Source organism: Lentzea nigeriaca (assembly GCF_016907955.1).
Taxonomy (GTDB): Bacteria; Actinomycetota; Actinomycetes; order Mycobacteriales; family Pseudonocardiaceae; genus Lentzea; species Lentzea nigeriaca.
Genome location: NZ_JAFBCX010000029.1, coordinates 1 through 54,665 on the forward strand (window position 1 = coordinate 1; position 54,665 = coordinate 54,665).

The 54,665-nt window shown below is 68.6% G+C and carries 62 protein-coding genes, 3 pseudogenes and 1 riboswitch; of the genes and pseudogenes, 30 read left to right on the forward strand and 35 right to left on the reverse strand.

The window, feature by feature from the left end; genetic code table 11:
• Nucleotides 1-91: 91 nt before the first annotated feature.
• From JOD27_RS43160 to JOD27_RS43175, 4 genes are read right to left on the reverse strand one after another with little or no spacing between them, the layout of a single operon-like run.
• Entirely contained in the window at nt 92-646 is a 555-nt protein-coding gene (locus JOD27_RS43160) for a HEAT repeat domain-containing protein (RefSeq protein ID WP_204768195.1), read from the reverse strand.
• Nucleotide 647: 1 nt separating this feature from the next.
• Complete coding sequence (locus JOD27_RS43165) at nt 648-1,286, reverse strand: hypothetical protein (RefSeq protein ID WP_204768196.1); 639 nt, start codon at nt 1,284-1,286, stop codon at nt 648-650.
• Nucleotides 1,283-2,539 carry a histidine--tRNA ligase gene (hisS, locus tag JOD27_RS43170; protein ID WP_204768265.1) on the reverse strand — a complete coding sequence of 419 codons (1,257 nt, stop codon included), beginning with the start codon at nt 2,537-2,539 and terminating at the stop codon, nt 1,283-1,285. The genes JOD27_RS43165 and hisS overlap by 4 nt, the downstream gene beginning before the upstream one ends.
• The gene (locus tag JOD27_RS43175) at nt 2,536-3,231 is read right to left on the reverse strand and encodes an MBL fold metallo-hydrolase (protein WP_204768197.1); all 696 of its coding nucleotides are present in this window, start codon (nt 3,229-3,231) and stop codon (nt 2,536-2,538) included. Before JOD27_RS43175 ends, hisS begins: the two co-directional genes overlap by 4 nt.
• Nucleotides 3,232-3,345: 114 nt before the next feature.
• On the opposite strand from JOD27_RS43175, the gene JOD27_RS43180 reads away from it, so the two are divergent.
• Nucleotides 3,346-4,197, forward strand: coding sequence for a peptidylprolyl isomerase (locus JOD27_RS43180; protein WP_204768198.1), 852 nt, complete (start codon nt 3,346-3,348; stop codon nt 4,195-4,197).
• 103 nt (nt 4,198-4,300) lie between these two features.
• On the opposite strand, the gene JOD27_RS43185 is transcribed toward JOD27_RS43180, so the two are convergent.
• From JOD27_RS43185 to JOD27_RS43200, 4 genes are all read right to left on the reverse strand, one after another.
• Entirely contained in the window at nt 4,301-4,600 is a 300-nt protein-coding gene (locus tag JOD27_RS43185) for a hypothetical protein (protein ID WP_204768199.1), read from the reverse strand.
• 134 nt (nt 4,601-4,734) lie between these two features.
• Complete coding sequence (locus JOD27_RS43190) at nt 4,735-7,020, reverse strand: RelA/SpoT family protein (protein WP_239571608.1); 2,286 nt, start codon at nt 7,018-7,020, stop codon at nt 4,735-4,737.
• Nucleotides 7,021-7,142: 122 nt separating this feature from the next.
• Nucleotides 7,143-7,394, reverse strand: a complete 252-nt coding sequence (locus JOD27_RS43195; protein WP_307830662.1) for a DUF397 domain-containing protein — start codon at nt 7,392-7,394, stop codon at nt 7,143-7,145.
• Nucleotides 7,294-8,166 carry a helix-turn-helix domain-containing protein gene (locus JOD27_RS43200; protein WP_204768202.1) on the reverse strand — a complete coding sequence of 291 codons (873 nt, stop codon included), beginning with the start codon at nt 8,164-8,166 and terminating at the stop codon, nt 7,294-7,296. Before JOD27_RS43200 ends, JOD27_RS43195 begins: the two co-directional genes overlap by 101 nt.
• Nucleotides 8,167-8,576: 410 nt before the next feature.
• Between JOD27_RS43200 and JOD27_RS43205 the strand changes: the two genes are divergently transcribed.
• Genes JOD27_RS43205 through JOD27_RS43215 form a run of 3 tightly spaced genes read left to right on the forward strand, consistent with a single transcriptional unit; the run spans nt 8,577 to nt 9,531 of the window.
• Nucleotides 8,577-8,852, forward strand: coding sequence for a hypothetical protein (locus JOD27_RS43205; RefSeq protein ID WP_204768203.1), 276 nt, complete (start codon nt 8,577-8,579; stop codon nt 8,850-8,852).
• Nucleotides 8,853-8,896: 44 nt separating this feature from the next.
• Nucleotides 8,897-9,175 (forward strand): hypothetical protein, encoded by a 279-nt coding sequence (locus JOD27_RS43210; protein ID WP_204768204.1) that lies wholly within the window; start codon nt 8,897-8,899, stop codon nt 9,173-9,175.
• A gap of 32 nt (nt 9,176-9,207) precedes the next feature.
• Nucleotides 9,208-9,531 (forward strand): hypothetical protein, encoded by a 324-nt coding sequence (locus JOD27_RS43215; protein WP_204768205.1) that lies wholly within the window; start codon nt 9,208-9,210, stop codon nt 9,529-9,531.
• Nucleotides 9,532-9,596: 65 nt separating this feature from the next.
• Here the strand turns inward: JOD27_RS43215 and JOD27_RS43220 are convergent, their stop codons facing one another.
• From JOD27_RS43220 to ruvC, 8 genes are all read right to left on the reverse strand, one after another.
• The gene (locus JOD27_RS43220) at nt 9,597-10,088 is read right to left on the reverse strand and encodes an adenine phosphoribosyltransferase (protein WP_204768206.1); all 492 of its coding nucleotides are present in this window, start codon (nt 10,086-10,088) and stop codon (nt 9,597-9,599) included.
• A 23-nt stretch (nt 10,089-10,111) separates the two neighbouring features.
• Entirely contained in the window at nt 10,112-11,272 is a 1,161-nt protein-coding gene (secF, locus tag JOD27_RS43225; RefSeq protein WP_204768207.1) for a protein translocase subunit SecF, read from the reverse strand.
• Between the two features lies 1 nt (nt 11,273).
• A complete protein-coding gene (gene secD / locus JOD27_RS43230) occupies nt 11,274-13,061 on the reverse strand; it encodes a protein translocase subunit SecD (RefSeq protein ID WP_204768208.1) in 1,788 nt (595 codons plus the stop codon).
• A gap of 129 nt (nt 13,062-13,190) precedes the next feature.
• Nucleotides 13,191-13,535, reverse strand: a complete 345-nt coding sequence (gene yajC / locus JOD27_RS43235; RefSeq protein WP_204768266.1) for a preprotein translocase subunit YajC — start codon at nt 13,533-13,535, stop codon at nt 13,191-13,193.
• Nucleotides 13,536-13,631: 96 nt separating this feature from the next.
• Nucleotides 13,632-14,645: a Holliday junction branch migration DNA helicase RuvB gene (gene ruvB / locus JOD27_RS43240; protein WP_204768209.1), complete on the reverse strand. Its 1,014-nt coding sequence runs from the start codon at nt 14,643-14,645 to the stop codon at nt 13,632-13,634.
• Nucleotides 14,642-15,223: a Holliday junction branch migration protein RuvA gene (gene ruvA, locus JOD27_RS43245; protein WP_204768210.1), complete on the reverse strand. Its 582-nt coding sequence runs from the start codon at nt 15,221-15,223 to the stop codon at nt 14,642-14,644. Before ruvA ends, ruvB begins: the two co-directional genes overlap by 4 nt.
• Nucleotides 15,220-15,543, reverse strand: coding sequence for a hypothetical protein (locus tag JOD27_RS43250; RefSeq protein ID WP_204768211.1), 324 nt, complete (start codon nt 15,541-15,543; stop codon nt 15,220-15,222). Before JOD27_RS43250 ends, ruvA begins: the two co-directional genes overlap by 4 nt.
• Nucleotides 15,540-16,109, reverse strand: a complete 570-nt coding sequence (ruvC, locus tag JOD27_RS43255; RefSeq protein WP_204768212.1) for a crossover junction endodeoxyribonuclease RuvC — start codon at nt 16,107-16,109, stop codon at nt 15,540-15,542. The genes JOD27_RS43250 and ruvC overlap by 4 nt, the downstream gene beginning before the upstream one ends.
• A gap of 132 nt (nt 16,110-16,241) precedes the next feature.
• On the opposite strand from ruvC, the gene JOD27_RS43260 reads away from it, so the two are divergent.
• The 4 genes from JOD27_RS43260 to JOD27_RS43275 are packed head-to-tail and all read left to right on the forward strand — an operon-like array spanning nt 16,242 to nt 19,480.
• A complete protein-coding gene (locus tag JOD27_RS43260) occupies nt 16,242-17,726 on the forward strand; it encodes a diguanylate cyclase domain-containing protein (protein WP_307830663.1) in 1,485 nt (494 codons plus the stop codon).
• A complete protein-coding gene (locus JOD27_RS43265; RefSeq protein WP_204768213.1) occupies nt 17,723-18,154 on the forward strand; it encodes a cupin domain-containing protein in 432 nt (143 codons plus the stop codon). The genes JOD27_RS43260 and JOD27_RS43265 overlap by 4 nt, the downstream gene beginning before the upstream one ends.
• A gap of 10 nt (nt 18,155-18,164) precedes the next feature.
• On the forward strand, nt 18,165-18,968 hold the full coding sequence (locus tag JOD27_RS43270) for an alpha/beta fold hydrolase (RefSeq protein WP_204768214.1): 804 nt from the start codon (nt 18,165-18,167) through the stop codon (nt 18,966-18,968).
• Entirely contained in the window at nt 18,965-19,480 is a 516-nt protein-coding gene (locus JOD27_RS43275; protein ID WP_204768215.1) for a S1 RNA-binding domain-containing protein, read from the forward strand. Before JOD27_RS43270 ends, JOD27_RS43275 begins: the two co-directional genes overlap by 4 nt.
• Here JOD27_RS43275 and JOD27_RS43280 read toward each other — a convergent pair.
• Nucleotides 19,464-20,339, reverse strand: a complete 876-nt coding sequence (locus JOD27_RS43280; protein ID WP_204768216.1) for a hypothetical protein — start codon at nt 20,337-20,339, stop codon at nt 19,464-19,466. The genes JOD27_RS43275 and JOD27_RS43280 overlap by 17 nt on opposite strands.
• Before the next feature lie 82 nt (nt 20,340-20,421).
• Between JOD27_RS43280 and JOD27_RS43285 the strand changes: the two genes are divergently transcribed.
• The 4 genes and pseudogenes from JOD27_RS43285 to JOD27_RS46330 form a co-directional block, all read left to right on the forward strand.
• On the forward strand, nt 20,422-20,847 hold the full coding sequence (locus JOD27_RS43285) for a MarR family winged helix-turn-helix transcriptional regulator (protein WP_204768217.1): 426 nt from the start codon (nt 20,422-20,424) through the stop codon (nt 20,845-20,847).
• A gap of 61 nt (nt 20,848-20,908) precedes the next feature.
• Nucleotides 20,909-22,492 (forward strand): HD domain-containing phosphohydrolase, encoded by a 1,584-nt coding sequence (locus JOD27_RS46325; RefSeq protein WP_204768218.1) that lies wholly within the window; start codon nt 20,909-20,911, stop codon nt 22,490-22,492.
• A gap of 91 nt (nt 22,493-22,583) precedes the next feature.
• A pseudogene (locus JOD27_RS47350) lies at nt 22,584-22,829 on the forward strand (DUF998 domain-containing protein); the annotation flags it as partial.
• Between the two features lie 25 nt (nt 22,830-22,854).
• Nucleotides 22,855-23,202 (forward strand): annotated as a pseudogene (locus tag JOD27_RS46330) (DUF998 domain-containing protein); the annotation flags it as partial.
• 23 nt (nt 23,203-23,225) lie between these two features.
• Here the strand turns inward: JOD27_RS46330 and JOD27_RS43305 are convergent.
• Nucleotides 23,226-23,909: an SDR family oxidoreductase gene (locus tag JOD27_RS43305; protein ID WP_204768268.1), complete on the reverse strand. Its 684-nt coding sequence runs from the start codon at nt 23,907-23,909 to the stop codon at nt 23,226-23,228.
• A gap of 48 nt (nt 23,910-23,957) precedes the next feature.
• Here JOD27_RS43305 and JOD27_RS43310 point away from each other — a divergent pair, with 48 nt between their 5' ends.
• On the forward strand, nt 23,958-24,992 hold the full coding sequence (locus JOD27_RS43310; protein ID WP_204768220.1) for a serine hydrolase: 1,035 nt from the start codon (nt 23,958-23,960) through the stop codon (nt 24,990-24,992).
• A 116-nt stretch (nt 24,993-25,108) separates the two neighbouring features.
• Here JOD27_RS43310 and JOD27_RS43315 read toward each other — a convergent pair whose 3' ends face one another.
• Genes JOD27_RS43315 through JOD27_RS43325 form a run of 3 tightly spaced genes read right to left on the reverse strand, consistent with a single transcriptional unit; the run spans nt 25,109 to nt 28,066 of the window.
• On the reverse strand, nt 25,109-25,915 hold the full coding sequence (locus JOD27_RS43315) for a sugar phosphate isomerase/epimerase family protein (protein WP_204768221.1): 807 nt from the start codon (nt 25,913-25,915) through the stop codon (nt 25,109-25,111).
• On the reverse strand, nt 25,897-26,901 hold the full coding sequence (locus JOD27_RS43320) for a dihydrodipicolinate synthase family protein (protein ID WP_307830664.1): 1,005 nt from the start codon (nt 26,899-26,901) through the stop codon (nt 25,897-25,899). Before JOD27_RS43320 ends, JOD27_RS43315 begins: the two co-directional genes overlap by 19 nt.
• A 22-nt stretch (nt 26,902-26,923) precedes the next feature.
• Nucleotides 26,924-28,066 (reverse strand): Gfo/Idh/MocA family protein, encoded by a 1,143-nt coding sequence (locus tag JOD27_RS43325; RefSeq protein ID WP_204768223.1) that lies wholly within the window; start codon nt 28,064-28,066, stop codon nt 26,924-26,926.
• 122 nt (nt 28,067-28,188) lie between these two features.
• On the opposite strand from JOD27_RS43325, the gene JOD27_RS43330 reads away from it, so the two are divergent.
• From JOD27_RS43330 to JOD27_RS43355, 5 genes and pseudogenes are all read left to right on the forward strand, one after another.
• The gene (locus JOD27_RS43330; protein ID WP_204768224.1) at nt 28,189-29,205 is read left to right on the forward strand and encodes a LacI family DNA-binding transcriptional regulator; all 1,017 of its coding nucleotides are present in this window, start codon (nt 28,189-28,191) and stop codon (nt 29,203-29,205) included.
• 109 nt (nt 29,206-29,314) lie between these two features.
• Nucleotides 29,315-30,622, forward strand: coding sequence for a hemolysin family protein (locus tag JOD27_RS43335; protein ID WP_204768225.1), 1,308 nt, complete (start codon nt 29,315-29,317; stop codon nt 30,620-30,622).
• Complete coding sequence (locus JOD27_RS43340) at nt 30,619-31,644, forward strand: hemolysin family protein (RefSeq protein ID WP_204768226.1); 1,026 nt, start codon at nt 30,619-30,621, stop codon at nt 31,642-31,644. The genes JOD27_RS43335 and JOD27_RS43340 overlap by 4 nt, the downstream gene beginning before the upstream one ends.
• A 224-nt stretch (nt 31,645-31,868) precedes the next feature.
• Nucleotides 31,869-32,624 (forward strand): annotated as a pseudogene (locus JOD27_RS45685) (ornithine cyclodeaminase family protein).
• A gap of 73 nt (nt 32,625-32,697) precedes the next feature.
• Nucleotides 32,698-33,294 (forward strand): dihydrofolate reductase family protein, encoded by a 597-nt coding sequence (locus JOD27_RS43355; RefSeq protein WP_204768229.1) that lies wholly within the window; start codon nt 32,698-32,700, stop codon nt 33,292-33,294.
• 133 nt (nt 33,295-33,427) lie between these two features.
• Here the strand turns inward: JOD27_RS43355 and JOD27_RS43360 are convergent, their stop codons facing one another.
• Complete coding sequence (locus tag JOD27_RS43360; protein ID WP_239571616.1) at nt 33,428-34,708, reverse strand: multicopper oxidase family protein; 1,281 nt, start codon at nt 34,706-34,708, stop codon at nt 33,428-33,430.
• 249 nt (nt 34,709-34,957) lie between these two features.
• Complete coding sequence (locus JOD27_RS43365; RefSeq protein ID WP_204768231.1) at nt 34,958-35,614, reverse strand: SDR family oxidoreductase; 657 nt, start codon at nt 35,612-35,614, stop codon at nt 34,958-34,960.
• A gap of 79 nt (nt 35,615-35,693) precedes the next feature.
• Between JOD27_RS43365 and JOD27_RS43370 the strand changes: the two genes are divergently transcribed.
• From JOD27_RS43370 to JOD27_RS43385, 4 genes are all read left to right on the forward strand, one after another.
• Entirely contained in the window at nt 35,694-36,119 is a 426-nt protein-coding gene (locus JOD27_RS43370; protein ID WP_204768232.1) for a winged helix-turn-helix transcriptional regulator, read from the forward strand.
• Nucleotides 36,116-36,484, forward strand: coding sequence for an Imm63 family immunity protein (locus tag JOD27_RS43375; protein WP_204768233.1), 369 nt, complete (start codon nt 36,116-36,118; stop codon nt 36,482-36,484). The genes JOD27_RS43370 and JOD27_RS43375 overlap by 4 nt, the downstream gene beginning before the upstream one ends.
• A gap of 162 nt (nt 36,485-36,646) precedes the next feature.
• The gene (locus JOD27_RS43380; RefSeq protein WP_204768234.1) at nt 36,647-37,096 is read left to right on the forward strand and encodes a hypothetical protein; all 450 of its coding nucleotides are present in this window, start codon (nt 36,647-36,649) and stop codon (nt 37,094-37,096) included.
• 10 nt (nt 37,097-37,106) lie between these two features.
• Entirely contained in the window at nt 37,107-37,352 is a 246-nt protein-coding gene (locus JOD27_RS43385) for a hypothetical protein (protein WP_204768272.1), read from the forward strand.
• Here the strand turns inward: JOD27_RS43385 and JOD27_RS43390 are convergent.
• A complete protein-coding gene (locus JOD27_RS43390; protein WP_204768235.1) occupies nt 37,349-37,786 on the reverse strand; it encodes an iron chaperone in 438 nt (145 codons plus the stop codon). The two genes, JOD27_RS43385 and JOD27_RS43390, sit on opposite strands and share 4 nt — an antisense overlap.
• Before the next feature lie 76 nt (nt 37,787-37,862).
• On the opposite strand from JOD27_RS43390, the gene JOD27_RS43395 reads away from it, so the two are divergent.
• The 3 genes from JOD27_RS43395 (at nt 37,863) to JOD27_RS47060 (ending at nt 41,789) form a co-directional block, all read left to right on the forward strand.
• On the forward strand, nt 37,863-38,678 hold the full coding sequence (locus tag JOD27_RS43395; protein ID WP_239571647.1) for a 3-methyladenine DNA glycosylase: 816 nt from the start codon (nt 37,863-37,865) through the stop codon (nt 38,676-38,678).
• A 63-nt stretch (nt 38,679-38,741) separates the two neighbouring features.
• Nucleotides 38,742-40,448, forward strand: a complete 1,707-nt coding sequence (locus tag JOD27_RS43400) for a substrate-binding domain-containing protein (RefSeq protein WP_204768237.1) — start codon at nt 38,742-38,744, stop codon at nt 40,446-40,448.
• Between the two features lie 252 nt (nt 40,449-40,700).
• The gene (locus tag JOD27_RS47060) at nt 40,701-41,789 is read left to right on the forward strand and encodes a glycosyltransferase (RefSeq protein WP_204768238.1); all 1,089 of its coding nucleotides are present in this window, start codon (nt 40,701-40,703) and stop codon (nt 41,787-41,789) included.
• On the opposite strand, the gene JOD27_RS43410 is transcribed toward JOD27_RS47060, so the two are convergent.
• Both JOD27_RS43410 and JOD27_RS43415 read right to left on the reverse strand, forming a co-directional pair.
• Nucleotides 41,776-42,588, reverse strand: a complete 813-nt coding sequence (locus JOD27_RS43410) for an aldo/keto reductase (protein WP_204768239.1) — start codon at nt 42,586-42,588, stop codon at nt 41,776-41,778. The two genes, JOD27_RS47060 and JOD27_RS43410, sit on opposite strands and share 14 nt — an antisense overlap.
• The gene (locus tag JOD27_RS43415; RefSeq protein ID WP_204768240.1) at nt 42,576-43,547 is read right to left on the reverse strand and encodes a helix-turn-helix transcriptional regulator; all 972 of its coding nucleotides are present in this window, start codon (nt 43,545-43,547) and stop codon (nt 42,576-42,578) included. Before JOD27_RS43415 ends, JOD27_RS43410 begins: the two co-directional genes overlap by 13 nt.
• Before the next feature lie 49 nt (nt 43,548-43,596).
• Between JOD27_RS43415 and JOD27_RS43420 the strand changes: the two genes are divergently transcribed.
• The 4 genes from JOD27_RS43420 to JOD27_RS43435 are packed head-to-tail and all read left to right on the forward strand — an operon-like array spanning nt 43,597 to nt 45,445.
• Nucleotides 43,597-43,974, forward strand: coding sequence for a DUF3224 domain-containing protein (locus JOD27_RS43420; RefSeq protein ID WP_204768241.1), 378 nt, complete (start codon nt 43,597-43,599; stop codon nt 43,972-43,974).
• A gap of 2 nt (nt 43,975-43,976) precedes the next feature.
• The gene (locus JOD27_RS43425; protein ID WP_204768242.1) at nt 43,977-44,636 is read left to right on the forward strand and encodes a maleylpyruvate isomerase family mycothiol-dependent enzyme; all 660 of its coding nucleotides are present in this window, start codon (nt 43,977-43,979) and stop codon (nt 44,634-44,636) included.
• A gap of 11 nt (nt 44,637-44,647) precedes the next feature.
• Complete coding sequence (locus tag JOD27_RS43430; protein ID WP_204768243.1) at nt 44,648-45,253, forward strand: class I SAM-dependent methyltransferase; 606 nt, start codon at nt 44,648-44,650, stop codon at nt 45,251-45,253.
• Nucleotides 45,254-45,265: 12 nt separating this feature from the next.
• Nucleotides 45,266-45,445, forward strand: coding sequence for a hypothetical protein (locus JOD27_RS43435; RefSeq protein WP_204768244.1), 180 nt, complete (start codon nt 45,266-45,268; stop codon nt 45,443-45,445).
• A 45-nt stretch (nt 45,446-45,490) separates the two neighbouring features.
• On the opposite strand, the gene gcvP is transcribed toward JOD27_RS43435, so the two are convergent.
• The 9 genes from gcvP to JOD27_RS43480 all read right to left on the reverse strand — a co-directional run bounded on the left by gcvP (nt 45,491) and on the right by JOD27_RS43480 (nt 53,684).
• Nucleotides 45,491-48,382 carry an aminomethyl-transferring glycine dehydrogenase gene (gcvP, locus tag JOD27_RS43440; protein ID WP_204768245.1) on the reverse strand — a complete coding sequence of 964 codons (2,892 nt, stop codon included), beginning with the start codon at nt 48,380-48,382 and terminating at the stop codon, nt 45,491-45,493.
• Between the two features lie 150 nt (nt 48,383-48,532).
• Nucleotides 48,533-48,628: riboswitch (glycine riboswitch) on the reverse strand.
• Nucleotides 48,629-48,684: 56 nt separating this feature from the next.
• A complete protein-coding gene (locus JOD27_RS43445) occupies nt 48,685-49,632 on the reverse strand; it encodes a Clp protease N-terminal domain-containing protein (protein WP_204768246.1) in 948 nt (315 codons plus the stop codon).
• Between the two features lie 75 nt (nt 49,633-49,707).
• On the reverse strand, nt 49,708-50,274 hold the full coding sequence (locus JOD27_RS43450; RefSeq protein WP_109637263.1) for a MerR family transcriptional regulator: 567 nt from the start codon (nt 50,272-50,274) through the stop codon (nt 49,708-49,710).
• A gap of 329 nt (nt 50,275-50,603) precedes the next feature.
• A complete protein-coding gene (locus tag JOD27_RS43455) occupies nt 50,604-51,077 on the reverse strand; it encodes a bifunctional nuclease family protein (protein ID WP_030468959.1) in 474 nt (157 codons plus the stop codon).
• A gap of 125 nt (nt 51,078-51,202) precedes the next feature.
• A complete protein-coding gene (gene ftsR / locus JOD27_RS43460) occupies nt 51,203-51,760 on the reverse strand; it encodes a transcriptional regulator FtsR (RefSeq protein ID WP_204768269.1) in 558 nt (185 codons plus the stop codon).
• 33 nt (nt 51,761-51,793) lie between these two features.
• Nucleotides 51,794-52,249, reverse strand: coding sequence for a glycogen accumulation regulator GarA (gene garA / locus JOD27_RS43465; RefSeq protein ID WP_030468957.1), 456 nt, complete (start codon nt 52,247-52,249; stop codon nt 51,794-51,796).
• Nucleotides 52,250-52,362: 113 nt separating this feature from the next.
• On the reverse strand, nt 52,363-52,746 hold the full coding sequence (gene gcvH, locus JOD27_RS43470) for a glycine cleavage system protein GcvH (RefSeq protein ID WP_204768247.1): 384 nt from the start codon (nt 52,744-52,746) through the stop codon (nt 52,363-52,365).
• Nucleotides 52,747-52,788: 42 nt separating this feature from the next.
• Nucleotides 52,789-53,370 carry a cardiolipin synthase ClsA gene (gene clsA / locus JOD27_RS43475; RefSeq protein ID WP_204768248.1) on the reverse strand — a complete coding sequence of 194 codons (582 nt, stop codon included), beginning with the start codon at nt 53,368-53,370 and terminating at the stop codon, nt 52,789-52,791.
• A 110-nt stretch (nt 53,371-53,480) separates the two neighbouring features.
• Nucleotides 53,481-53,684, reverse strand: coding sequence for a hypothetical protein (locus JOD27_RS43480; protein WP_204768249.1), 204 nt, complete (start codon nt 53,682-53,684; stop codon nt 53,481-53,483).
• A 253-nt stretch (nt 53,685-53,937) separates the two neighbouring features.
• Between JOD27_RS43480 and JOD27_RS47065 the strand changes: the two genes are divergently transcribed.
• On the forward strand, nt 53,938-54,603 hold the full coding sequence (locus JOD27_RS47065) for an ANTAR domain-containing protein (RefSeq protein WP_204768250.1): 666 nt from the start codon (nt 53,938-53,940) through the stop codon (nt 54,601-54,603).
• The last annotated feature ends 62 nt before the right edge of the window (nt 54,604-54,665 follow it).

Below are 54,665 nucleotides of genomic sequence, written 5' to 3' on the forward strand. Positions count from 1 at the left end.
TCGCAATCCACACCGAACCCGGAGGCCCTCCCTCATTCCAAGATCATCCGATCACGTGTCGGACCGTTCGCAACCTCGCGGGGCAGTACACCTAGACGGTCCCTTCCAGCAGAAGAGCCGCGTTCCGCCGGACGTGGCCGGCCGGATCACTGTCGCGCAGCTGCCTGACGAGGTCGAGCAGGCCTGGATGCGGGAAGTAGCCGGTAGCGATGACCACCGACTGGCGAACTCCCGCGTCCGGATCGCCCGCAACGCGCCGGAACGCCTGCGCAAGCTGGTCGCCGTCCTCGTCGGCGGCGGAGAGTGCCGCCGCGTAGACGCAGATCAGCTTGTCGTTCGTGGTGCTCGCCCGGTCCAGCTCCCGCAACGCTTCCGGGGTGGACCAGAGTTCACAGTCGTGCCGGACGTGCGCCGTCACCTCCGCGCTGCCCGGACCGCGCACGGTGAGATACCGGGTGCCGATGGGGCGGTCGTCGACCTGGTGGATCTCGGTCTTGCGATCGAGGGTCACGAAGATGTCGACGAACGCCCCGGCCTCCGGCTTCTGGTGGTGCGTCAGGATCCAGCCGCGTCGCATGGCCACGAAGTCGACGTCGTCCGACGTGAAACCGGACTTGAGGACGAACCGGCTGCTGAAATCCGGCATCTCAGTCCAGCGACGTCACGAACTTCGAGACGGCGTCCGGATGGAGCTTCTGCGCCATCCGCCCCGACGGCGCCAGCGACCCCAGCCGGTACAGCGGACGTTCCGGAGCGGCCAGCCCGCGCGCCTCCGCCCGCAGCTGGGCCACGAGCAGCTCCGAGAACACCAGGCCCGGTGTGTCACCGCGTGCGGCCAGCGCGTCGGCGAGGCGGCGCAGCTGGTAGATGCCCAGCTCGCGGCCGCCCATGCCGGAGTACATCGACAGCCCGATGTTGATCGCCTTCTTGTTGCCGCGCACGAACAGGCCGACGGTCCTGGCGTTGCGCATGTCGGTGACGAGCAGGTCGAGCGCGTCGGCGGTGGCGAGGTCGACGGTCCGCGTCCCGAAGCCGCGCACGTGGACGCGCGTGCCCGCCAGCCACGTGGTGCGGCGGGCCTCGGACATCGCGAGCAGCACCACCGGCAGCGCCACGATCAGGGCGGCGATGATGCCCGCCCAGCGGCCGCCGATGAAGCCCACGATCGCGCCGAAGGCGAGGGCGACCATCACGCCGCCGATCGCCACCATCCGCGCACGCTTGCGGACCGTCACCCGGTCCAGCAGGTCGAGCGAGAGCTGGTCGCTCTTGTCGTCTTGGCTCACAGCGCCTTCCGCACCGCCTCGACCACGTCCGTCAGCGACACGGTCACCTGCTCGCCCGTGGCGAGGGTCTTCACGCCGATGCTGCCCGCCTCCAGGTCGCGCTCGCCGAGCACCAGCGCCAACCGGGCACCGGACTTGTCGGCGACCTTGAAGCCCGCCTTCATCGACTTGCCGCCGTAGACCAGGTCGGTGCGCACGCCGGCCGCGCGCAGCTCGCCCGCGATCGCCACCAGCCTGGCCCGCGCGGCCTCGCCCAGCGGCACGCCGATCACGTCGACGCGGCTGAACTCCGGCAGCACGCCCTCGGCCTGGGCCGCGAGCAACGCCCTGTCGACGCCCAGGCCGAACCCGACACCGGACAGCTCCTGGCCGCCGAGCTGCGCCATCAGGCCGTCGTAGCGGCCGCCGCCGCCGATGCCCGACTGCGCGCCCAGGCCGTCGTGGACGAACTCGAACGTCGTCTTCGTGTAGTAGTCGAGGCCGCGGACCATGCGCGGGTTCTCCACGAACTTCACGCCCAGCTCCGTCAGGTAGCCCTTGACGAGCTCGTAGTGCGCCCGGCACTCGTCACACAGGTGATCCACCATCAGCGGCGCCTCGGCGACCATGGCGCGCACCTCCGGCCGCTTGTCGTCGAGCACGCGCAGCGGGTTCAGCTCGGCGCGCTGGCGGGTCGCCTCGTCGAGCGGCAGCTTCGCGAGGAACTCCTGCAGCAGCGAGCGGTAGGCGGGACGGCAGTTCGCGTCGCCCAGCGACGTGAGCTCCAGCCGGTAGCCGGTGAGGCCCAGCGCGCGGAACCCGGCGTCACCGACCGCGATGACCTCGGCGTCCAGGGCCGGGTCGTCGATGCCGATCGCCTCGATGCCGACCTGGTGGAACTGCCGGTACCGGCCGGCCTGCGGGGCCTCGGCGCGGAAGAACTGACCCGCGTAGTAGAGCTTCGCCGGCAGCTGGCCGCGGTCGAGGCTGTGCTCGATCACGGCCCGCATCACGCCCGCGGTGCCCTCCGGTCGCAGCGTGATGGAGCGGTCGCCGCGGTCGAGGAAGGTGTACATCTCCTTCGTCACGACGTCGGTCGACTCGCCGACACCGCGCGAGAACAGCGCCGTGTCCTCGAAGACCGGCAGCTCCACGTAGCCGTAGCCCGCGAGCTCGGCTGCACGGGTCAGCGTCGACCGGACGTGCAGGAACGCGGCGGACGTCGGCGGGATGTAGTCGGGAACGCCTTTGGGAGCGGAAAACACGTTTCTCAGAGTCCTCGGTGCGGGGCGGCCGGAGCATCCTGCAGCTGAAGCAGGTAGGGGTTCGTCGCACGCTCGCGGCCTATGGTCGTCGTCGGGCCGTGGCCGGGCAGCACCACCGTGTCGTCGGGCAAGGTGAGGACCTTGTTCTGCAGAGACGACAGCATGCGCGAGTGGTCACCGCCAGGCAGGTCGGTGCGTCCGATGGAACCGGCGAAGAGCGTGTCACCCGAGATCACCAGGCGACCGCCTTCCTGCACGCCGGAGCGGAACATCACCGACCCGCCGGTATGGCCTGGCGTGTGGTCGACGGTGATCTGCAGCCCGGCGAGGTCGAGGTCGGCGCCGTCGACGAGCGAGCGGACCTCGCTCGGCTCGCGCATCTCGAGGTTCCCCCCGAAGAACGCGGCCGACTCGCGGCTGATGCCCTTCAGCGGATCGGCGAGCATCTCGACGTCGTCCGGGTGGATGTACGCGGGGATGTCGTTGCCGTCGCAGACCGGGGTGACGGAGAACGTGTGGTCGAAGTGCCCGTGCGTGAGCAACACGGCGACAGGCGCGAGCCGGTGCTTGCGCAAGGCCTGCTCGATCGGTTCGACCGCGTCCTGACCGGGATCGATGATCACGCAGGGCTCGCCCTCACCGGCCGCGAGGACGAAGCAGTTCGCCTGCAGCGCGCCAGTGGGGAACCCGATCACGAGCACGAAAATGACCTCCCTGTTCAACCACAGCCTAACCACCACACAAAGCTCATATGCCCAGGCCCTAGACTCCCGAGCCGTCCGCCCTATTCGCATGAGTCCCTGGGGAGGGAGCACGTGCCCACCAACGAGCAGCGACGCGCGGCAGCCAAGCGCAAGCTTGAGCGCCAGATGGTCTACCGCCAGCAGCGGGCCAAGAAGCGTCGCATCATCGCCGTCGTGTCGACGGTCGTCGTTGTTGCGCTCGTCGGAGGTGGTGTGTGGTGGCTCGCGACCCACGACTTCGGCAACGGTGACGCGGCCGCGTCGGAGACTCCGCAGAAGGAGTCGGTGGACAAGGCGGAGAACATCCCCACAGCACTGCACCAGATCCCGAAGCGCCCGCAGGCGCTGCCGGCGAAGGTGAACTGTGAATACACGAAGGGCCAGGAGCCGGCGGCCAAGGAGAACACGCCGCCCGCGAACGGCGAGCAGTCCGCCAGCGGCACCGTCGCGGTCACGCTCGGCACCTCGATCGGCGACCTGAAGCTGAACCTCGACCGCTCGCTCGCGCCGTGCACGGTCAACAACTTCGTGAACCTGGCGAAGCAGAAGTACTTCGACAACACCACCTGCCACCGCCTCACGGTGAAGGGCATCCAGGTCCTGCAGTGCGGCGACCCCGGCGGCGACGGCAGGGGCGGCCCCGGCTACTCGTTCAAGGACGAGACCTACCCGGAGCTCACCTACGGCCGCGGCGTGCTCGCCATGGCGAACTCGGGCCCGGACACCAACGGCTCGCAGTTCTTCATCGTCTACGGCGACACGCAGCTGAAGCCGGACTACACCGTGTTCGGCACGGTCGACGAGGAGTCGCTGAAGAAGATCGACGAGGTCGCGAAGACCGGCACGATCTCGCAGACGCCCGGCCAGGGCGACGGCAAGCCGAAGACCCCGGTCGACATCAAGTCGGCGACGGTCGCCAACTAACTCTTCACATGATGAAGGGGAACCTTCCTCCACCTCACGTGGATGAAGGTTCCCCTTCATCGTTTCCAGCGGGCGCGGCCGCGGGGGCCTTCTCGTGCCGGCGTCAGGCGACCTGCGCCCTGGCCTCCACGGCGGTCCAGCCCTGCGACTTGTCGCATTGTGCGGACGAGCGGAAGCCCGGCGGCACCTTGGACCCGGCCTTGAAGAACGACTCGCCGCCCTTCTCGCACCTGAGGATCACGTAGTGGAAGTTGCCGCCACCGCCGCGGCAGATCGCGTGACCCATGTTCCGGCCAGACTCGACCCAGGCCTCGCAGACCCTGTCGTCCGCGACCGCCGCGCCCGGCAGCAGCACCGCCGCCACGGCCGCCGCGGCAGCGGCCATCCCGACCAGCTTCTTCATGTCCGTCCCCCAGGAGGTTGATCTTGTTCTGGCGGGCGTCACCATGCCAGCCGGAAGCGGGGAACGGGCCCGAGTTGCCCCCAGTTGCACAGGAGCCCCCGGCCTGAGCAGGCCGGGGACGCCCTGATGCTGATCTACGAGGCCGACGTCACGCGGTAGACGTCGTAGACGCCCTCAACGCTCCGCACGGCCTTCAGAACGTGTCCGAGGTGCTTCGGGTCGCCCATCTCGAACGAGAACCGGCTGACGGCCACTCTGTCGCGCGACGTCGTCACCGACGCCGACAGGATGTTCACGCGCTCGTCGGCCAGCACCTTCGTGACGTCCGACAGCAGCCGGTGCCGGTCGAGCGCCTCCACCTGGATGGCCACCAGGAAGACACTGGACGCCGACGGCGCCCACTCGACGTCGAGCAGCCGCTCCGGCGACTTCAGCAGCTCGTCCGCGTTCGTGCAGTCGGTGCGGTGCACGGACACACCGCCGCCGCGCGTCACGAAGCCGAGGATGTCGTCGCCCGGCACCGGGGTGCAGCAGCGGGCGAGCTTCACCCACACGTCGCCCGCGTCCTTGACGATCACGCCCGCGTCGCCAGTGGGGCGACGCCTCGTGACCGTGGACGGGGTGGCGCGGTCGGCCAGTTCCTCCTCGGCGTGTTCGACACCGCCGAGCTGCGCGACGAGCCGCTGCACGACGTGCCTGGCCGAGGTGTGGCCCTCGCCGACCGCCGCGTACAGCGCGCTCATGTCCGGGTAGTGCAGTTCCTTCGCCAGGGCCTGCATCGAGTCGACGCTGACCAGACGCTGGATCGGCAGCCCGACGCGCCGGACCTCCTTGGTGATCGCGTCCTTGCCCTGCTCGATCGCCTCTTCCTTGCGCTCCTTGGCGAACCACTGCTTGATCTTCGCCTTGGCGCGCGGGGACGCGACGAAGCTCAACCAGTCGCGGGACGGGCCCGCGCCCTCCGCCTTGGAGGTGAAGATCTCGACGACCTCGCCGTTCTCGAGCTTGCGTTCGAGAGCGACCAGGCGACCGTTCACACGGGCGCCGATGCAGCGGTGACCCACCTCGGTGTGGACGGCGTAGGCGAAGTCGACCGGCGTCGAGCCCGTCGGCAGCGTCTGCACGTCGCCCTTGGGCGTGAACACGAAGATCTCGCGCGCGGCGAGGTCCCAGCGCAGCCCTTCGAGGAACTCACCGGGGTCCGCGGCTTCCCGCTGCCAGTCGAGGAGCTGACGCATCCACGCCATCTCGTCGATCTCGACGGACTTGCCGTTGTGCGTGCCCTTGGTTTCCTTGTACCGCCAGTGCGCCGCGATGCCGTACTCGGCCCGCTGGTGCATCTCGTGGGTGCGGATCTGCACCTCGAGAGGCTTGCCGTCGGGACCGATGACGGTCGTGTGCAGCGACTGGTACACGCCGAACCGCGGCTGCGCGATGTAGTCCTTGAACCGCCCCGGCATCGGCTGCCACGCCGCATGGACGACGCCCATCGCCGCGTAGCAGTCGCGCACCTCGTCGACCAGGATCCGCACACCCACGAGGTCGTGGATGTCGTCGAAGTCGCGGCCGCGGACGATCATCTTCTGGTTGATCGAGTAGTAGTGCTTCGGCCGTCCCTCGACCTTCGCGACGATCCGCGCACCCTCCAGCTGGGTGTGCAGCTCGTCGACGACGGTCCTCAGATACGTGTCGCGACTCGGTGCGCGCTTCGCGACCAGCCGCACGATCTCGTCGTACTTCTTCGGCTGCAGGATCGCGAACGCGAGGTCCTCCAGCTCCCACTTGACGGTCGCCATGCCCAGCCGGTGGGCCAGCGGTGCGAGCACTTCGAGCGTTTCACGGGCCTTGCGGGCCTGCTTCTCCGGCGGCAGGAACCGCATGGTGCGCATGTTGTGCAGCCGGTCGGCGAGCTTGATGACCAGAACCCGCGGGTCCTTCGCCATCGCGATGACCATCTTGCGAATGGTCTCCGCCTCGGCCGCTGCCCCCAGCTTGACCTTGTCCAGCTTCGTGACACCGTCGACGAGGCGAGCGACTTCCTCGCCGAAGTCGTCCTTCAGCTGCCCCAGCGAGTAGTCGGTGTCTTCAACTGTGTCGTGCAGCAGCGCGGCCACCAGCGTCGTGGTGTCCATGCCCAGCTCGGCGAGGATCGTCGCCACGGCGAGCGGATGGGTGATGTACGGGTCGCCGGACTTGCGGCGCTGCGGGCGGTGCTTCTCCTCGGCAACGTCGTACGCGTGCTGCAGAAGCGCCAGATCGGCCTTGGGATGGAGGTCACGGTGCACGGCGGCGAGAGGTTCGAGGACCTGCTTCACCGGGGCCGCACGTTGGGCGGTGATGCGCCGCGCGAGGCGGGCACGCACGCGCCGGGTAGCCGACGGTTGAACAACCGTCGCAGCGGGTTCGGTGTCTTGACTCAACCCCACGCTCCTCGGGTCTCGCGAGTACCGAGGATAACGCGTTTACGGTGACGAAACTTCCGGACGCTCGACGAGCGGCGCAGCTCACACGGTGAACGCCACCCGAACTTTTGCTGAGCCGATCAGGCGACGCTCGCCACGAACGCGCGCCACGCCTGAATCGAAAAGACCAGGGCGTCACCGCGAGTGGCCTTCGAGTCACGCACGAGTGCATCCTGGGCCAGCGACACCTCCACACATGCGGTGTCCCCCTCGGGACCGCTGTAGGTGCTCTTACGCCAGCTCCGCTCGTGGAACATGAGAGTCCTTCCGCAGTCCGCTGACGTAGTTCGCCAGCAGGCCACGTGATTGTCCCTCATCCAAAGCGAGGGCATCCAACCACTTGAAGAACTCCCGGCTGTCCGCGATGGCTGCGCCGTCGTGCGCGAAGACGTTTCCGAGGTCGGTCTCGCTGTACGCCACCGGAATCAGCTTCTCGAAGCTGAAGAGCATGCGCGGAGACATCCTGATCGGGCCGGGACCAGCAGACATCGGCACGATCCGAAGGATGTGCGTATTGAACAGCATGCGGAGGTACTGCTCCTCCATGATCCGCTCGTCGCCGACCTGAAGTTGGAGAGCCAACTCGTGCACATAGAAGCGGCACTCTGGACGGTTCTGAACCCTCTGCAGGATCGCCTGCCGATCCATGCGCCACTTGAGGCTCTTCTCGACATCCGCTGGCGTCTTGCGACCTGTGGAAAGCAGCGCTTCCGCATACTCGCGCGTTTGAATGAGGCCGGGGACCGTCAGCACGTCATAGCAAGTGATCTTCTTGGCCTTCGCCTCCGTCATCGCGAGGGTCCGGAGGTTGTCGGGCACCAGCACCACGTACGGGTCGAAGGCGTAGCGGTACCGGTCGCGGAAGCGTTCGAAGTAGGCGCTGTCGCGGCCGCACGTCATGAGGTACTGGACGAGGTCGATCTCGCTCGCACGCGCCTTGCCGTTCTCGATGTTCGAGACCTTGCTCGGGTCCCAGCCGAGCCGCTCGGCGAAGGCGAACCCGGTCAGCGTCGTGAACTTCTCACGCAGGCGGCGAAGCTCGTCGCCGAGGTCGCGGCTGTAGGCGGTGGAGGTGATCGCAGTCATTGGTCCGACGGTAGGCATTGACCCTCCTCCACGAATCCGCTCATTCGGGTGAAAACGGGGGTATCAGGCGGCGGGCCAAAACGCCGTTCCAATTCGACAATCTTCCGCATGATCACATTATCCCGAACGCGAATTTCCGCGACTTCGTCAACGACTGCGCTCAGCAGTTTGCCGGTGGACATAAGCCGGAGGTCTGGTTCGCTCATGCGTTCGACCTTACCGCAAGATCACGGCGAAAATGCACGTCAGCGATCACACGTTCGGGTGAACGAACACGAACCATATGGCACCGTTACTGCACATCTCTCTAGACACAAAGCAACCTCTGGAAACACCTAAAGCAATAGAAACCGACGCACGCCGAAATTCGTTCCCGACGATCGAGGGTGCGTACCGGACCGGCACAGCCGCCTGACAGACTCCCGAGCGTGAGGACACTCCTGTGGTGCGCCGGCATGACCGCGGTCTGGCTGGGCACGATGGCGTACCTGGCGCTGGACGACCCGCACTACATCGACCCGAGGTCGATCATCGGCTCCGCGGTGGGCTGGATCCTCGCCACCTCCGTCAGCTACCTGCTGCTCCGGCGCGCCGAGTCCCCGCAGCTGTGGGAGATCGCGGTGGTCACGGCACCGGCGTCGCTGGTGACATTGGTGTTCGTCTCAATCGGGGCCGCCTTCATGGCGCCGCCACCACCCGCCTGACATGCTTGATCGCTCCAAGTGAGCGCCAGGTCTGGGGGACCCCGATGCACACGCACGCCGAGCACAGGCCGTTCTGGCAGCCCCTGGCGTTCGCCGCCATCTGGTACGCCGCGATCGTGCTGCTCAACCTCCAGAACGACCCGCTGCGCACGCTGCTTCTCGGCGTCGTTCCGTGGCTGGGCACCTCGGTCGCCCTGTGGCGGGTCGCGCACGGCGAGATGAAGGCGTGGCGGCTGATCCTGCTGGGCCTGCCGATCTACTACTTCCTGTGGGCGCTGACCGTCGTCTTCGCCTACCGGTTCGTCACGCCGATCACCGGCTGATCAGGGGCACCAACAACGTCTGGGGGGACATCATGAACACACCTGTTCGACAGAGAACGCCGTTCCTGCACTGCGCTGCGGGCGCGCTCATCTGGTACATCGCGGTCGTGGTCGCCTACGGCATCGCGGAGCTGCGGACCGGGACGGAAGCACCGGTCACGATCGTCGAGGTGGTCGTCGGCGCGGTCGCCTGGGCGATCACCTCGACGCTCGTGTGGGCGTTCCTGCTGGCCGTCAAGGCGCGGATCCAGCCGTGGCTGCTGATCGTGATCGCGCTGCCGATCTTCGGCGTGATCTGGTTCGCGCTCCACGTCGTGACGTTCTTGTTCGTCGTGGGCTTCATCATGCCGAGGTGACAGCAGCAACATCGAGAGGCCAGGTGCGCAACCACCGGGTACTGCGGAGACGACTGGCGAACCGCCTAGACGGCCAGCAGCGCGCTGACCTCGCGGCCCGCCAGGCGGGAACGGCCGCCCAGCGCGGCGATCTCGATCACCACGGACACGCCGGTCACGATGCCGCCCGCACGCTCCACGAGCTTGCAGGCGGCCTCGGCGGTGCCGCCGGTGGCGAGCACGTCGTCGACGACGACCACGCGCTGGCCCGGCTGGATGGCGTCCGCCGGCAGTTCCAGCGAGGCCGTGCCGTACTCGAGGTCGTACGACACCGAGTCGGCGACCACCGGCAGCTTGCCCGGCTTGCGCAGCGGCACGACGCCGTAGCGCCAGCCGTAGCCCAGAGCGGCGCCCAGGAGGAAGCCGCGCGACTCGATGGCGGCGATCACCTGGGTGCTGTCGTCGATCTTGTCCTGGAGGGCGTCGACGACGGCGCGCAGGGCGTCCGGGTCGGCGAGAACGGGCGTGAGGTCCCGGAAGACCACCCCCTTCTGGGGGAAGTCCGGGACCTCACGCATCAAGCCCAGTGCTCGTTCCAACTTCAACGCTGACGCTTTCCGGTCGGGCGGCGACGCGAGTCCGAAGCCTTGGCGGTGCGGTGAGGCACCGACGCGGCGGCGGCGAGCGCCTCTTCCTTGCGCAGGTCGGCGGCGAGCGCTTCGTCGTCGGCCGACTCGATGTCCTCGGCCACGACGGCGCCGGACGACGCCGTCTTGGCGCGGCGGGCGGCCACGCGCTTGGCCTGCGCGATGTACTTCGGGTCGCGCATCTTCAGGTCCACCAGTGCCGGCGTGGCGATGAAGATCGACGACATGGCACCGACGAACATGCCGACGAGCTGCACCAGCGCCAGGTCCTGGAGCGTACCGACGCCCAGGATGCCGACACCGACGACCAGCAGGCCGATGACCGGCAGCAACGCGATCAACGAGGTATTGATCGAGCGCATCAGGGTCTGGTTCAGCGCAAGGTTCGCGGCCTCGGCGTAGGTGCGGCGGGTCAGGCCCAGCAGGCCTCGGGTGTTCTCCTTGACCTTGTCGAACACGACGACCGTGTCGTACAGGGAGAAACCGAGGATGGTGAGCAGACCGATGACCGTCGCGGGCGTCACCTCGAAGCCGATGAGCGAGTACACGCCCGCGGTGATGATGACGTCGTGGAACACCGCGATGAGCGCGGCGACCGCCATGCGCCACTCGAAGTAGAACGCGAGGAACAGCGTCACCGCCACGAAGAACCAGAACAGGGCCCACAGGGCCTTCCAGCTGATCTCGCCACCCCACGACGCGGACACGGCGCTGTCGGAGATCGCCCCCTGGCCACCCTTCGGCTTGGTGTCGTTCGCCAGCGCGGTCTTGAGGGTCGCGACCTCCTGGATGCTCAGCGCGGGCGACTTGATCTGGATCGTCGCGCTGGCACCGGTGCCGACGGCCTGCACGGCGTTGGGCTTCTTACCGGGAAGGGCCTTCGCGTAAGAGTCCTCGACGGCCGAGGTCGAGATGGCCTGGCTCGACTCCGCCACGGACGGCATCGAGATCTTCGTACCGCCCTCGAAGTCGATGCCGAGGTTGAACTGCCTGAACACCATCGAGCCGATGCAGACCAGCAGGATGATGCCCGAGACGATGTACCAGCGGGTGCGCTTGCCGACGATGTCGAAAGCGCCGTTGCCCACATAGAGGCGCGTGAACACGTTGCCCATGTCAGGCCTCCTTCACGGCAGCGGTCTTGCCGGTCACGGCGGCGCGGTGGGCCGCACCCTCGCGTGCGGCGCCGCCCAGGCCGGACAGGTTCGGGTTGGACAGGAACTTGGACTTCGACGCCATGGCGACCAGCGGGTGCGTCACGAGGAACACGACCACGAGGTCGAGGACCGTCGACATGCCCAGGGTGAACGCGAAGCCCTTCACCTGGCCGACCGCGATCATGTACAGCACGGCGGCGGCGATGAAGCTGACCGCGTCGGCGGAGAGGATCGTGCGGCGCGAACGAACCCACGCGCGCGGCACGGCCGAACGGAACGTCCGACCCTCACGCACCTCGTCCTTCAGTCGTTCGAAGAAGACGATGAACGAGTCGGCGGTGATACCGATGGCGACGATGAAACCGGCGATGCCCGCCAGGTCGAGCGTGAACCCGATCCAGCGACCCAGCAGCACGAGCACCGCGTAGATGATCAGACCGGACAGGCCCAGCGACAGGATCGTCAGGATGCCCAGCAGGCGGTAGTAGAACATGCAGTAGACGAAGACCAGCGCGAGGCCGATGCCGCCGGCGATGAGACCGGCCTTGAGCGACTGCAGGCCGAGCGTCGGGGAGATCGTCTGCGCCTCGGAGGCGTCGAAGGACAGCGGCAGCGCACCGTACTTCAGCGTGTTCGCGAGGCTCTGGGCCTCCGCCAGCGTGAACTTGCCGCTGATCTCGGTGGAACCACCGGTGATGGCCGACTGGATGGTCGGCGCGGACATGACCTCACCGTCGAGCACGACGGCGACGGCCTGCTGCACGTTGGCCGAGGTGAACTTGCCCCACTTGGTGCCGCCGTCACTCTTGAAGTCGAGGTTGACGACGTAGCCGGTGCCGTTCGGGTTCTTGTTGGCCGCGGCGTTGTTGATGTCCTCACCCGTGAGGCGGGAGTAGGTGCTGTAGTCGTCCGGCTTGGTCTGCGTGTCTTCCTTCGGCGGGTTGACCGGCGCGAGGATGTACTTGTACGCGCCCTTCTCACCGCAGGTGACGAGCGGCTTGTCCAGGTCGTCGTTGCCGCGCAGCGGGTCCGGCTTGGTGCAGTCGAGCATGAGCGCGGCCTGCTGCAGGATCTGCTGGTCGGTGGCCTGGCGCAGCGCCTTGGCCTCCTGGATCTCCTTCGCGACCTTCGGGTCGACGTTGGAGGGGGCGGACGGCGTGCTCGGCGCCGTGGACGACGGCGCGGTGCTTCCGGACGGCGGCGTGCTCGACGGCTGCGCGGCCAGGTTCGGAGCGGGACGGCCCTGCGGCGCGTTGCTCGACGACGGCTGTGAGGCGGTCTGGTTCGGCGACGACGGCGGCGTGCTCGCGTTGCTCGACGGCGGGGTGCTCGACGACGGCGCCTGCGTGTTCGGTGCCGCGGCTGCCGGGATCGGCTGACCGAGGACCTTGCGGAACGCGAGGCGAGCGGTCTGGCCGAGGCCCTTCGCGCCTTCGCTGTCCGCGCCGGGCACGGTGATCGTCAGGTTGTTGCCGTCGCGCACGACCTCGGCACCGGAGACGCCGAGACCGTTGACGCGCACCTCGATGAGGTCACGTGCGCGGGTCAGCGCTTCCTCGCTCGGCTGGGCGCCGTTTTCCTGACGCGCGGTCAGGGTGACGATCGTGCCGCCCTGGAGGTCGATACCGAGCTTGGGTTTGGCCGAACCGTTCCCGGTGAAGAACACCAGGGCGTAAAGCGCGACCACGATGAGGACAAAACTCGCCAAGTACTTCGCAGGGCGAATTTGCCCGGCCGGAGGTGCCACGATCCGTCCGTCTCCTAGTAGCGATGGTTTCCGAGCGCGCAGCGTAACGCGCGCCGCGTGAGCTGCGCGTCACTACCTGGAGTTGGCGGTGTTCACAGTTGCCAACTCCAGGAGTGCGAGCCTGTTTTGTTACTTCTTGGCGTTGTGGTCGAGGGGCTCGGCGACCTGTGCGGTGGTCACCTGCTCCCCGGCCTCGTCCGCGGTCTCCTCGGTCACGGCCTCGTCCGTGTCGACGACCTTCTCGCGGATCGCGGCGCGCAGCCAGCGCGTGACGACACCCTCGGAGATCTCGATGTCGATGGTGGTGTCGTGGCTGGCATCGGCGACGGTGCCGTACAGACCAGACGTGGTCATCACCTTGTCACCGGGCTCGAGCGAGTTCTGCAGAGACTGCTGCTCGGCCATCGCCCGCTTCTGCTTGCGCGCGCTGAGGAACAGCGGCACAGCCAGCAGAACCAGCAGCAACGGGAACATCAAATTGCCAAGGTTGCCCATCATTCTCCGATCAAGTGGACATGCCTTGCAGTCGCACGTCCGATATGTCCAGGTGCTTTCACCGATTGTGCCAGGTCACCACAGTTGATCACCGGCGGGCGGTTCCAGCCCCAGGTGGTGCCACGCGGCGGGCGTCGCCACTCGGCCGCGTGGTGTCCGGGCCAGCATGCCAGCTCGCACCAAATACGGTTCGCACACCTCTTCCACGGTGGTCGGTTCCTCACCGACGGCGACCGCGAGGGTGGACACGCCGACCGGGCCGCCGTTGAAGCTCTTGACCAGGGCGGTCAGCACCGCGCGGTCGAGCCGGTCGAGGCCGAGCTGGTCGACGTCGTAGACCTCCAGCGCCTGCTTGGCGATCTCCTCGGTGACCCTGCCGTCGGCCCTGACCTCCGCGAAGTCGCGGACGCGGCGGAGCAGCCGGTTCGCGATGCGGGGCGTGCCGCGGCTGCGGCTCGCGATCTCGATGGCGCCGTCGTCGTGGAGGTCGACGCCGAGGATCTTGGCGCTGCGCTTCACGATGAGGTCGAGCTCGTCCGCCGAGTAAAACTCCATGTGGCCGGTGAAGCCGAAGCGGTCGCGCAGCGGGCCCGTGAGCGCTCCGGACCTCGTCGTCGCTCCGACCAGCGTGAACGGCGCGATGTCGAGCGGGATGCTGGTCGCTCCGGGGCCCTTGCCGACGACGACGTCGACGCGGAAGTCCTCCATGGCGAGGTACAGCATCTCCTCCGCGGGCCTGGCCATGCGGTGGATCTCGTCGATGAACAGGACGTCGCCTTCGACGAGGTTCGACAACATGGCCGCGAGGTCGCCCGCGCGTTCCAGCGCCGGGCCGCTGGTGATGCGGATGGCGCTGTTCAGCTCCTTCGCGATGATCATGGCGAGGGAGGTCTTGCCGAGGCCGGGAGGGCCGCTGAGCAGCACGTGGTCCGGGGCGGTGCCACGGCGCATGGCACCGTGCAGGACGAGTTCGAGCTGCTCTCGGACTCTTTGCTGACCGACGAACTCGTGCAGGTCGGCGGGCCTGAGGCTGGTTTCGACGTCACGCTCGGCCGGCGCGGCGAAGGGGCTGAGCTCGTCCTCGGTCACTTGCGCCCCAGGGTCGCGAGCGCGCGGCGCAAAACGGCGGAGGTGGACTGGTCCGGGTTGTCGGCGAGGACGTTGTCGACGGTGGCTTCCGCGGCCTTCGCGGGGAAGCCGAGGCCGAGCAGCGCTTCGACGACGTGGTCGCGGGTCTGGCTGTGTGCCGGTGCCGTGGGCGTGGGCAGCGCGCCGACCTTGTCGCGGAGCTCGATGATGAGGCGTTCCGCGCCCTTCTTGCCGATGCCGGGGACCTGCGTCAGCACCGTGATGTTGCCTTCGGCGAGGGCGTGGCGGAGCTTGTCCGGTTCGAGCACGGCCAGGGTGGCCAGGGCTATGCGCGGGCCGATGCCGCTGACGGTCTGGAGCAGGCCGAACAGCTCGCGGGCCTCGACGTCGGCGAACCCGAAGAGGGTGAGGCTGTCCTCGCGGACGACCAGCGAGGTGGCGAGGCTGGCCTCCTCGCCGCGGCGCAGGGTGGCGAGCGTGCTCGGGGTCATCTGGACGGCGAACCCGACGCCGCCCACCTCGACGACGGCGTGGTCGAGGCCGACGTGCTGCACCTGGCCGCGCAGTGACGAGATCACCTGGTTCCTCCGGACTTCACGCTCACGCCGGCGTCCCCTCGCGAAGGGGACCCCTTGATTTCATTCTTCCAGCCGACCCTGACAATTTCGGCGCGCGCTCCGGCGGGAACGGCTGGAGGCGCCTGCAAGTACCACCAACTCTTGATCGGACCGCCGCCAACCGCACCCAACCAGTTCGACGTTCGGCGAACCGACTTGCGGTCGTCGGTGCGCAGCGGCACCACCCGTGACGAGCTGTTGGCTGTGGAAAAGTGCTTGTTGATGTTGAGTTGGTGGTACTTGCAAACGCCGTCAGCCGTCCGGCGGGCGGGGGCGGTCATGATCCGCTCCGGCGCGCGGCCTCGGCCAGGCGGGCCTTGTGGACGCGGGCCAGCTCCGCGGCTTTCGCCTGTGCCTCTTCCATGCGCGAGCGCATCGGCGCGCGCCAGTGATGGCAGATCGCGAGCGCCAGCGCGTCCGCCGCGTCCGCCGGCTTCGGCGCCACCTTCAACCCCAGCAGCTTCGTGACCATCGCCGTCACCTGCGCCTTGTCCGCGCGCCCCGACCCCGTGACGGCGGCCTTCACCTCGGACGGTGTGTGGAACTCGACGGGCAGATTCCGTTGCGCGGCGGCCAGAGCCACCACCCCGGACGCCTGCGCGACCCCCATCGCGGTGCGGACGTTGTGCTGCGCGAAGACCCGTTCGACGGCGACGACCTGAGGTTCGTAACGGTCCAGCCACTCACACACGCCGACGTACAGCTCGTGCAGACGCACGGACAGAGGAGCGTCCACGGGCGTGCGCAGGACGTCGACGGCGACCGCACGCACGGTCCGGCCCGGCCCGCCGTCGACGACGCCGAAGCCGCACCTGGTCAGACCGGGGTCGACCCCGAACACCCGCACAACAGCTCCCCGGATCGCCGAACGAACAACCGTTCGAACCATATCCGGTGCGCTGAAGCGGGACTCGCACCGACACGGTTCGACAAGTCCACACCGGCGTCACTAGATTGGGTTTCGATCACGGGAGACTCGGTGAAGAGGTTCTGGCTCGTTGTGGGGTGCGTCGGCACCTTCATGGCGGTCACCATCATCGTCGCCCTGGCCGTGCCGCGCGAGATCGGCATCGCGATCGACAAGGTCGTGCAGCTGGTGTTCGCTGTCGCAGCGCTCGTCGCCTATGCACGGCAACGCAACGGCTGGATGACCGCGGCGATGACGAGCCTGACCGTCGCGCTGTCCGCGTGGATCTGGGGTCAGCAGATCCTGGGCGTGCAGCTGCCGACGTCGACGCTCGCGCCGCTCGGGTTCACGCTGGTACCGGTGCTGTGCCTGGCCGCCGTGGTCGTCAAGGCCCAGCAGCGCCGCGCGGACGACCTGCTGCCGAACTACCGCAGCCGCACGGTCGTGGTGCTCGACGGACTGATCGTGATCGGGTCGCTGTTCGTGCTGACGTGGGTGTCGGCGCTGGAGTCGCTGACCCGCGCATGGGCGAAGGAAGGCCCCGGTTTCGCCACGGTGGTGGCGCATCCCGCCGCGTACCTCGTGCTGCTCGTGGCCATCGTCGTGATGTCGTGGACGCATCAGTCCGTGCGTCAGTGGCCGATGTTCTTCGTCGCATTGGCCGGTGTCGCGCAGTCGTCGTCCGGCTGGGTGTTCGCGTACTACATCTCCAAGGGGATCACGTCGATCCCGACGACCGCGGACATCGGTTTCATGCTGTGCCCGGCGTTCTTCTTCCTCAGCGCGCTGGCACCGGCGCGCAACCGGCAACCGACGTCCGGCCGGATGCGCACGGCCGACCTGCTGCACCTGTTCGTGCCGTACCTGCCGCTCGCGGTCACCGGTCTGTTCATCGGCTGGAACACCGCGACCGGCGGCCGCCTCAACCCGATCGAGATCTACGTCGGGATTTCCGTGGTGTGCCTGGTGATCGTGCGGCAGTTGCGGACGATGATGGACAACGTCCGGCTGATGAACCAGCTCCGCGTCTCTCGCGAACAGCTACGGCACGAGGCGACGCACGACCCGTTGACCGGTGTCGCGAACCGTTCCCTGTTCCGGGATCGGCTCGAAAGCGCGCTGGCGGTGAGGGATCGCGCGCGGCCGCTGATCCTGCTGTTCATCGACGTGGACGGGTTCAAGGCGGTCAACGACAACCACGGGCACGCCGAGGGCGACATCGTGCTGCGCAACGTCGCGGCACGGCTGCAGAACAGCGTCCGCCAGGAGGACGTCGTGGCGCGGCTGGGCGGCGACGAGTTCGGCGTGCTGGTCGACGGCGGCGACGCGGACGACATCGGCTCGCGGCTGCTGGACGCTCTCGCGCACCCGCACGAGGTGCACGGCCGGGTGCATCACGTGCACGCCAGCATCGGTGTGGCGCAACGTTTCTCGTACGACTCGACAGTGACGGCCGACGAGGTGCTCGGTGCCGCGGACGCCGCGATGTACACGGCGAAACGACTCGGCAAGGGCATGGTCGTCGTGCACGGTTCCCCGCTTCCGGAGATGACGTGACCCCAGAGCAGCTGATCGCCTCGCTGGGCATGCAGGAGCTTCCCGTCGAGGGCGGCCACTTCGCGCAGACGCACCGCTCCGAGGAGGCGTCCGCGATCGCGTACCTGTTGCGTGCGCCGGATTTCTCGGGCATGCACGTGCTGAAGCACCTGGAGATCTACAACTTCCACGCCGGGTCGCCGTTGCGGATGTTGTTGCTGCACCCGGACGGTTCGGTGTCGCAGCCGGTGTTGTCCGCGGCCAACCCGCAGGTGGTCGTGCCAGCGGGGGTGTGGCAGGGCAGCTCGCCCGCGGGTGACTGGTCGTTGGTCGGCACGGTGGTGGTACCGCCGTACACCGACGACATCGTGTCGTTCGGCCACGCGGACGAGCTGTGCGCGCGTTATCCGTCGCACGCGGCGGAGATCAGGCCTTTGTGCCGCTTCTAGGATCTTGCGCATGGCGATGATCCCGCTGAACGGCATCGAGCTGAACGTCCAGACCGAGGGCTCCGGTGATCTCGTCCTGCTGGTCATGGGCGCCGGCAGCCCCGGCCGCGTCTGGCGCACCTACCAGGTGCCCGCGCTGGTCAAGGCGGGTTGTCGGGTCGCCTTCTTCGACAACCGCGGCATCCGGCCGTCGTCGGAGTGCGCGGACGGTTTCACGATCGACGACATGGTCGCCGACACCGCGGCGTTGATCGAGCACCTGGGCGGCCCGGCGCACGTGATCGGCACGTCGCTGGGTGCGCGGGTCACGCAGGAACTGGCGCTGGCCCGGCCGGACCTGCTCCGCGGCGCGGTGATGATGGCGACCGCCGCACGCCCGCACCCGGTGCAGCAGGCGTGGTCGCGCAGCCTGATGGAGCTGTACGACAAGGGTGTCGAGGTGCCGCCGTCCTTCTACGCGGCGGCCGCGGTGGTCCGCAACCTCTCCCCCGCGACGCTCGCGGACCCGATCATCGCCCGCGACTGGGTGCAGATGTACGAGTTCGCCGGCTCGTCGCTGGGCCCCGGTGAACGCGCGCAGCTCGCCTTGAGCGACTACGAGCCCCGCGTCGAGGCGTACCGGCGGATTTCCGTGCGGTCGCTGGTGATCGGGTTCGCGGACGACCTCGTCCTGCCACCCCGCCTGTCACGCGAGGTGGCGGACGCGATCCCCGGTGCCCGTTACGTCGAGGTCGCCGACTGCGGGCACATCGGGTACCTGGAGCGGCCGGACGAGGTCAACCGGCTGCTGGTCGAGTTCGTCGGTGGCGCGTGAACCCGGACGAGCACCCCGAACTCGATGCCTTCCTGGCTGCGCTGAGTCCCGGTGACCTGCTGCCGGGCACGGTCGCGGCCATCGAGCGGTTCGGCGTGTTCGTGCGGCTCGACGACGGTCCCCGGCACCCGATCTTCCCCGGCACCGGCTTCGTCTCGATCCCCGAACTGTCCTGGCGCCACATCTCCGCGGCCTCCGACGCCGTGCAGGTCGGAGAGCGCGTCACCGGCAAGTTCCTGCACTACGCCACCTGGAACATGGAGGCCCGGCTGTCGTTGCGGGCAACGCAGCCGGACCCCTTCCAGGCTTTCGCCGACGAAGTCACCCCTGGGCGGGAACTTCGCGGCCGGGTGACGAAGCAGGCGCCCTTCGGCGTCTTCGTCGAAGTCGCCGACGGCGTCGAGGGCCTGGTGCCTCAGCCCGGTCTCGGCCGAGCCGGTGACGACGTCACCGTCGTCGTCACCGGCATCGACCGGGAGCGGCGCCGGGTCGACCTCAGCGGTCGAGGCTGAACTCGTCCGTGGTCGACCCGCCGATCAGCACGTCGAGGTACCCGCTCAACACATAGGTGCCGTGCGGCGTGCGGGCCGCCGTGGTCGGCGCGGTCTTCCAGTCGCGCTGGGACCTGATCTGCCACGTGCGCGTGTCGAGCACGGTCACGGCGTTCTTGCCGGGCGCGCTCAGCTTGTTCGTCACGACCGTGAGGCCCTGGGGCGTGAGGGTGAGGCCGTCCGCGCCGGGGAGCTTGGGCGCGGGCAGCTCCTCGACGTGGCCCTGCGTGACCTTGAACAGCGTGCCGTTCATGTAGTGACCGGTGATGAGGAATCCCCTGGGGTCCCAGACGATTCCGTTGTTGCCGAAGGACTCCCCGCCGAGGCGCGGGTCCTTCGCGAACGCCGTGACGGTGCCGGCGGGGTCGACCTTGAAGATCGTGTCACCCTTCGTGCCGGTGACGTAGGCGTTGCCGAACGGGTCGACCGCCACGTCGTTGGCGCCGTTGGGGACGTCGATCAGGCTGATCGTGCGGCCGGTGCGCAGGTCGAAGATCCCGAGTCCTGACTGGCCTGGTTCCTGCCGGTCGCCGAAGCCGATGTCGCCGAACGCGACGAGCACCCGGCCGCGGTCCAGCTGGATGCCGAAGGTCGACACCATCTTCGTGCCGCTGACCAGCGTGCGGACCCGGCCGGTCTGGCTGACCAGCGACACCGTGCCGTGGCGCAGTGAGCTGACCAGGAACTGGCCACGGGTCGGATCCCACTGCACGCCCTCGGGGTGCAGTGACTCGGCGACCCCTCCGATGTGCCTCGGCGTTGCTTCCGCTGTGCCCGTGACCAGCAACAACGCCGCCATGACGGCAAGCGCGACGCGCATTGCTTCCCTCCAGTAAGAGCACTGATGGCTATCAGAGTTCTGATAACTATCAATACTCTTACCACACTTCTACGATGGACGGATGCGCAGCGGTGATCGGATCGGCGGTGACATCAAGCGCGCCGAGCTCGAGCTGATGACCGCGAAGGCGGCGGCGGTGAAGCCGGCGGGCCTGACCGTGCCGCAGTACTCGGCCCTGCTGGCGTTGAGCGACCACCCCGGCGCGCCCGCGGCGGAGCTCGCCCGGTTGTGCCTGGTCACACCGCAGACGATGACGACGATCCTGCAGAACCTCGTCGCCATGGGGCTCGTGGAGCGCACACCGCACCAGTGGCAGCGCAACGTGCTGGAGAACCGGCTGACCGAGGCCGGGTACGCGAAGTTCCGCGAGGCGGACAAGGGCGCGGTGGCGGTGGAACAGAAGCTCGCGGACGCGTTCACCGCCGAGGAGCGCGCGCAGCTGCGGGCGCTGCTGCAGCGGTGTTCGCAGGTGCTCAGCGAGAGCTGACGAACTCGCGCGCAGATCGCCGTGGCCAGCGGAAATGTCCGCACGGCAGTATCGTTCGCCCGTGGTCGTCCATGACGAGGTCCGGACCGCGGAGCTTGTCGCGTGCCTGTCGCTGGCAACCGACCTGGCGCTGGGCCTGCCGCGCGAGCACGGGCTGGAGAGCGCGATCATCGGCGCCCGGCTCTCGCGTGGCCTGGGCGTGGACGATCACACCGCCGCCCAGGCCTATTACGGTTGCCTGCTCTACTACATCGGATGCACCGCCGACGCGGAGATCTCGGCGGCGTTGTTCCCCTGGGGCACCCTGCTGGAGAACTTCAACCCGGTGATCTACGGCAGCCCCGGTGAGGCAGTTCGGGGCGTTGTGCGGTCGATCCCGGCCCCGGAGGCGACCGGGCTCACGCGAGTGCTCCAGATCGCCCGCACGCTCCCACGGGCGATGCGAGGACATCCCGCGCACATGACCGCGATGTGCGAGGTCGCTCAAATGCTGGGTGAACGCATCGGCCTGCCCGCATCGATTCACGGCCTGTTCGGGCAGCTCACCGAGCGTTGGGACGGCAAGGGCGGTTTGCACGGCCTGAAGGGCGATGCGATCCCGCTGGCACTGCGCATCGTTTCCGTCGCCCGGGACGTGTCGATGCAGAAATGGGTTGGCGGCGTGGAGTACGCCGTCGACATCATCCACAAGCGTGCCGGCGGGGGACACGATCCCCACGTCGCCGAGTACTTCTGCGCCCACGCCGACGAAGTGGTGCCCGGCGCCCGGGAACCGCTCTGGGACGTCGTTCTCTCGTGCGAGCCCGGCGAGCCGCTGACGCTGAGGGGCAGTGCCATCGACGAGGCCCTCGCGGCCATGGGCGACTTCGCGGACCTGGCGGCTCCCTGCCTGAGTGGCCATTCGGACGGCGTGGCGCGGCTGACCCAGGCGGCAGCGAAACGAATGGGCCTCGACGCGGAGGCTCAGCGTGACGTGGTCCGAGCGGCTCGTGTGCACGATCTCGGCCGGGTCGCGGTGTCGCCGGCGGTGTGGGAGAAGCCGGGCCCACTGACCGCCGACGAACGGGAGCAGGTGCGCCTGCACGCCTACCACACCGAGCGACTGCTGGCTTCCTCCCCGTTCCTCGCCAGGCTCGCGGCGACCGCGTCCGCGCACCACGAGCGCTGCGACGGTTCGGGGTACCACCGCGGCGTCGGTGTCGCGGCACTGTCGCCGGCAGCCCGGTTGCTGGCCGTCGCGGACGCGTACCACACGATGACGGAGCCGCGCCCGCATCTGCCCGCGACATCACTCCCAGATGCGGCAGCCGCCCTGCGCGCACACGGCCGCGACGGGCGACTCGACGCCGAGGCGGTCCACGCCGTGCTCGACGCATCCGGACAGGCGCCGCCTCGCCGCCGCGTCCACCCCGCCGGCTTGACCGACCGCGAGGTGGAGGTCCTCGGTCTGCTCGCTCACGGGTTCCAGATCAAGCAGATCGGCCGGAGGCTCGGGATCTCGACGAAGACGGCCAGCCGGCACGTGCAGAACATCTATCCCAAGATCGGTGTCTCGACCCGTGCCGCCGCTGCCGTCTTCGCGATGCAACACGGCCTGGCCGGATGGGGCGAACGCCCGATCGTGACCGAACGGCCGGGCTCCTAGCGTCGAGGACGTGGCCCCGCAGGGGCATCAGGAGGCGGTCATGAGCACAGTCAAGGACAACCGGTCGGCCCCCTCGACACAGGCGGGCCTGATGCGGTGGGCAGCACTGGCGGGCATCGCGGGCCCGGTTCTCTTCACACTCGGATTCCTGGCACAGGAGCAACTCAGGCGGGGCGAGTACGACCCGATCAGCGAGATCGTCAGCGCTCTCGAGGCAGGCGACCACGGCTGGATTCAGCAGGTCAACTTCGTCGTCCTCGGTGTACTGACCATGATCTTCGCAGTCGGCCTGCACCGCGGACTGGCACCCGGCCGCGCGGGGATCGCCGGCCCCGCCGCACTGTTCGTCAGCGGCCGCCGCGTGTGTGCTGGCAGCGGTGTTCCCCTTGCGAGAGGACGCCACGGGCACGACCTACGACCCAGGTGGCCACCAGGTCGCCGGCACGCTCTTCTTCGCGGCGAGCTCCATCGCCTTGATCGCACTGTCACGTCGATGCGCGGCCGACCCCCGCTGGCGCGGCCTCTCCCGCTGGACGCTGGCCGCCGGTGTGCCGGCCGCACTGTCGTTCCCGCTCATGGCGGCGCTGGTGATCCCCGACGACGCTCCGCTGCACCCGTGGGCAGGAGTGGCCCAGCGCCTGATCGTGCTCGTGTTGCTCTTCCCCGCACGTGTCGCATTGGCCGTCCGGCTGCTGCGTGTCTCGCGGTGATCCAGCAGCGGACCACGTCCCTCTCAGCGGTGCGCGGCCTGACCGGTTGGCCGGATCAGGATCTCGTTGACGTCCACCGTGGACGGTTGCGAGACCGCGTAGAGCACCGCCCTGCCGACGTCCTCCGGCGCCAGCTTGGGATCGTCCGCCCGAGACGCCGGGATCGCGTCGGTGTCGACGAGTCCGGGCTGAACCACGGTGACCCGCACCCCGGTGCCCACCGCTTCAGCCCGGATCGCCTGCGCCAGCCCGGTGATCGCCCACTTCGTCGCCGAGTAGAGGTTCCCAGGCCGGACGCCGCGCCCGGCAGCGGAGCCGGTCAGCACCAGGTGCCCGCCGGAACGGATCAGCGCGGGCATCGCGGCACGTGCCGTGAACGCCGGACCGCAGACGTTCGTGACGACCATGCCGGTCCATTCCTCCGGCTTGGCGCCCGCGTCGGAAATGAACGAGGTGTCGACGGAAACGCCCGCGTTCGCGAACACCACGTCGATCCGGCCCCATCGCGATTCCACGCGGGACATGAGTTCCCGCACCGAATCCCATGAGGAAACGTCACATTTGGCGTCCCACCCGCGGTCGCCGACAGATTCTTCGGCCGAGCGTGAGGCCCTGACCACGCGGTACCCCGCGTCGGCTGCCATTGAGGCGGTCGCCGCCCCGATGCCGCGGGAAGCGCCGGTCACCACGAAGACGTTCTCCATGATCGAACCCTAGTCAGGGAACTGTCAGTGCCGCCTGTTTTGATGACGCGCATGACTTTGAACCGCAGGTCCGTGTTCGGGCTGGGAACCGTCGCGGCCGCGACGGCCGTGCTCGGCTCCAACGCTGCAGCACAGGCACAGGAAGACGCGGAGGTCGAGATCGAACGCTCCCCGACCACCGCGGACCGGTCACGCAAGCGCGTGGCGCAGATCTACCGGCGGCAGACCCGCAAGGCCAAGGGCACCTGGTCGTCGTTGATCACGATCGCCGACCTCGACGGCACCACGAAGGCCGCGGTCGACGTGGACGCGGACAAGGTCGTCGAGGCCTACAGCGTCAACAAGGTGGCCGTCGCCGTCGCCGTCCTCGACAAGGTGGACCGCGGGCTGATCAAGCTCGACCAGACGGTCACCGTGTCGGCGGGCATCGTCATCCAGGACACCGACGGCATCTTCGCGCTCGACGGCGCGTACCCGAGCGAGGTCACGGTCGGTCACGCTCTCGCGAACCTGCTCACCGTCTCGGACAACACCGCGGTCCGGCTGTGCGGCCTGGTCGTGCCGGCGCTCGAGCTGAACCAGATCCTGCGGGACAAGGGCTTCGTGCACACGCAGGTCGTGCCGGTCGCGAACCCGAACCGGTTCTACCTCGGCACCACGACCGCGCGCGAGATGCACACGTTGCTGCAGAAGCTGGTCGACGGCCAGCTGCTGTCCGCCGCGTCGACGGCCTACCTGCTGAACATCCTGCGGGCCACGGCGAGCTTCACCGACGGCGTGCGGCTGAACCTGACGACGAACGAGCGCCTGCGTGTCGCCACGAAGGCGGGTTGGTTCGAGGACGGCCGAAACGAGGCCGGGATCATGTTCAGCGAGGACAACCGGGCGATCCTGATCTACTCGATGTTCGCGTCCGGCACGTTCGCCGGTGACAAGGCGCAGAACGACCAGGACTTCAGCACCACGCACCCCGCTGTCGCAGCTCGTGCCGAGCTCGGCCGGTCGATGTTCGACGCGGTCATCAAGATCACGACCACGAAGCCGAAACACCGTGCAAAGGTTTACAAGTCCGTAAACGGTGGCTGATTCCTGAGATTTCTCTCCGGATCTGGACCAAAGACCTCTGGTTTTCAGATATATACATAACCAACGCCGGGGTCGGTCGTCGCCGCCGTCGACGACCGGCTTCCCCGCCGTCGGTGTTACAGCGCCGGTTCCACAATGGAGTGGTACCGCCGCGAAACCTCCTCGATCACCTCGTCGAAGTCCGCCGCCCAGATGTCGGCGTTGAAGATCTCCACCTCGACGTCGCGCGCATATCCCGTCGCGGCGACCTGCCTGGTCAGCCGGTCGAGGTCGATGTCGCCGTCACCCGGATAACCGCGGCCCAGCAGCACGTCCGCCGGCACCGGCGTGAGCCAGTCGCACACCTGGTACGACGCGATGCGCTCCCCCGCCCGCACGATCTGCGCGTCGAGGTCCGGGTCCCACCACACGTGCAGCGCGTCCACGACGACGCCGACCGACTCGTGCTTCTCCGCGATGTCCAGGGCCTGCGACAACGTCGACAGCACGCCCCGGTCCGCGCAGAACACCGGGTGCATCGGCTCCAGCGCCAGCGTCACGCCCGCGGATTTCGCCTCGACGGACAGTTCGGCGATAGCGTCCGCGACGCGTTGACGTGCGCCGATGAGATCCTTGTCGCCCGCGACACCACCGACGACCATGACCAGCGTGTCGGTGCGCAGCGTCGCCGCTTCCTCGATCGCGCGCCGGTTGTCGTCCAGCGCGGCACGGTTGTCGACCGCTGTCAGGAACCCGCCGCGGCAGAGCGACGACACCCGCAGGCCCGCGTCCGCGACGAGCTTCGCGGTGCGCTCCAGGCCGTGATCCGCGACCGGTTCGCGCCACAGCCCGATCGACTCGATGCCGTGCCGGGCACAGCCTTCAACTGCCTCGACGACCGTCGCGCGCTTGATCGTCGCCTGGTTCAGCGAGAGGCGAGCCACTGCCGCCACCGCCGTTCGGCGAAATCCGGGTCGATCACACCGGCGACCTCGGCGAGCCGTTTCGCCTCGGCGAGGTGCTCGACGCTGCGGGCGGATTCCAGACCGTCGAGCAACAGGAATCGTTCCTGGTGCCCGGCCAGCCACGCCAGGAACACCACACCGGTTTTGTAGTAGTAGGTCGGCGCGCTGAACAGATGGCGCGACAACGGAACCGTCGGCGCCATGATCCGGTGGAACCCGTCGGTGTCGCCCTCGGCGAGTTTGGCGAGCGCTTCGGCCGCCACCGGGGCGATCGGGTCGAAGATGCCGAGCAGCGCGTCGCTGTGGCCGTGCTCGTCGCCCGCGATCAGGTCCGGGTAGTTGAAGTCGTCGCCGGTGTAGCAGCGGACCCCGGCCGGAAGCCTGCGGCGCAGGCCGGTCTCGTGGTCCGCGTCGAGCAGCGACACCTTCACGCCGTCGACCTTGTCCGGGCGTGCCGCGATGATCTCCAGGAAGGCGTCGGTGGCGCGGTCCACCTCGGTCGCGCCCCAATACCCCGCCAGCGCCGGGTCGAACGCCGTGCCGAGCCAGTGCAGGATCACCGGCTCGCTGACGCTGTCGAGCAGCGTGCCGTAGACCTTCTCGTAGTCCTCCGGGCCTTTCGCACACGCCGCGAGCTGCCGGGAGCACATCAGCACGGGCTGGGCGCCCGCCTCCTGCACGATGTCGAGCTGCTCCAGGTAGGCCTTCAGCACGTCGTCCAGGCCCGGTTCGCCGGTGAGGTGGTCGGTGGCGACGCCCGCGCAGATCCGGCCGGCCTTCTCGGCGGCGCTGCGGCGGATCAGCTCGGCCGCGGTGGGCCAGTCGAGGCCCATGCCGCGTTGCGCCGTGTCCATCGCCTCCGCGACGCCCAGGCCGTGCGACCACAGGTGGTGCCGGAACTTCAGCGTCGCGTCCCAGTCGACCGTGCGCTCGTCCTTCGCGACAACGTGTGCCGCAGCGAACACGGTGCGACCATATTGATCTTGGCTAGACACCGGGGATCTCCACGCGGCGACCCTCCGAAGAGGACTGCAGACCGGCCGCGGCCAGCGCGACACCCCGTGCGCCCGCACGGAAGTCGTGCGGGAACGGCGTGCCCTGGTAGACGTGCCGCAGGAACTCCGTCCACTGCACCTTGAAGCCGTTGTCGAAGTCCTCGTTGTCCGGCACCTGCTGCCACTGGTCGCGGAACGGGTGCGCGACCGGGAGATCCGGGTTCCAGACCGGCTTCGGCGTGACGGCGCGTGGCTGCACGAAGCACTCACGCAGTCCCGCGACCGCGCTGCCCTCGGTGCCGTCCACTTGGAACTCCACGAGCTCGTCGCGGCGCACCCGGACGCACCAGGACGAGTTGATCTGGGCGATGACGCCGTTCTCGATCTCGAAGATCCCGTACGCCGAGTCGTCCGCAGTGGCCTCGTACGGGTTGTTCTGCTCGTCCCAGCGCGTCGGGATGTGCGTGACGGCCTTGGCCGTGACCGCCTCGACGCGGCCGAAGAGGTTGTGGAGCAGGTAGCTCCAGTGGCAGAACATGTCCGCGACGATGCCGCCGCCGTCCTCCAGCCGGTAGTTCCAGCTGGGGCGGTTCGCGGCCTGCCAGTCGCCCTCGAAGACCCAGTAGCCGAACTCCCCGCGCACGCTGAGGATCCGGCCGAAGAAGCCGCCGTCGATCAGCCGCTTGAGCTTGCGGATGCCGGGCAGGTAGAGCTTGTCGGCGACGACGCCGTGCTTGAGGCCCTTGTCGTCGGCGAGCTTCGCCAGCTGCAGCGCTTGCTCGACCGTCTCGGAGACCGGCTTCTCGGTGTAGACGTGCTTGCCCGCCTCGAGCGCCTTGGTGATCGACTCGACGTGCATCGACGTGACCTGCGAGTCGAAGTAGATCTCGACGTCCGGGTCCGCGAGTGCGCCGTCGAGGTCGGTGGTCCACCGCGCGAGGTCGTGCCGTTCCGCGATCTCCTTGAGCTTGTCGGCGTTGCGCCCGACGAGCACGGGTTCGACCTTGATCACGGTCCCGTCCGGCAACCGCACGCCTTCTTCGCGCAGCGGGAGGAGGGACCGGACCAGGTGCTGGCGATATCCCATCCGCCCGGTGACGCCGTTGACCGCCACTCCGATGGTCCGAACCGCCATCACACCTCCCTGGTAGGAGCGCTGGAAAGCGCTTTCCCGCCACGCTAGTTGCGGCACTTGACGGCCGTCAACCTCCGCGCGAGTTAGTCTCAGCGCTCACATGCACGTTGACGGAGGTGGTCGTGTCCGCCCGACAGGTGACACTTGCCGAGGTGGCCAAGCAGGCAGGTGTGTCGCTGGCGACCGCCTCGCGCGTGCTCAACGGCAGCACGCGACAGGTGAGCGAGGAGCTGAGCGACCGCGTCCTGCGCACAGCGGAGCAGCTCGGTTACGTACCGAACGCGTCCGCGCAGGCGCTGGCCCGCAACTCGAGCTCGCTCGTCGGCCTGGTCGTCCACGACATCACCGACCCGTACTTCTCGTGCATCGCCGCGGGCGTGACACGGGTCGCCGAGGAGGCAGGGCTCTCCGTCGTGCTGGGCACGACCGGGCGGCGGCCTGAGCGCGAGGTCGAGCTGCTGTCGACGCTGCGCGCGCATCGGGCACGTGCGGTGGTGCTGGCCGGTTCGCGCACCACCGATCGTTCGGCGCAGTCGCGGCTCGCGGCGGAGATCGACGCGTTCACCGAGCTGGGCGGGCGGGTCGCGTGCGTGTCGCAGGCGAAGCTCGGCACCGACACGGTCGTTCCCGGCAACCGGGCTGGAGGGCGTGCGCTGGCGCGTTCACTCGCCGAGCTCGGGCACAAGAAGTTCGCCGTTCTGGGTGGACCTTCCGACCTCGTCGTGGCCAGGGACCGGCTCGCCGGGTTCAAGGCGGGCCTCGCGGACGCCGGGATCGCACCGCCCGTGGTGATCAACGGCGCGTTCACCCGTGACGGCGGGTACGAGGCCGCGCTGGAGCTGCTGGCGTCGAAATCACGCGCCACCTGCGTGTTCGCCGTGACCGACGTGATGGCGATGGGGGCGATGGCGGCGCTGCGGGAACGTGGCGTGCGGGTGCCGGAGGACATGTCGATCGCCGGGTTCGACGACATCCCCACGCTGAGAGACACCGTGCCCGCGTTGTCGACCGTGCGACTGCCGCTGGAGGAGATGGGCGAGATCGCCGCAGGTCTCGTGCTCGACGCCGGCGGTGACGAGCCCCGCACCGTCCGTGTCGCGGGCGAGGTGGTGCTCAGGGCCTCGACTGCTCACAATTAGACTCATCGGGCTGTCCACGTACTTGAGTCATGAGGAGTTGAGCCGTCCCTATGGGGTCTGGCCCAGGCTGGCATACCAATCCGGTCCCTGGCCGCGTTGGAGCGCGGAGGTGACCGGAATCCTTCTGAGCGTGCTCGGCCTGCTCGCCGTCGTGGCGCTGACCGCGGGCACGTGCATCGCGGTGGCGGCGGAGTTCTCGCTGACCGCGCTGGAACGCAGCACCGTCGAACGGCACGTCGCGGAGGTGGGCGACGCGAAGGCGCGGACCATCGACCGCGCCCACCGGACGTTGTCCTTCCAGCTCTCCGGCGCGCAGCTCGCCATCACGCTGACCACGCTGATCACCGGGTACATCGCGAAGCCCGCGATCGCCGCGCTGATCGAGCCGGGGCTTTCCGGCGTGGGCGTGCCTCTGCCGGTGGCCGGTGGGTTGTCGCTGGCCCTGGCGCTGGCGATCGCCACGGCGTTGTCGATGGTGTTCGGCGAGCTGGTCCCGAAGAACCTCGCGATCGCCAAGCCGCTGGAGACCGCGCGCCTGGTCGTGGGCATCCAGGCGGCGTTCTCCACCGTGTTCCGGTGGCTGATCAACTGGATGAACAACTCGGCGAACTGGCTGGTCCGCCGCTTCGGCGTCGAACCGGTCGAGGAGCTCGCGTCCGCCCGTTCACCGGAGGAGCTGGGCGCGCTGGTCCGCACGTCGGCCGAGCACGGAACGCTGGACCAGGGCACCGCGGTGTTGCTCGATCGGTCACTGCGGTTCGGCGACCGGACCGCCGGCGAGCTGATGACGCCGCGCGTGCGGGTCGAGGCGCTGCGGGCCGACGCGACGGTGGCCGACCTGGTGCTGAAGGCGCGCGAGACCGGGTTCTCGCGGTTCCCCGTGCACGACGGCTCGTTGGACGAGGTGCGCGGCATGGTGCACGTGAAGCAGGCATTCGCCGTGCCCACGGCTCTGCGTGGGACGACTCCTCTGTCCGCGCTGACGCGGCCGGTCACCTCGGTGCCGGAGACGCTGGAGGGCGACGCGCTGCTGGACCGGCTGCGCGCGTCCGGCCTGCAGACGGCGCTGGTCGTCGACGAGTACGGGGGCACGGCGGGCATGGTGACGCTGGAGGACGTCGTCGAGGAGATCGTCGGCGACGTGCGCGACGAACACGACCGCGGCGAGGCGCCGCCGGTGCGTTCGCTCGGCAAGGACAGCTGGCTCGTGTCCGGCCTGCTGCGCGACGACGAGGTGGCCGAGGCGACCGGGTTCCACATGCCGCCCGGCGACTACGAGACGCTGGCCGGCCTCGTGCTGGCGAGGCTCGGCCGGATCCCCGACGTCGGCGACGAGATCCGCGTCGAGGGGTGGCGGGTGACCGTGATGCGGATGGACCGGCACCGCGTGGCCGAGCTGCGGGTGGTGTCGTCGTGAACTTCCTCGTCGTCCTGTTGTTGCTGGCGGGGAACGCCTTCTTCGTCGGTGCCGAGTTCGCGGTGATCACCGCGCGCCGCGACCGGCTGGAAGCGCTGGCCGACAAGGGTTCCTCGCGCGCCCGCACCGCGATCAAGGCGTCGCAGCAGCTGCCGTTGCTGATCGCCGGTGCCCAGCTGGGCATCACGCTGTGTTCTCTTGGGCTGGGTGCGATCGCCGAGCCCGCGCTGGCCTCGGTGCTGGAAGGGCCGCTCGGCGCCGTCGGGCTGCCAGTCGCCGTGGTGCACGGCGTGGCGTTCGCGGTGGCGCTGGTCATCGTCGTCGCACTGCACACGATCCTCGGCGAGATGGTGCCGAAGAACCTCGCGATCGCCGGCCCGGAGCGAGCCGCGGTGTGGCTGGTCCCGGTGCACTACGGGTTCTCGCGGATGATCGCGCCGGTGCTGGCGTTGTTCACCTCGGTCGGCCGGTGGGTGCTGCGGCGGTTCGGTGTGGAGCCGGTGGACGAGCTGGAGTCGGCCTACACGCCCGACGAGCTGGCGTTGCTGATCGGGCAGTCGCGGTCGGAGGGGTTGCTGGAGGACTCCGAGCACCGTCGGTTGGCGCAGACCTTGTCTTCCGCCGAGCGCACCGTGGCCGATGTCCTGGTGCCGTTGGACCGGCTGACGACGGTGTCCGCCTCGCCGACGGTGGGTGAGATGGAGGCCGCTGTCGCCGCTACCGGGTTCTCTCGGTTCCCGGTGCTGTCGGACGCCGGGCTGATCGGGTATCTGCACGTCAAGGACGTGTTGGACCTGGAGGGGGCGTCGACTCTGGTGCCGCGGGCTCGGGTGCGCGGGTTGCCGGAGGTGCCGGCGGATGCTCGGCTGGACGAGGCGCTGGCCGCTTTGCGCCGGGCCCAGTCCCACCTCGCGCGCGCGGTGGGTGCAGACGGTGCGGTGCTGGGTGTCGTGGCGTTGGAGGACCTGTTGGAGGAGTACGTCGGCACCGTTCGGGATGGCACTCACGTGCGCTGGGTCTAGATTCACTCGATCGTGGTGTCACGAAACGCTGTTTCGTTTCCCTCGCCAGACGAGGAACGCGCGGTGGACAGCGAACGGGGTGAGCCGTGGCGGTGGTGATCGGGGCTGGGGACGTCGAGATCGACCTGCCCCGGTTGGCCGTGGAACTGACGGAGGCGCTGCGGGTCGGGTCGGCGGAGCCGGGCCGGCGGGTGCGCGTGCCGGTGACCGCGGACGTCACGGCCATGATCCTGGTGCCGGGCCTGGCGCCCGGCATCCCCGCCTACACGGTGAAGGTGCACGCCAAGAACCCGAACCGGTCCCCCGCCATCACCGGCGTGATCTGCCTGCACGACCTGGCCACCGGCGACCTGCTCGCCCTGATCGACAGCGCCGGCCTGACCGCGATCCGCACCGGGCTGGGCGGCGCGCTGGGAGCCCACCTACTGGCGCGCCCCGATGCCCGGCACGTGACCGTGATCGGGGCCGGTGCGCAGGGTCGGGCTCAGTTGGTGGCCCTGGCCGCGCTCCGGCCGATCGAGTCGGTGTCGGTGCGGGACACGAACCCGGCGGCGGAGGCGGAGTTCGTGGCGTGGGCCGAACGGCTCGGCATCGCGGCGTCGACGGACCTCGGCGATGTCGGCGAGATCGTGCTCATGGCCACGTGATCGCGCGAGCCCGTGCTGTACCAGGTCCCTCCCGGCACCCACGTCACCAGCCTCGGCGCGGACGAGCCCGGCAAGGTCGAGCTCGCGCCGGAGTTGCTGTCGGGCGCGCTGGTCGTCGTGGACGATCGCGCGCTGGCGCACGTCGCCGCGGACACCACGATCGGCGCGGTGTTGCGCGGAGAGCATCCCGGGCGGACCAGCGAGGATCAGGTCACCGTGTACAGCCCGGCCGGGTTGCCGATGCAGGATCTCGTGATCGCATGGCACGTGTTCCGCAACGCGAGCCGGAAATCGCCGGCCGTGTTCGACCTGGGTATGCGCACCGGTATGTGACGCCCGAACCCCGTCGAAGTCCGTGTCGCCCCGTTCGACCTACTGGTGACGGACACACAGGGAGGCACAGAAAATGGGCAAGGTCTACACGGGCGCCAGCACCTCGATCGACGGCTACGTCTCGGGTCCGGAGTTCTCCGGCTTCGACAAGCTGTTCCGCTGGCTGCAGGCAGGCGACGTGGCGTTCACGGTGCCGACGGGTGCGATGACCGTCCACCTCGCGCCGGCCAGCGCCGCCTACTTCAGCGGGTTGATCCAGGCGACCGGAGCGCTGGTGGTCGGGCGCAAGCTCGACGACTTCACCGACGGCTGGGGCGGCCAGCACCCGATGGGCGTGCACACCGTCGTGCTCACGCATCGGCCGTTGGAGGACAACGAACACTTCACTTTCTGCAGCGACGGCATCGAGAAAGCGATCGAGATCGCTCAGGCCAAGGCGGGCGACAAGGGTGTGGGGCTGAACTCCGGAGAGGTCGCCCGGCAGGCCATCGACGCGGGGCTGGTGGACGAGATCTTCCTCGACCTGGTGCCGGTGATCCTCGGCGGGGGTACGCCGTTCTTCGCGCCGGGCAAGGGTTACGAGCTGGAGGGGCCGGTGTCGGTAATCGAGAGCACGTCGGTGACGCACCTGCGCTACGAAGTGAAGTACGCGACTGCGGAAGATCAGTGACGCCGCCCGAGCTACCGATGAACGGCGCATTTGTCCATATGAGCCGAGGTGGACGAATGCGCCGTTCATCGCGAGTCGGTGCCGTGAGGTGGGCCGCAGCGTCGAGGATGCGGCGATGGTGGCTGTTGCGGCGCTAGGGAACGATTTCGAGCTGCGCCATCATGCCGATCCACGAGTGTTCGAGGAAGTGGCAGTGGTAGACGTAGCGGCCGGTGTAGCCGGTGAACGTCGCCTGGACCTTCACCGTCTCGCCCGCGGTGATGGGGATCGTGTCCTTCAGGCCCGCGTCGCCGGGCCTGGGCGGGCCGCCGTTGCGTTCCAGGACGCGGAACTGGACCAGGTGCAGGTGGAAGTTGTGCTTGACGCCGGTCGGGTCGGAGCTCTTGATCAGCCAGGTCTCGGTGGTGCCGCGTTTGATGGTGAAGTCGACGCGGTCCATGTCGAAGACCTTGCCGTTGATCACGCCGTCGGGGCGGTCGTTGGGCTTGAAGACGAACGACAGGTCGACCACGCGGTCCACTGTGGACAGCGGCATCGCGGGTAGTGGACGCAGGGTTGCCGGAACGCGGCTCTGGTCGGTGGCACGGCGGACCACGTCGAAGCGGAGGATCTCGCCCGCCACGGCGTCGGTCAGGACGACCTTCGAGCCGATCGGGTACTTCGAGAAGTCGATGACGACGTCCGATCGTTCGGCCGAGGAGAGGACGAGTTCCTCTGTTTCCACCGAGTTCGCGAGCAGGCCGCCGTCGGAGCCGATGCGGGTGAACCTGTCGCCGGTCAGCTTGAGTTTGAAGACGCGCTGGTTCGCGGAGTTGATGAGGCGGAAGCGGTACTTGCGGGCGGCGACCTCGAAGTAGGGCTGCGGGACTCCGTTGGCGAGGACCACCGTGCGTTTGGTCGGGTCGTCGAAGACGACGATGTTGCCGCTGTCGTCGAACTGGATGTCGCGCAACAGGATCGGGATGTCGTAGGCGCCGGACGGCAGGTTGAGCGCGCGTTCGGAGTCGTCCTCGATGACGTAGGCGCCGTGCAGTCCCAAGTAGACGTGGGCGGCTTCGGTGCCGTGGCTGTGGTCGTGGTACCACAACGTCGTGCCCTGCTGGCTGTTCGGGTAGAGGTAGAGGCGGGAGCGGCCGGGTTCGACGACGTCCCTGGGGTGACCGTCGTGCTCGGGTGGCACGTGGCCGCCGTGCAGGTGGATGTTCGCGGCCTCGTCCATCTTGTTCTGCACCATGATGAGGGTCTTGCGGCCTGTCTTGGCCCTGATCGTCGGGCCGACGAACTGACCGCCGAAGCCCATGACCGGCGACTTCAGGCCGGGCAGGATCTCGGCGGTCGTGCGTTCGATCGAGAGCTGGTAGATCTCCTGTTTCGCTGTGGACACCAGTGGCCTGAGCACGGGCGGCACTGGCATCGGGCGTGTCCACGGCACTATTTCCGGTTTTGTTCCCGTTAAGACTTTCGACTCCTGGAACTCGTGCTCACCGTGCGCCGAGTCCCCGTGACTTTGAGCCGGTGAAAGCAGTTGTGGCACACCGAAAACACCTGCCGCGAGACCTCCCGCGGCAAGCACACCTCGCCTGTTGAGCATCGTTGATCCCCTTGGCACGACGGCTGAACGCGGCGGAAACCTACGCCGGACAGTCAGGGGGAACACCTAGTCTCAAGAGGCCAGCGCGGCTTTCACCGAGCGAGTGAGGTCGTCGGCGAGCACTTCCTCATCACCGTTCTGAATCGCTTGCAGCACTTGGGAAACGACATCCCCTGGGGTGATCTTGGGCGCGTCGACGGAGGACGCCATGTCCGTGTCGATGGATCCGGCGTGCACGGCGACGACACGAGTTCCCTGCTCACGCAACAGTTCCCGGGTCGACTTGGTCAACGACCACGCTGCCGCCTTGGACGCCGCGTAGCCGCGCGCACCCGGCCAGCCGACGAAGGACAGGACACTCAGGACGTTGACGAGGACGCCGCCGCCATTGGCTTTCAGAATGGGTGCGAACTCGTCCGTCGTGCGGACAAGACCGTAGAAATTGACGTCGAACTCCGTCTTGATGCTGTCGACATCCCCGCCCCCGACGAGCACGCCGGCGTTGTTGATCACGATCGAGACGTCTCCGAGCTCCTTCGCCGCGGCCGCGACGGACGCGTCGTCGGTCACGTCGAGCTGGACCGGGATGACGCCGTCGTCCACAACGGACGCCGGGTTGCGCGCACCGGCGTAGACCTTCGCTCCCCGCCTCACGAGCTCCTGGGCGAACACCCGGCCGAGACCGCGGTTGGCCCCGGTCACCAGCACTGCCGCACCGTTGAAGTCCATCACTACCTCCTAAGTTGGAATTCCAAACCGACTGTAGCGAGGTAAGTTGGATTTGCCAACTCACTGCTAGGATGGCCTCATGGCCCCTCGAAGCTGCTCCGTGGCGAACGCGCTGGAGGTCGTCGGCGAACGCTGGTCGCTGCTCGCGATGCGCGAGGTGTTCTTCGGCAACACCCGCTTCGACCAGATCGCGGCGAACACGGGCGCGTCCCGCGACGTGCTCGCCGCGCGCCTGAAGAAGCTGGTCGGCGCCGGCGTGCTGGAGAAGCGCCAGTACTCCGACCACCCGCCGCGGCACGAGTACCACCTGACCGACGCGGGCCGGGCGCTGCACACCGTGCTGCTGATGCTCAAGGAGTGGGGCGACGCCTACGTGACCGAGGGCCCGCTGCCCCTCGTCTGGGAACACTCGTGCGGCCACACGCTGGAGCCGCGCGTCGTGTGCGCCCACTGCGGCGAGGAGGCGACCTCGGAGTCGCTGACCAGCGCCGCGGTGGCGTCGTGACGCCGCAGGAGGACCTGGCCGCCCGGCTGGAGGCGCTGCGCCAGCAGCTCGGCGCGACGTGGATGGTCGGGTTCGAGAACTTCGACGTCGGCCATCCGTTCATCGAGGTGCTGGAGGGGCCGACGTACCGGCTCACGGCCTGCGAACGCGGGAAGCCGGTGTTCGCGAAGGAGACGACGAAGCTCGACGAGATCCTGTACTGGGCGACGTACGAGGTCACGTGGTCGATGGCGTACTCGTGGGCCGTGCAGCACCCCGTCGAGGACGAGGAGCAGCGGTTCACGGCGTTCCGGCGCCAGGAGGAGCTGCTGACCACGATCGACCCGCGGTGGGCGGAGCAGGCGCGAGCGTCACGACCAAGCTGAGGAAGTCGGCGATGCGTTCGTCCAGGTCGTTGTGGCGGCGGTTCGCGCGGCGCCGCAAACCTTCACGCGCTCGACGATCCTGGACGACGACAGCGGTCCATCGCGGGGCGCTTCATCCACCACGTGCCGACGGACGAGCCGAGCGTCCCTCCGAAGGTGGACATGGTCGACACCGTGGCGGCGATCATCGCGTCGGGCTTCGACGTCGACATCGAGCTGTGGGAAGGTCCAGGCCGGTGCGACACCGACAAGTGCCAGGGTGCGCCAGACACCGCGCCCGCGCTGCACTGGCACGTCGACACGGGGAACTGGCTGGTGCTCGGCTTCGAGCACGTCGGCGGGCGGCATCCGGACTTCTCGCCGGGGTCACCGGACATCGCGCCGACCACAGAAGCCGTGCGTGAGCTGCACGCGAAGCTCACCCCGTGCCCTGCGAAGGTGGCGAACTTCGCCGGGCACTGGCGGCAGCTGTCCGCGTGGCAGCGGATCGAGTCAGACGACGTCGATCCGTGGACCCGGCAGCACCTCGACCGGTGTGGCTGTACAACGTGCGCAGGGGCAAGCCGTGCGGGCTGGCGGACGTTGCGCGGTGGTGGACCCGGCACCGAGTAGGTTGATCGGTATGAGCGAGGACGACGCGGACGAGTTCGCCGAGGACGACGACTTCGAGGACGAGGAAGACGCCGACGACCTCTTCGCCGTCACGCCCGAACCGCGCACGGTGTGCCACCTGTGCGGCGGGGCTAGCTACATCGCGGCGCCCACGCTCGCGATCATCGGGGGCGCGCCGCGGACCGTGGACAACGGGCGGGAGTGCCCGCACTGCAGCGGCGCGCGGACGTTCAACGGGCTGGTGCCGCCGCTCTAGCTGCCGTTCGCTCGGTGCCAGGCGAGGAAGTCGCTGACCGGCATGCGGGCGATCTCCTCGCCGATCACGTCGAGGGCCAGGTCCGAGGAGCGTTTGAAGCGGACGCACGACTTGCCCATGTCGAGCTTCTTGCCGGTGGTCGCGTACCTGGCGCGGAACGACTCCTCGCCGGGGCCGTTCACGGTGGTGAGGTAGACGGAGAAGTAGTTCTTCTGGGCGGCCAGGGCCACGTAGCTGAGGGGCTGTTTGTTGTAGGTCGGGCCGCTCACCTCCAGCGGCACGTACCAGGTGATCATTCCCCACAGCATGCCCTCGACGTAGCCGTCGGGGAGGTGGGCGAGGATGACGTCGCGCACAGCGGTGACCTCGGCGCGCCGCTGATCAGGCAGTTCGGCGAGGTACTCGGCGACCGTCGAGGCTTTGCTCTGCACCATGCGCGTACGGTAATCGCTCGTGGAGGTCCTGACCCGAGCCCAATGGCACGAACTACGCGAGGCGCACGTCGCTCGTATGCGCCGGTTCACGGGTCCCCACCAGGAACGGAAGCTTCGCAAGGAGAAGCATCCGGTGATGGACTTCCTCTTCACGTACTACAGCCATCGGCCCGTGCGGCTGGAACGGTGGCATCCGGGGCCGGGCGTCGTGCTGGAGGACGCGGCAGAGTACCTGGAGTTTCCGCACTACAAGGCCACGGCGGACGGCGTCACGCTGGACGTGGACGGCTTCCTCGGGCAGCGGGCGAAGACCGTGGAGTTCGTGCAGGCGCTGCTCACGGCGACGCTGAGCAGGCCGGCGCGGCTCGGGTGTTTCGGGTTGCACGAATGGGCGATGGTCTACCGGCAGGAGCCCGAGGAGATCAGGCACAACGCGTGGCCGCTGCGGCTCGGCAGTGAGGGGACCGATCGGGTGGTGGAGACCAGCCGGATCCAGTGCGGGCACTTCGACGCGTTCCGGTTCTTCACGCAGCCCGCGCGGCCGCGCAACACCATCCAGCCGACGCGGGAGGACCAGGTCGCGAACGAGCAGCCGGGGTGCTTGCACGCGAACATGGACCTCTTCAAGTGGGCCTACAAGATGGAGCCCGCCACCCCGTCCGACCTGGTCGCCGACTGCTTCGAACTGGCCGCTGACGTGCGGGAACTCGACATGCAGGCATCGCCGTACGACCTGGCGCGGCTCGGGTACGAACCGGTGCCGATCGAGACCGCGGACGGCCGGGCGGAGTACGCGCGCCGGCAGGCTGCGTTCGCCGAGCGGGCGCGACCGTTGCGAGAACGGCTCGTCTTCGTGTGCCAGTCGATACTTACAGTGACTTCACTTCGCTGACGGAGTTCACCTGTTAGCGTGATTGGCGGTCGTCGGGGGCCGCTGAGTAGTTGTGAGGGATCGATGTCTCGACACCGCGCGCTGCGGGCGAGGGTGCGGCGCGGGATCGCCAAGTGGCCCGTGCTCATCGTCGTGTTCGTCGTACTGATCGGCCTCGGCTGGCTCGTCTTCTCGTGGGCCGGCGGGGTGCTCGACAGCCGCGCCAGGGCGTTGGCCCAGAACTGCAGCGAGGGCAACTCGGTGCTGCGCGTCGCCGCGACGCCGAGTGTCGCCGGGGCCGTTGCGGACGTCGCGCGCGCATGGAGCGCCACGCGGCCCGTCGTCTACGACCACTGCATCGCCATCGAGGTGACGTCGGCGGACTCGGCGGCCGTGCTGGACGGCCTGACGACGAAGTGGGACTCGGACAAGCTCGGCGGGCGGCCGCACGCGTGGCTGCCCGACTCGACGCTGTGGGCGAACCGGCTGAGCGCGCTCAACGCGAAGCTCGTCGGGGCGGCGCCCAAGTCGGTCGGGACCTCACCGGTGCTGCTGGCGGCACCGGAGGCGGCGGCGCCCGTGCTGAAGGACTTCCGCTGGTCGAACCTGCCGGAGGTGACGGACTGGAGCAAGTTCGGCCAGTCGTGGGGCCGGTTCAGCGTCGCGATGCCCGACCCGGCCGCGAACACGGCGTCCGCCCTCGCGATCCAGTCGGCGCTGGCGGACGGCAAGGGACCGGTGACGGCGGAGTCGCTGGGCTCCGAGGCGTCGAAGGCGAAGCTGACGAAGCTCGCCGCCACGGTCCCGCCAGAGGTGCCGCCGACGACGCGCGAGGCGTTGCGGCGCCTGGGTGACAGCGCGACGGTGAACGCGGCAGGCTTCAGCGTCACTCCAGTGTCCGAAGTGGACCTCTACAAGCACAACACCGGCAAGGAAGCGCCGTCGAAGCCGCTCGTGGGCGTGCTCCCGGTCGGTCCCACGCCGGTGGCGGACTTCCCGTACATCGCGTTGGGAGGCCCGGAGGTCGGGGAGGCGGAAGTGCGTGCGGCGCAGGCGTTCCGCGAGTTCATGACCCAGCCCGCACAGCAGAAGATCCTCGCATCCGGCGGACTGCGGGTCGAGTCCACTCAGAACCGTCCGTCGCCCTCCCCCGGCATCGCCTGGGCCGCCGTCACGGAGAACCTCGTCGCCGCGGACGCGACCACCACGCAGCAGATCTCGTCGGCCTGGGCGTCGGCGGACCGCGGCGGGCAGGTCGTGACGGTGCTGACCGACGTGTCGACGTCGATGAAACCCCGGCTGGACAAGGTGAAGGCCGCGCTGCGCGGTCAGGTCGACAGATCGGTGTCCGGGTCGTTCGGGCTCTGGGAGTTCGCGCGCGATCTGGACGGGTCGAAGCCTTACAAGCAGCTGGTCGCGACCGGGGCGGTGACGGAGAAGCGCGATGCGTTGCGTCGTTCGATCGACGGGCTCAAGACTTCTGACGGTTCGCAGCTCTACACGTCGTTGGCGGCCTGCTACGAGACGGCGCACGACGGGTTTGTGGCTGGGCGGATCAACCGGGTCGTGGTGATCACCGACGGTACCTCGGACGGTGGGATCGACCTGGCGGCGCTGAAGAGTCGGCTGCACGGCGAGGATCTGGCGGTCAGCTTCATCGCTATCGGTGGTGAGGTCGACAAGGATGCGTTGACTGACATCGCGCAGACGACTGGTGGGTCGGTGTCTGTGGTGGAGAACGCTGACGGGATCGATGCGGCGCTCGGTCAGGTGTTGTCGACGAAGGCCTGACCGCTGTCAGACCAGCTCCCTAGGATTGAAATTGGGGGAACCCGGCCGACGCCGTGTGTGTGGTGCGCGGCCATCGGGCACTGCGCGGCCATCGGGCACTGCGCGGCCATCGGGCACTGTGCAGCCGCGCAGGGGAACCGTGCAGCCGCAGGGGAACCGTGCAGCCACGGCGGTCGTTGCTCCCGCATGGGGGAAGCAAGGATTCTGGTCGCCTCAATGCCGTTCGCCGGCCACGTAGGCGCAATGGCTGCGGTGTCGAACGAACTCGTCAAGCGCGGCCACCACGTCGTGGTCCACACGGGCGCGAAGTACCGCCACAAGTTCGAAGGCGCCGAGTGGCTGCCGTGGAGCCACGCGCCCGACTTCGACGACGCCGACCTCGCCAAGGTGTTCCCGAGCGTCAAGGACGGCAAGGGCATGCGGGCCGACTTCGCGAACTTCCGCGACGTGCTGATCGGCACGGGAGCCGCACAGGCACGGGACGTCCTGGAGACCGGCTTCGACCTCGTCGTGACGGATCACCTGGCGTTCGGGGCCGCGCTGGCCGCCGAGATCAGGCAGGTGCCGTGGGTGACGGTCGCGGTCACACCGCTGGTGGTCAGCAGACCGCTGGCCAGGCTCGTGTCAGGGTTGATCGTCGACGGGATGTTCACCCGCATGCGCGCGGAGGTCGGCCTGAAGCCGAAGCCCGGCGCGCTGGAGGCCTTCTACTCACCGGAACTCGTGATAGCACAAGGGGTTCCCGCGCTGGAGACCGTGCACCCACCACACCAGGTCCGGTTCGTCGGGAGGTTGATCAGCCCGCCGAAGCCGACCGCACTGCCCGAGTGGTGGCCGGACCTCGACAACCGCACCGTTGTGCACGTGACGCAGGGGACGCTGGAAACCGGCGCGGACGACCTGTTGAAGCCCGCGATCGAGGAGCTGGCCGGGCACGACGCGCTGGTGGTGGCAACGACCGGGGGTGCGGCCATCACCACGCTCGGGAAGTTGCCGGACAACGTCAGGGCCGCTGAGTTCATCCCGCACGACCTGTTGCTGCCGCGGACCGACGTGATGATCACCAACGGCGGGTGGGGTGGGGTGCTCGCCGCGATCGAGGCTGGGGTGCCGCTCGTCGTGGTGCCGGGGTCGCTGGACAAGCCTCAGGTGGCGCGACGGGTGGTGCGGGCGGGGGCCGGAATCGCCAGGAGGAGGCCGGAGGGACTCAGGAAGACGGTCGATCAGGTGCTGTCGGAGCCGCGCCACCGGGAGCGTGCCGAGGAGCTGGGGCGGCAGGTCAAGGCTGCCGGTGGCGCGGCCAGGGCCGCGGAGCTGGTCGAGGTGCTCAGGCGACGTTGAAGCGGTCCGGGTCCGGGCCGGTTCGGGTGCCGTTGTCCAGTTCGGCGATGACCGTCATGTCGTCGGGGGCCAGTTCGAAGTCGAAGATGTCGATGTTCTCCTTGATCCGGTAGGGCGTGACGGACTTCGGGATCACGACGTTGCCGAGTTGGATGTGCCAGCGCAGCACGATCTGGGCCGGGGTCTTGTCGTACTTCTCGGCCAGGGCGGTGATGTCGGGCTTGTTCAGCAACGCGCCCTGGGCCAGCGGTGACCAGGCCTCGGTCACGATGCGGTGCGTGACGTGGACCTTGCGCATCTCTTCCTGCTGCAGCAACGGGTGCAGCTCGATCTGGTTCACCGCCGGGGTGGTCGGGAACTCGTCGAAGAGCCGCTGCAGGTGTGGCGTGTGGAAGTTCGAGACGCCGATGGCGCGCACGCGGCCGTCGGCATAGAGCTGCTCGAACGCGCGCCAGGTCTCGGTGTACAGGTCGCGGGACGGGGTCGGCCAGTGGATGAGGTAGAGGTCGAGCACGTCGCGGCGCAGGCGGCGCATGCTCTCGTCGAACGCGCGCAGGGTCGAGTCGTAGCCCTGGTCGGAGTTCCACAGCTTGGTCGTGATGAACAGGTCGGGGACGCCGGCGATGGCGTCGCCGACTCCGGACTCGTTGCGGTAGGCGGCGGCGGTGTCGATGCTGCGGTAGCCGGCTTCGATCGCGGTCGTGACCGCACCGGCCACCTGGTCCTCCGGCACCTGGAAGACGCCGAAGCCGAGTTGCGGGATCCGTACTCCGTTGTTCAACGAGATCAGCGGAACCATGCGCGTAGCTTGGCATCGTTGTAGACGTCCTGCATCGCCTTGATGGTGTCGATGATTTCGTGTCTCAACTCGTTTGGAGCGATCACCTCCACGTCCGGGCCGAATTTGAGCAGGTCAGCGACGGCGTGACGAGTCGATTCGGTGGGGAAACCGAACTCCTCGCCCGGTTTTGGCGCCATCTCCCTGATGACACGCGCCTGGTGGCCGCTCAGCAGGTACTGGGTCTTGTCGAGGCCCGTCTGGGTCATGCGGACGACGACGCGCTCGCCGTACATGCGTGCCTCGAACTGCTCCGACCACTCGGCCCAGTACCGCGCCAGGTCGAAGTCCTCCGGCCGGTCGAAGGTGGCGTCGAGGGCCTGCAGGGCTTGGACGCGGGACACGCGGTAGGTGCGGCCGCTGCCGACGAAGTACCAGGTGCCGGCCTTCAGGACCAGACCGTACGGGTCGACCTCGCGCGCGACGGTCTGGTTGCCCCAGCGCTGGTAGGTCATGCGCACGCGACGCTGCTCCCACACCGCGTCGGCGATCGTGGCGAGGTGGTCGGTGGGTTCGTCGCCGCGGAACCACGTCGGGGTGTCCAGGTGGAAGCGCTGGCGGATCTGCTCGGCACGCGAACGCAGTTCCGTCGGCAGCGCGGCGAGGAGCTTGAGCTGGGCCGCGGCGGCGAACTCCTTGAGGCCCAGCTCCTCCGCGGGTCCCGGCAGGCCTGCCAGGAAGAGCGACTGGGCCTCGGCGCCGGTCAGGCCGGTCAGGCGGGTGCGGTAGCCGTCGATTAGCTGGTAGCCGCCGCTGGGACCGCGGTCGGCGTAGACGGGGATGCCGGCGCCGCTCAGGGACTCGATGTCGCGGTAGATAGTGCGGGGCGAGACCTCGAGTTCGGTGGCCAGTTCGTCCGCCGTCATCCGACCCCTCGACTGGAGGAGCAGGAGGACCTGGATGAGCCGGCTGGACTTCATCTTCTAAACCTGACACGAACTGTCAGGATCTGCCAGCAGAGTGGTCCGCATGAAGGCAACCGGAACCATCGAAGTGAAGAGCTGGGACGAGAACACCTGGGACGGCCGTCCCTACAAGGAGGTCGAGGGACGCAAGCTCACCGAGGCACACGTCCAGTTCGTCTACACGGGCGACGTCAACGGCATCGGGAACTGCCGCTACCTCATGTCCTACGGCGACGACGTGGCGTGGACGACGGCGTTGGAGGAGATCACGACCGACGAGGGCACGCTGGTGCTGCGGCACGTCGGCGCGTATCGCACCGGCGTCGAGGCCGTGATCGAGATCCTGGACGGCACCGGCGCCTACGCGGGCGCGCGAGGTGCGGCGACGATCGACTGGGCGGAGGATGGCAGCGCCACCTACAGCCTGGACTATGAGGTCTGACGATGACCAACGCCCCCGTCTACGACGCGACCAAGCAGCGGATCACCGAGCTGGTTCGGGACAGAGATCCGCAGACGCCGGTGGCGGCGACCCCCGGCTGGTCGGTCAAGGACGTGGTGGCGCACCTCGCCGGCGGTCTGCGTGATTTCGTGGACCGCCGGTTCGACGGTGTCGAGTCGGGCGAGTGGGGCGAGCGGCAGGTCCGCGACCGGCGCGCCAACTCGCTGGACGACGCCTTCGCCGAGTGGGACGCGAACAGGGAGCTCGCGGAGCCGTTGTTCGACACGCCGATGGGGTCCGTGCTGATCTCCGAGGTGGTGCAGCACGAGCACGATCTCCGCGCGGCGCTCGACGTGCCCGGCGACCGCGACGGCGTCGCCGTGCGGGCGGCGTTGACGAAACCGTTGCAGCAGCTGGATCAGCGGATGCGGGAGAACTCCGTGCCCGCGTTGCGGATCTCGCTGGAGCACGGCGATCGGGTGCTCGGGGCCGGTGAGCCGGCCGGGACGTTGCGGACCACGTCGTTCGAGCTGATGCGGGCCATCGGCGGGCGGCGGTCGGTGGACCAGATCAAGGCGCTGGACTGGGACGGGGATCCGGACACCTGGATGTCCTCACTCGCGTTGTTCGGGCGGCACCGGCCGGAGCCGTTCGAGGAGTAACTTGCCCCGGCGTGAGCGACTGGCTGATCGACACGAGGAACTCGTACGACACGGTGGCTGTCAGTTACGCCGACCGCACGCGGGATCTGCTGGCCGGGCTGCCGCATCTGCGGGCGGCGCTGCGGTTGTTCGCGGAGCAGGTGCGCGGGCCCGTCGCCGACGTCGGGTGCGGGCCGGGCACCATCACGGCGCGGCTGCACGAGCTGGGGGTCGACGCGTTCGGGATCGACCTCTCCCCCGCGATGATCGAACTGGCTCGGCGCAGCCATCCCGGGCTGCGGTTCGAGGTGGGGTCGATGACCGAGCCGCTCCCCGAGCCGGTCGGCGGGATCATCGCCTGGTGGTCGTTGATCCACGTGCCGGACGACGTGGTGCCCACCGTGTTCGGCCACTTCCGGGAAGCGCTGCGGCCCAACGGGTTGCTGCAGGTCGGCTTCCACGTCGGCGACGAGACGCGGCTGAAGACGCAGGGCTACGGCGGACATCCGATGCGGGTGCACGTTCATCTCCGCCGGCCGGAGCGCGTCGCGGAGTGGTTGCGGGAGGCCGGGTTCACCGTCGAGGCGCAGTGGCTGCTCGGCGAGGACGGCGCGGTCGTCTTCGCCCGGCGCGAATGAGACCATCTGCCGGTGAGTGACCAGATCTGCCAGCGGTGCGGCGAGGCCGTCGAGCTGAGCCAGGAAGACTACGAGATCTTCGAGCGGATGCACTTCGAGTGCTTCCACTTCGCGTTCGAGCACGACCTGCACAAGCCGGGCGCTGCTGAGGACGAGGACTGCGGCGACCCGGTCTGCCCTGCCGGTGCATGAGAAAGGGGCGCACCCCCGAGTGCGCCCCTGTCCCTTCTACCCAGATCAGCTGCCGTAGGCCGAGAGCGGCGGGCAGGAGCAGACCAGGTTGCGGTCGCCCTTCGCACCGTCGATGCGGCGGACCGGCGGCCAGATCTTCGGAGCACCCGTGCCTGCCGGGTAGACGGCCTCCTCGCGGGTGTACGGGTGGTTCCACTCGCCGACCGTCACACAGGCCGCGGTGTGCGGGGCGTTGCGCAGCGGGTTGTCCTCGACGGGCCACTCGCCCGCGCCCACGCGGTCGATCTCGCGCTTGATGGCGATCATGGCGTCGATGAACCTGTCGATCTCGCCGAGGTCCTCGGACTCGGTGGGCTCGACCATCAGGGTGCCGGCGACCGGGAACGACATCGTCGGGGCGTGCAGGCCGTAGTCCGCCAGCCTCTTCGCCACGTCGTCGACCGTCACGCCGGTGGCCTTGGTGATCGGGCGCAGGTCGAGGATGCACTCGTGGGCCACGAAGCCGCCCTCACCGGTGTAGAGGACCGGGTAGTGCTCGTCGAGACGACGCGCCACGTAGTTCGCGGCCGCCACGGCGGTCAGGGTCGCGCGGCGCAGACCGTCGCCGCCCATCATCCGCACGTAGGCCCACGAGATCGGCAGGATCGACGCGGAACCCCACGGGGCGGCGGAAATCGGGCCCACGCCCGTCTCCGGGCCCGCGGTGGGCTGCAGCGGGTGGTTCGGCAGGAACGGCGCGAGGTGCGAACGCACGCCGATCGGGCCGACGCCGGGGCCACCGCCGCCGTGCGGGATGCAGAACGTCTTGTGCAGGTTCAGGTGCGAGACGTCCGAGCCGAACTTGCCGTAGCGGGCGAGGCCGATCAACGCGTTGAGGTTCGCGCCGTCGACGTACACCTGGCCGCCCGCGTCGTGGACCAGGCCGCAGACCTCGCGGACCGTGTCCTCGTACACGCCGTGGGTCGACGGGTAGGTGATCATGATTGCGGCGAGGTCGTCGGCGTGCTCGGTGACGGTCTCGCGCAGGTGACCCATGTCGATGTTGCCCTTGTCGTCGCACTTCACGACGACGACCCGCATGCCGGCCATGACGGCGGACGCGGCGTTGGTGCCGTGCGCGGACGACGGGATCAGGCAGACGTCGCGGTCGGCGTTGCCGTTCGCGCGGTGGTACGCGCGGATCGCCAGCAGACCGGCGAACTCACCCTGCGAACCGGCGTTGGGCTGCAGCGACACCGCGTCATAGCCGGTGACCTCGGCCAGCCACGCCTCCAGGTCGGAGACGATCTTCAGCAGACCGCGAGCGTCCTCGACCGGGGCGAACGGGTGCAGGCCGGAGAACTCCGGCCACGTGATGGACTCCATCTCCGCGGTGGCGTTCAGCTTCATCGTGCAGGAGCCGAGCGGGATCATGCTGCGGTCGAGCGCGACGTCCTTGTCCGACAACGCACGCAGGTAACGCAGCAGCGCCGTCTCCGAGCGGTGCGCGTGGAACACCGGGTGCGTCAGGTAGTCCGACGTGCGGCGCAGGTCGGCGGGGATGCCGTCGGCGGTGTCGGCGTCGATCGCGTCCACATCGGACCCCGTGACACCGAAGGCTTCCCACACCGCGAGGATGTGCGCACGCGTGGTCTTCTCGTCGCACGCGATCGCCACGACGTCGGCGTCGACCTGACGCAGGTTGATGCCCGCGGCACGAGCCTTCTCGACCACCGCGGCGGCCTGGCCCTCGACGCGCACCTGGACGGTGTCGAAGAACTCGCCGTGCACGACGTCCAGACCGGCCTCGCACAGACCCGTGGCGAGCACGGTGGCCAGGCGGTGCACGCGCGTCGCGATCGCCCGCAGACCCTCGGGGCCGTGGTAGACGGCGTACATGGACGCGATCACGGCCAGCAGCACCTGCGCGGTGCAGATGTTCGACGTGGCCTTCTCGCGGCGGATGTGCTGCTCACGCGTCTGCAGCGCGAGGCGGTAGGCCAGCGAGCCGTCGGCGTCGACCGAGACACCGACGAGACGGCCGGGCAGCTGACGCTCCAAACCGGATCGGACGGCCATGTACCCGGCGTGCGGGCCACCGAAGCCGATCGGAACGCCGAAGCGCTGGGTGGTGCCGACGACGACGTCCGCGCCGATCTCACCCGGCGGGCGCAGCAGCGTCAGCGCGAGCAGGTCGGCGGCGACGACGGCCTGCGCACCGGCGGCGTGGATCTCTTCGATCAACGCGGCCTGGTCGCGCACCACACCGGACGCGCCGGGGTACGACAGCAGCACTCCGAAGAAGTCACCGCCCAGGCCGAGACCCTCGATGCCCTGCGACAGGTCGGCGACGACGATCTCGATGCCGAGCGGCTCGGCGCGCGTCTCGATGACGGCCAGCGTCTGCGGCAGCGTGTCCGCGTCGACGACGAACTTGTTCGACTTCGACCGACCGGCGCGGCGCACCAGCGTCATCGCCTCGGCGGCCGCGGTCGACTCGTCCAGCATGGACGCGTTCGCCACCGGCAGGCCGGTCAGGTCGCCGACCATCGTCTGGAAGTTCAGCAACGCCTCCAGCCGGCCCTGCGAGATCTCCGGCTGGTACGGCGTGTACGCGGTGTACCAGGCCGGGCTTTCCAGGACGTTGCGCAGGATCACGCCCGGCGTCACGGTGTCGTAGTAGCCGAGGCCGATCATCTGCGTCATCGGCCGGTTCTGGGACGCGAGCTCACGCAGCTCGGCGAGCGCCTCTGTCTCGGTGGCGGGGACGGGCAGGTCGAGCACGAGGTCGCGCTCGTGGATGGACGACGGCACCGCGTGCTGCGCCAGCTCCTCCAGCGAGCCGACGCCGATGACGTCGAGGATGCGCGCGAGCTCGGCCGGCCGCGGACCGACGTGGCGGTCGGCGAACGGGGTGCCGTGCTCGAGAGCGGCGAGCGGAATGCGGTCCTGCGTCATCAAACGCCTCCGGGGGCTGCGGGCACACGTGTCCTGTGCCCTCCCCACTCTGTCCGTACCCGCTACACGGGCGCCTGAGAGGTTCACCCCGGCGCGAACCAGGGCTTTCACCGTCGGCGGGATCTCGGGAGATCCACTTTCCAGAGGCGTCTCACTCACGCGGTCCTGGGTGCCTGAGAGGTTCCCGGGGAGGGATTTGCTCCTTCGGCGCCGGGCTCGAAACCCGGTCTCTCCCGCCTGAGTTCAGCGACTACCCGCGAAGAATACCCGCAGGCAGCCCCCCTAGTACCCAGAGACGCGACCTACGTCTCAACCGCGAGACTTCGCAGCACCCTGCCGACGGGGTCCAGCAGGTCGTCCCGCAACGCGACCAGCAAGTGTGAAGTCCCCACCACGTCGTCGCCGCGCCGGGCCGCGACGAGCTTGGCGCCCTCGATGAACCGCTCGACCCCGGCGCCGGTCGCGGCAGGCAACGTGGCCGGGTCCACTCCGGCCGCCCGCAGCGCCGCCGCCCCGCCGGAGGAGAACTCCTGCCGCAACCGCCGCCCGGCAGCAGTCAGCTGGTGGTCGACCGCGAGCACCGCCGCCACCAGGTCCGCCGCCGTTTCCTGACGCCCAGCGGCCACCGCGAACCTCTTCGCCTCCATTCGCACGACGTTCAGCACCGGTCCGCCCGTGCTCTGGCGACGCATGACGAACCGCGTCAGCCACCGCATGGTGCCGCTACCGGACTCGCCCGCCAACGCCCCAGCCTGGCGCAGCAGCCACACCGCAGAAGAGTCTTCCGGTTCCGCGGCCTGCCGCACGGCCTCGATCGTGGCCTCGGTGTCCACGCGGAGAACGCTGAACAGGTCGGCGGCGCGTCCGGTCGGCCGCGACAGCAACGCCACCGAGAGATGGGTCGTGGTCAGCACGCCGTCGCCGGCCTCGGCGATCGCCGCTCGCAAACACCCGTCCAAGGCACAACTCACCGGCAGCACGGACTCGATGTGCGTGTGGTGGTGGGCAGTGCGCATCAGCGCGGTGACGTCCGGGCCGGACAGGGCCGCGCCACCCTCGTCACCGGTCCAGTCCCTGGCCATCGCCTGTGCCCGCACCGACTTGACGCCGAGCCTGCGGCCGCGGCCGATCGAGTCCGCCAGGGCGATCAGCAGGTGCTCGGTGCCGACGAAGCCGGACTCGAGCCGCGACGCCTGCCGCACCGCGTCGGCCAGCACCTTCAGAACCTGCCAGGAGGGTGTGCAAATCACGAGCTCGACGCTAGGGAACAGCGCGATCCGCACGCTTCTGCCGACCGGCCACACGGGACGGCCAGTCGGCCACGATCAGCCGGTCGCGCGCTCGCGGCGGCGACGGGCCAGCTCGTCCTCCGTCATGGGAGCGATCTCGACGCCGTCCGCGCGTTCGGCAGGGAACTCGTGGATCGTGCCGCTGATCTCCCGCATGGCGCCGGAGACCGCGATGCCGAACACGCCCTGACCGCCCTGCAGCAGGTCGACGACCTCTTCCGGCGACGTGCACTCGTAGACGGTCGTGCCGTCCGAGAACAGCGTGATCTTCGCCAGGTCCTGCACGCCGCGGCGGCGCAGGTGGTCGACCGCGACCCTGATGTTCTGCAGCGAGACCCCGGTGTCCAGGAGTCGTTTGACGACCTTCAGGACCAGGATGTCCTTGAAGGAGTACAGCCGTTGGCTGCCTGAACCGTGTGCCATCCGCACCGTCGGAGCGACGAGGCCGGTCCTGGCCCAGTAGTCGAGCTGCCGGTAGGTGATCCCCGCGATCTGGCACGCCGCGGGCCCCCGGTAGCCGACGAGTTCGTCCGGCAGCGAGGAGTCCGGGAACAGCTCACCTTGCTGCCCGGATTCGGCCCGAACGGGCGCTTCCTCGACCACGCCTGCCTCCCCTCGCCAACGGCCACGAAATCGATGGCCGTCAAGCCGCTACGTCAGCTCGCGCAAACCAGCGACGTCCACTCGAGTTCGACGGTAAGACCGGTCAGAGGGCAGGTCAACGCGACGCGCGGGGAGTGTCGACCCTCAACCTCAGGTAGAGAGTCATACCGTCACCCGAAGTGGGACGTTCAGGTGACGTTTAGTGATCGTTTAGCGAGCAAATCGAGCGGAAAGTAGCCCGAAAGAGCGACATTTGGAGGGGTTACGCCGATTCCAAACGAGACGGACAGCGACACCCAGCAAATCAGGTGTCAGCGCCCCGGCAGTGCCTATGTGTCCGCTCCGCGGAAGTCCTCCGGCGAGACCGAGTCGAGGAACTCGCGGAACTTCTCCACCTCGTCCTCCTGCTCGTCCGGGATGATGAGGCCCGCCTCGGCCAGCACGGACTCCTCCGCGTGGATCGGCACCCCGACGCGCAACGCCAGCGCCACCGAGTCCGAGGGCCGCGCGGACACCCGCACGTCGCCGTCGAACACGAGCTCGGCGAAGAACGTGCCCTCCTGCAGGTCGGTGATGCGCACCTGTTCGAGGTTGCGGCCCAACGCGCCGATGACGTCCTTGAGCAGGTCGTGGGTGAGGGGCCGGGCAGGGCGGACGCCCTGTTGTTCGAGAGCGATGGCCGTGGCCTCGACGGAGCCGATCCAGATCGGCAGGTACCGCTCGCCCTCGGTTTCGCGCAGCAGGAGGATCGGCTGGTTCTGGGGCAGCTCCACCCGGACGCCCACGACGCGCATCTCGCTCATCGGGTCTCGCCTCCCTCTGACTCGTTGGGGAGTACCCGGTTCTTCTCCCGAGCATCCCCCGGCGTATGCGTTCGACGCTACCCGCCAAGCGGGCCGTGTGCTCAATCGTTGCGGGCAGAACGTGATCAAGATGATTGCCGCAGACCCGCTCTCACCAACAACGTGTGCAACGAGGTGAACAGGTCGGCCAATTCCCGGACCGTCTCGGGATCTGAGAAAGACTTCAGCAGAACCACCTCGTGGTCCGCTGCAGCGCGAACCGCGCGCAGGTGTTCGCGCTCGACGCCGAGTCCGGTCATCGTCCGGACAGTGCGGAGCGCGGTGATGTCGTCGGTGGTGAAACGGCCACCGGGGCCGGGGCGCAGCAGACCGTCGCGTTCCAGCTGGGAGAGCTGTTCGGCGCTGATTCCGGTCTGGGCCAGCAGATCGGCCCGCGACACCGAGCCCGAGTCCGCCGGGGCGGAGTCGAGCTGGTCGCGGATCACCTTGAGCGGCAGGTACCTGTCGCGTTGCGCGGACAGCACGAACCTCAGCCTCTCGACGTCCGCCGCGGAGAACTGGCGGTAGCCGGAGGTGGTGCGTGCCGGGCGGACCAGCCCCTCCGCTTCCAGGAAGCGGATCTTGGAGATGGTGACATCGGGGAACTCGGGGCGAAGCTGCGAGAGCACCGCCCCGATGCTCAGTCCCCCACGTTGTGGCCGCCCGGCCGTCACGCGTCAGGCTCCCGCGGAGCCAGGACCCGTCAGGAAGACGAGACGGAACTTGCCGATCTGGACCTCGTCGCCGTTCGCGAGGACGGCCTGGTCGACCGGCTCGCGGTTGACGTAGGTGCCGTTGAGGCTGCCGACGTCGATGACGACGAACTCGCCGCTCTCCCTGCGAAACTCGGCGTGGCGGCGCGAGACCGTCACGTCGTCCAGGAAGATGTCGCTGTCGGGGTGGCGCCCTGCGCTCGTCGTGTCGCGGTCCAGCAGGAACCGGGAACCGGCGTTCGGGCCGCGCTTCACCACGAGCAGCGCGGAACCGGCGGGAAGGGCGTCGACGCCGGCAACGGCCGGCTCCTGCGCGGGCGCCTCGGCGCCTTCGACCTCTGCGAGGAAGTCCGCCCGGAAGACGGAGGTCCGCTCCGGGGACTGCTCCGGCGGAACGCCTGGGCCGTCGTTCGTGCTCACCTGAGCTCTCCTCCTGCTGCTGGATCCGTCACTTCCCGTAAAACCTATCGCGTTCGGGTCGTCGCCCTGAGCGCGGCTCCCCTTCCGGCCGAAGATCCGGCGAAAGATCGACGTCACTCCTTCTCCACCAACGCCTTGTACCCGTCCGCGTCCAGCAGGCCTTCCAGCGCTTCGGGGTCGCTCACGCGGATCTCGACCATCCAGCCTTCACCGTACGGGTCGCTGTTCACCGAGTCGGGTGCCTGCACCAACGCGTCGTTGATGGCGACGATCTCACCGTCGAGCGGCGAGTAGAGGTCGGACACGCTCTTCGTGGACTCGACCTCCCCGAACGTGTCGCCCGCCGAGACGGTGTGGCCGACCTCGGGCAGCTGGACGAAGACCACGTCACCGAGCTGTTCCTGGGCGTAGTCGGTGATGCCGACGCGCACGGTGTTCTCGCCCGTGCTGGCGACCCACTCGTGCTCCTCGGTGTAGCGAAGCTCCTCGGGAATCAACTGACTGCGCTCCTCGTGCTGAACCTGTATGGGGTGATCTTTTCACGCGGCCTTGCCGGGAGTGACCCGCAGGGCCAGGAAGAACTGGTAGACGTACAGCAGCGCCGACCACAGGTAGAGCGCTCCGCCCCAGGCCGTGAACGCGTAGGCGAACGGCTGGGCGACCTGCGCCCAGCCGGAGTCGCCCTGCGCGAGCAGCAGCAGGGGGAACGCGTACAGCAGGTTGAAAGTCGCGGCCTTGCCCAGGTAGGTGACCTCGAACGGGCCCCAGCCCCGCTGACGCAGGACGAGCAGGCAGATGCCGACGACGACCTCTCGGCCCACGAGCACGAGAGCGATCCACAGCGGCACGATGTCCCTGACCACGAACGCCAGCAACGTGCAGAACACGTACAGGCGGTCGGCGGCGGGATCGAGCAGCGCGCCCAGCTTGCTGGTCTGGTCGAGCCAGCGGGCGAGCTTGCCGTCCAGCCAGTCGGAAAGCCCCGCGAAGACGAGGACGAGCAGCGCCCAGCCGTCCGCGCGGGGTCCGAGCAACAGGTACAGGAAGAGCGGAACACCGGCCAGCCGCAACACGCTGAGCAGGTTCGGAATCGTCAGCAGGCGATCAGCCGGATCACGCACACCCGCACTCTAAACGAGTGACTGCGCACTGGCTGCCGGATGGCGTCACGGCTCGCTGTGCGTCTGGTTGCGGGTCTGTGCGGGAAGTTCGTTTCTTGCGGGTTTCTTGGTCAGACCGTCTGGGTGAATGTCCAGCCGCGGCGCTGCATCTCGGCGCCGGTGATGGCGTGAGGGCGGCCTCGGTCGTCCCGGCCCACCCAGCGAGCGCGAAAACCCTCGAGCACGTACGCGTGACCCCGGCTCCACACCACGCTGCACGGCGTGGTCGGCAGCTCCGCGGCCTGCTGCGGCTGGGCTTCCGTGGCGGTTCTCATTTCAGTCCCTCCGTGACATCAGGGATGTCGTGCACCGGGGCTCCGGCGTTATCCCTGGGAACGAATTCTGGCCGACTGTGGTTCAGAACACGTGTCCTATTTGGGTCCTTAGCGTTAACTGGGTCGGACGGCGCGCCGAGCTGTTCGGGCCCGAAGCGGACCGGATGAACGGGTCATTGCTGACGCAACCGTTCGTCGTACGGCGACGACCGCACAACGTTTGCGACGTATCGGTCTGGCCTAACCTCCGCTGGTGGAACAGGTGAAGTTCGGTGGTGAGCTGATCTCCCGGTTGATGTCGCACCTGTGCGAACGCCTTCCCGGCTGCCGCGGCGTGGGCCTGAGCGTGTGGCCGGACGGTGCGGTGATCAGGGCGGTCGGGGTCGCGGAAGAGCTGGACCAGGCCCAGGTGGACCGGCGGGAGGGACCGCTCGTCGACGCCTCCCGCGACGAACGGCAGGTAACCGGCAAGGTCGGCGACCTGGACGTCGTGGCGGTGCCGGGCAGCTGGGGAAACGGCGGTCCGGTGGTGCTCACCGTGTACCTGGACCACCCGCCGCGGGTGGAGGACCTCAAGGCCATCGAGGAGATCGAGCCGCTCGTCGCGACGGCCGCCGCGGTGGTCGAGTTCTGCGCCGGCGAGGTCCTCAGAGCCGACCAGATGGTGCGGATGGTGCAGCACCGGCGTTACATCGAACAGGCCAAGGGGCTGCTCATGGGAGCCCGGCCGTGCCCACCGGGGGACGCCTTCGAACTGATGGTGCGGGCGAGCCAGCACGCCAACGTGAAGCTGCGGGACATCGCCATAGCGCTGGTCCTGGTGGCGTGCGGGGAGCTGGAGGACGCCGACGACATGACGATGCCACCGAAAATCGCCTACGACACGGCGCAACGGTTGTGGGAGGCGCTGCACGTTTGAGTCACTATCGCGTTGGGTAAGGACTCCTCGACCTGTCCTGTGGTGCTGCCTCTCCCGTACGG

Bases quoted from the DNA above. Each gene is read 5' to 3' on its own strand.
- JOD27_RS43365 (WP_204768231.1), bottom strand. From the start codon at position 35,614: ATGGACTTCAACGGTGCGGCAGTGCTGGTGACCGGGGCCAACCGCGGT.
- yajC (WP_204768266.1), bottom strand. From the start codon at position 13,535: ATGTTCCCGTTGCTGCTGGTTCTGCTGGCTGTGCCGCTGTTCCTCAGC.
- JOD27_RS43280 (WP_204768216.1), bottom strand. From the start codon at position 20,339: ATGCGCGTCGCGCTTGCCGTCATGGCGGCGTTGTTGCTGGTCACGGGC.
- JOD27_RS43250 (WP_204768211.1), bottom strand. From the start codon at position 15,543: ATGACCGCCCCCGCCCGCCGGACGGCTGACGGCGTTTGCAAGTACCAC.
- secF (WP_204768207.1), bottom strand. From the start codon at position 11,272: ATGGGCAACGTGTTCACGCGCCTCTATGTGGGCAACGGCGCTTTCGAC.
- JOD27_RS43395 (WP_239571647.1), top strand. From the start codon at position 37,863: ATGCGCCGGTTCACGGGTCCCCACCAGGAACGGAAGCTTCGCAAGGAG.
- JOD27_RS43480 (WP_204768249.1), bottom strand. From the start codon at position 53,684: ATGAGAACCGCCACGGAAGCCCAGCCGCAGCAGGCCGCGGAGCTGCCG.
- JOD27_RS43455 (WP_030468959.1), bottom strand. From the start codon at position 51,077: ATGAGCGAGATGCGCGTCGTGGGCGTCCGGGTGGAGCTGCCCCAGAAC.
- JOD27_RS43425 (WP_204768242.1), top strand. From the start codon at position 43,977: ATGACCAACGCCCCCGTCTACGACGCGACCAAGCAGCGGATCACCGAG.
- JOD27_RS43160 (WP_204768195.1), bottom strand. From the start codon at position 646: ATGCCGGATTTCAGCAGCCGGTTCGTCCTCAAGTCCGGTTTCACGTCG.
- JOD27_RS43200 (WP_204768202.1), bottom strand. From the start codon at position 8,166: ATGCCTACCGTCGGACCAATGACTGCGATCACCTCCACCGCCTACAGC.
- JOD27_RS43410 (WP_204768239.1), bottom strand. From the start codon at position 42,588: ATGGTTCCGCTGATCTCGTTGAACAACGGAGTACGGATCCCGCAACTC.
- JOD27_RS43185 (WP_204768199.1), bottom strand. From the start codon at position 4,600: ATGAAGAAGCTGGTCGGGATGGCCGCTGCCGCGGCGGCCGTGGCGGCG.
- gcvP (WP_204768245.1), bottom strand. From the start codon at position 48,382: ATGACGCAGGACCGCATTCCGCTCGCCGCTCTCGAGCACGGCACCCCG.
- JOD27_RS43310 (WP_204768220.1), top strand. From the start codon at position 23,958: ATGACTTTGAACCGCAGGTCCGTGTTCGGGCTGGGAACCGTCGCGGCC.
- JOD27_RS43420 (WP_204768241.1), top strand. From the start codon at position 43,597: ATGAAGGCAACCGGAACCATCGAAGTGAAGAGCTGGGACGAGAACACC.
- JOD27_RS43360 (WP_239571616.1), bottom strand. From the start codon at position 34,708: ATGCCAGTGCCGCCCGTGCTCAGGCCACTGGTGTCCACAGCGAAACAG.
- JOD27_RS43220 (WP_204768206.1), bottom strand. From the start codon at position 10,088: ATGCGTGAGGTCCCGGACTTCCCCCAGAAGGGGGTGGTCTTCCGGGAC.
- JOD27_RS43400 (WP_204768237.1), top strand. From the start codon at position 38,742: ATGTCTCGACACCGCGCGCTGCGGGCGAGGGTGCGGCGCGGGATCGCC.
- JOD27_RS43355 (WP_204768229.1), top strand. From the start codon at position 32,698: ATGGGCAAGGTCTACACGGGCGCCAGCACCTCGATCGACGGCTACGTC.
- JOD27_RS43195 (WP_307830662.1), bottom strand. From the start codon at position 7,394: ATGCCCTCGCTTTGGATGAGGGACAATCACGTGGCCTGCTGGCGAACT.
- JOD27_RS43270 (WP_204768214.1), top strand. From the start codon at position 18,165: ATGGCGATGATCCCGCTGAACGGCATCGAGCTGAACGTCCAGACCGAG.
- JOD27_RS43385 (WP_204768272.1), top strand. From the start codon at position 37,107: ATGAGCGAGGACGACGCGGACGAGTTCGCCGAGGACGACGACTTCGAG.
- JOD27_RS43380 (WP_204768234.1), top strand. From the start codon at position 36,647: ATGGTCGACACCGTGGCGGCGATCATCGCGTCGGGCTTCGACGTCGAC.
- JOD27_RS43415 (WP_204768240.1), bottom strand. From the start codon at position 43,547: ATGAAGTCCAGCCGGCTCATCCAGGTCCTCCTGCTCCTCCAGTCGAGG.
- JOD27_RS43285 (WP_204768217.1), top strand. From the start codon at position 20,422: ATGCGCAGCGGTGATCGGATCGGCGGTGACATCAAGCGCGCCGAGCTC.
- JOD27_RS43215 (WP_204768205.1), top strand. From the start codon at position 9,208: ATGAACACACCTGTTCGACAGAGAACGCCGTTCCTGCACTGCGCTGCG.
- JOD27_RS43370 (WP_204768232.1), top strand. From the start codon at position 35,694: ATGGCCCCTCGAAGCTGCTCCGTGGCGAACGCGCTGGAGGTCGTCGGC.
- JOD27_RS43390 (WP_204768235.1), bottom strand. From the start codon at position 37,786: ATGGTGCAGAGCAAAGCCTCGACGGTCGCCGAGTACCTCGCCGAACTG.
- JOD27_RS43325 (WP_204768223.1), bottom strand. From the start codon at position 28,066: ATGGCGGTTCGGACCATCGGAGTGGCGGTCAACGGCGTCACCGGGCGG.
- JOD27_RS43210 (WP_204768204.1), top strand. From the start codon at position 8,897: ATGCACACGCACGCCGAGCACAGGCCGTTCTGGCAGCCCCTGGCGTTC.